The following is a 57,671-nucleotide window of genomic DNA, read 5'->3' as shown; positions in this document are numbered from 1 at the left end:
GAACACGATCGGCAATTTGCGCGAGGCCGAGGACTATCTCGACGAGCACGCGGACGAAATCAGCCCGGCCGAAGCCGAAGCGATCGCGGACAAAAATGAGCGCCGCCGCCACAGCATCGAAAAGTTCCGGAACGAAATCAAGGACGAAGCCGGAGCTGGCGAGGAGTAACCTGGCCCTTCCGGGCTTGAACGCCGGACCAAAGGGAAGCGCGGCAACGACCCGAACCGGAACAGAAGCTGAGCGTAGCGCGGCCTTGAAACGCAATAGGCTGTCTCCATGCAGGGTTTCTGCTAGGGAGACAGCCTATTGTTTTATACATACGGCGGTTCCCACGCCTTTTTGTGCCAGCCGATGCGCTGCTCCACCACGTTCAGCTTGTCATCGAGCCGGACCTCCGCGCGGAACGGCCAGTCTTTGTCCCTCCAGAACCGCAGATCCGTCCAGGTGACGAGAAATCCCCCGTCCTGCTGCGCCTGCCATTTGACGTAAACCCGTTTCGCAAACCGGAGCAGCGCCTGTACGTTGGCCGTGCCGCGGGAAACGCGGACGCACGCGTGCTCCTCCGCGTCCTGGGGCTTGGGCAGCGTATCGAAAGGCAGCATCCGCCTGCCCTGGATGACGCCCAGATGGAATTCGCCGGTGTCGGCCTGCACGACGTACTGCCAGTTAAACCACCATAAGCCCGGCAAAACGTGAACGGCCAGCGGCCGCCCGAACCGCCTTTTGACGCGCCGGACGACGATCGCGTGGTGAACCGTTCTCCATACGGCGTAAACGGCCGTCGCCACCCATGCGGCCAGACAGACCGCCCCGGGATCGGCCCATACCCCGAGCGCCCAGCCGCCGGCCGCTATGCCGTGCAGCAGCACAAGCGCAATATCGGTCAGGCATAGCGCGTCCAAATGCAGCCATTTGCGCCGGAACGGCCACAGGCACTGCACGCCGTACGCGTTGGTCAGATCGAACAGCACGTGAAGGACGACGGCGGCGAATGTCCACGCGCACACGAGCGCGGCATGTTCGCCCGCCCCCCACAGCCAGGACGACGGCCCGCCGATCAGAAAGGGCCAAACCAGCAGCGCGGGAATCGAATGGCTGAAGCCGCGGTGATGCTTGACGTAGGCGTCCGGACCCTTCAGGCGAAGCGCCGAATCGAAATCGGGGGCGTGCGACCCGATCAGCGCGGCCGTCAGAATAGCCGCGGACAGCGCCGGGTCTGCGGCAACCTCCGGCTGAAGATGCGCCATGCCGGCCAGGGTGGCCCCGAACAGCAAATGCGAAACGGTATCCATCGCTTCCCTCTCCTGCCTTTCCAGCAAGTTATGATGGCTTGGCGCCGCCTTTTTATACCTTTTCAAGGACGCCGCCACGTTCACTATACCTCTTGACTGTTCAGGCAACATTACGGGAACGTTAACGCCCCGTAACGATGAAAGCCCCCGCCCGTTTGCCGCTCCGCTCCCAAGGCGAATTCGAGGCTGCAAACGGCGGGGCTTTCCGCAAAACGTTTGCGGCCGACAGAGACGGCCGCTTTATTTTACGGCATTAATTTTTATCGACATTAAAGTACTTGGCCTCCGGATGCGCGAACACCATAGCGGATACCGACGCTTCCGGCTCCATCATAAAGCCCTCCGTCAAATGGACGCCGATATCCTCGGGCTTCATCAGGGCGAAGAGCGGCCCTTGATCCTCCAGATCGGGGCAGGCCGGATAGCCGAACGATACGCGGATGCCCTGGTACCTGGCGCCGAACCGCTGCTTCATCGTCATCTCGGCCGGATCGGGGAAGCCCCACAAATCCCGGATCATCTGATGCACGCGCTCGGCGAGCCCTTCGGCGACTTCCAGAGCGGCAGCCGACAGGACGTGGGAACGGAGGTAATCTCCGCTTTCCTTCCAGGCTTCCGCCTGCTCGCGGGCGCCCGGCCCGGCCGTCACGACCATAAAGGCTACCGAATCCATAATGCCGCTGTCGACGGACTTCAGGAAATCCGCAAGGCACAAATACGGCTCCACCCGCTGGCGCGGAAACGTAAACCGGTGCAGGATGCGCGATTGGTCCTGCGGATCGTAAATGAGGATATCGTCCCCTTCCGACTGCGCGGGAAAGAAGCGGTACATCGCCTGCGGCTTCATCCAGCCTTCTTTTTCCGCATTCAGCAGGATGCTGTCGACGGTCTCCTTCAGCTGCAGCGCCTTTTCGTCGCCCTTGGCAAGCAGCTCTTCGACGTTGCCTTTCAGACCGAGGTGATGGCCCATCAGCATCTGCATATTCACATAAGGCAAAATGTGCGACAGCGGATAATCGCGAATGACGTGCCGCTCGTAATCCGGCGGCGTAAACACCGGCGCGTCCTGGGAGATGTTCGACCTGCGCGCGCGGGTGAGCTCCGGCATCTTATTGTTTTCCTCGACCTCCGCCGCTAGCGCCGCAAGCGACGCCCGATGCTCTTCCAGAAGCCGTTCCCGCTGTTCCGGGTCGCTCAGCTTGTTGGCCAAATCAAGTCCGTCCATCGCGTCCTTAGCGTACAGCACAAGACCGTCGTATTCCGGCGCGATGCGCGTTTTCGTGAACTTCCGCGTCAGCGCCGCGCCGCCCACCAGGATCGGCACGTCGATGCCGGCGTTGCGCAAATCCTGCGCGGTCAGCACCATCTGCTGCGCGGATTTGACCAGCAGTCCGGACAGCCCGATGGCATCCGGCTTCTCTTCCTTATAAGCTTCAATGAGCTGTTCCGGCGGCACTTTGATGCCGAGATTGACGATCCGGTAGCCGTTGTTGGACAGAATGATTTCGACCAGGTTTTTGCCGATGTCGTGGACGTCGCCCTTGACGGTCGCCAGGAGGATTTTCCCTTTGACGGCGGAATCGGTTTTCTCCATATGCGGTTCGAGATACGCGACCGACGCCTTCATGACCTCCGCGCTCTGCAGCACTTCCGCCACGATCAGCTCGTTGTTGTTGAAGAGCCGGCCGACTTCTTCCATGCCCGCCATCAGCGGCCCGTTAATAATGTCCAGCGGGCTGTATTTGGCCAGCGCCAGATCGAGATCCTCAAACAGCCCGTCTTTGCTGCCCTCCACCACATAACCGGCAAGCCGTTCCTCGAGCGTAAGGTTGTCGGGTTTCGCCTTTTTCTCGACCTTCTTGTCGCGGAACGCCGCCACGAAAGCCGCCAGCGTCTCGTCGTTTGTATTGTACAGCAGATCTTCCGCCAGCCGCCGCTCCTCCTCGGGAATGGAGGCGTAGCGCTCCAGCTTTTCGGTATTGACGATCGCATAATCGAGGCCGGCTTTCGTGCACTCGTACAGGAAAACGGAGTTCAGCACTTCGCGCCCCGCATCCGGCAAGCCGAACGAAATGTTGCTCAGGCCCAGAATCGTATGGCACTTCGGCATCGCTTCCTTGATCAGGCGGATGCCTTCGATCGTCTCCTTGGCGGAGCCGATGTATTGCTCGTCTCCGGTGCCGACGGGAAAAACGAGCGGGTCGAAAATAATATCCTCTTCCTTCAGGCCGTATTTGTTCACCAGCAAATCGCGGGAACGAAGGGCGACCTGAAGCTTGTCTTCCCGCTTGATCGCCTGGCCGCGCTCGTCGATGGTTCCGACAACGACGGCCGCGCCGTACCGGTGAATGATCGGCAGCACCTTTTCGAACTTTTCTTCTCCGTCTTCCAGATTGATCGAGTTGATGATCGCCTTGCCCTGGATGTATTTCAGCGCCAGTTCGATCACGGCCGGATCGGTCGTGTCGATCATCAGCGGCGCTTTGACTTTTTTCGTGACGAACTCGAGGAACCGCCTCATGTCTTCCGCTTCGTTGCGGTCCGGGTCCTGCACGCAGATGTCGATCACCTGCGCGCCGTTCTTAACCTGCGCCCGGGCGATTTCCGACGCTTCCTCGTACTTGCCTTCCGCGATCAGGCGCTTGAATTTGCGCGAGCCGAGCACGTTCGTCCGCTCGCCCACCATGTAAGGGCGGCCCGCATCCTCCACGTATACCGTTTCGATACCGGAAACGGCTGGCGCGTGCCGGCCTTCGGGCTTGCGCGGCGGGACGCCGCGCATCGCCTCCGCGATGGCGGCGATATGGGCCGGCGTCGTGCCGCAGCAGCCGCCCGCCACGTTCAGCCAGCCCTGCTCGGCAAAAGCGCGCAGCTTCTTCGCCAGCGATTCCGGAGACTCGTGGTACTTTCCGTTTTCGTCCGGAAGGCCCGCGTTCGGGTAGCAGCTGACCGCCCGGTTCGCGATGCCGGACAGCGTGCGGATATGGTCCCGCATGAATTCCGGCCCTGTCGCGCAGTTCAGACCGACCGAAATCGGATTCAGGTGCTCGAGCGAAATGTAAAACGATTCGATATTTTGGCCGGCGAGCGTCGTCCCCATCGGCTCGATGGTGCCGCTGATCATAACGGGCACTTCGCGGCCTACCCGCTCGAACGCCTGGCGGACGCCGATGCCGGCCGCTTTGACGTTCAGCGTGTCCTGGCACGTTTCGATCAGCAGCACGTCCACGCCGCCCTCAAGCAGCGCTTCCGCCTGCTCGCGGTAGGCCTCCACGAGCTGGTCGAACGTGACGCCGCCCGTCACCGACAGCGTCTTGGTCGTGGGGCCGAGCGCACCCGCGACGTAGCGGGGCTTGTCGGGCGTGGAATAGCGCTCGCAAGCTTCTTTGGCGAGCCTTGCGGCCGCGAGGTTGATCTCGCGCGCCTTTTCGGGGATGCCGTATTCCGCCAGCACGATGCTTGTCGCGCCGAACGTATTCGTCTCGATAATATCGGAGCCCGCTTCCAAATAAGCGGCGTGGATTCCGGAAATGACATCCGGCCGCGTGAGCACCAGCATCTCGTTGCAGCCCTCGAGCTCCTCGCCGCCGAAATCGGCGGCCGTCAAGTTCGCCTGCTGGATCATCGTGCCCATCGCGCCGTCCAGAATCAGGATGCGCTTGGCCATCTCCTCTTGCAAAGACGGCTTCGTATACGTTAAAGTCATGATTAGACGCCTTTCCTCCATCGAAAAAATCGTTAAATTTTATACTACCAGAATCTGATGTTCTCGGAAAGATGTCTGCGTTTCCCCGTCGACAGACGGCGAAGTTTGGATTATAATTAAATCACGAATTCATATTGGGAAAGAAGGAATTACCGATGGCAAAAATTCGCATCCGCAACACCGGTCAGCTGATCGAAGGGGAAGAAAACGTCCGCTCCTTCCTGGAGAAGCAGCAAGTGCTGTATGAACACTGGGATACGTCCAAGCTGCCGGCGCATCTGAAGGACAAATTTGTCCTCACCGATGAAGAGAAGCAGGAAATCCTGACGACGTACGATGCCGAAATCCGCGATCTGGCAAGCCGCCGCGGCTACCGGACGTGGGACATCGTCGCCCTCTCGGACGCAACGCCGAACATCGAGGAATTGCTCAAAAAATTCGAGCAAGTGCATACGCACACCGAAGACGAGGTCCGCGCCATTACGGCCGGCGAAGGCATCTTCATTATCAAAGGCGACGATTCCGTCGGCTATTTCGACGTGATCCTGAGCGAAGGCGACGTCATCTCGGTTCCGGAAGGAAACCCCCATTTCTTCACGCTGACGGACTTGCGCAAAGTCGTGGCCGTACGCCTGTTCATCGAAACGGAAGGCTGGATCGCGCATCCGTACGAAGACCCTACCTTCGTCAAGTAAACCGCCATCCTGAAAGCATCATCGCCATTTAAGCAACGTTCAAACGGAAAGTCCCCGGCCGCCGAACCGTCAGGTTCGAGCGAAACCGGGAATTTTCCGTTTCGCTTTAGGACAAACGTTTCAGCAGCCCGGGCAATTCCCGCAGGCTTGCGATTTCGTGCGCGGGTACAATCTCGCCGCTGCGGGCCGCCCCATGGCGGTTAATCCAGACCGACGTCATGCCGATTCCGTTGGCGCCCTTAATGTCCGTCGTCAGCTTGTCGCCGACCATGACGCCTTCTTCCGGGCCGATGCCCAGACGATCCAGCGCAAACGCAAACAGCTTGGGCGAAGGCTTGCCTTCCCCGAATTGGCCGGAAATGACGATTTCGTCGAAATAAGGAACCAGTTCCGGCGCGCCGTCAAGCTTCTCCTGCTGCAAATCGGGCGAACCGTTCGTCAGCAGCAGCAGACGGTACCGGCCCTTAAGCTCGTCCAGCACTTCGAACGTCTCTTCATAAATATGGGAGCGCATGCGCCGTTCGGACGCAAACCGTTCTCCGAGCTCCGCGCCGAGCGCGGCGTTGTCGACGCCCAGCGCCGCCAGCCCGCGGGTCCACGCGTCGCGGCGGTAACGCGGCGCGATTTCCTGCAGCCTGCGGAACATCGGGTGCTCCCCTCCGGTAAAATTCCCCCACAGCCCTTCGAACGGATTGATTCCGATCATTTGCGTAAAAGCGTACGTATCATAGCTTTCATAAAGCGCCCGCGCTTCCTGGCGAACCGCCGCTTCCAGCGCGTCGGCGTCGACCCCGGCGGCGCTTGCCCCGTGGCGGGCGGTTGCCTCAAACGCTTCCTTGACGCTGCGTTCGTCCCACAGCAGCGTGTCGTCCAAATCGAACAATACGGCTTTTATCGTCATGTTGCGGCCTCTTCCCCCAATTGTTCTCTCCCGGCTTATTTGCCGGTTCTATGCTCCCATTCGATGCGGTGCGTTTTGGCGTATTCCTGCAGCCTTTCCCCCATCGCTTCAACCGGAAAACGGTTCATCCACTTGGAAAACACCCAGTTGCCGCCTTTTACGGTTTCGATCACGATATACCCGGGCTGCTGGACGATTTTGCGGATTTCGAGCGGCTTCAGCCTTTTGTAGCCGGTAAACCGCCGGGTTTCCAGCGTGTCCCTGCTGATCGACAAATACGGCCTGCGCAAGAAATAAACCAGCGCCAGCAGCAGATAACAGCCTACCGTTACCCAAAACAGCGTTTCGCTGTATTCGTACGTATTGGACCAGGGGCCCGAAATGACGACAAACAATGCCGCGACAAGCAGCAGCAGGATCGGCACGATATAGCTGCGGCCCTTGAACACCTCCACGCGTGCGCCGGAGACGGACAAGGCTTGCTTGCCTTCCTTTTTGCGGCGTTTGTTTAATTGCTTCGTGTTGCGTTCGACCATTCTCTCCCAAGAACGGGACATGCGGGATCCTCCTTCGGCTGCTTGTGTTCCGGATGCGAACCTAATGCTTGATCGATTGGCGCGGCGGCTCGTCGACCCATTCGATGCTGTCCAGCTGCTGACGGAACTGCTGCCGGATATTGCTCAAATACTGACGCCGCAGTTTCTCGCGTTCGGCCTTCTCGTCGTCCGTCAGCCCGACTGTCTTATGTTTACGAGACAACTCGTTGATTCTGGCGATCAATTTCTGCATCTGCGCTCTCCCTCTCCTTCTGCCTGTCCGAAATCCTCTTCTAATGTGACATTTTCGGTTGTCCCCTGTCAAGCCGACGTTCCGAATCGTCAAAAAAAGGCCAACCCGCATGCTGCAGGCTGACCCGTATGTATAGGTATAGGTAGCAAACTTACCCGGAAAACACGTCGGCGGGAATGACCAGTCTCTGGCCGCTGCCGATCGAGGCGGAGGCGAGACCGTTCCGTTTCATGATGCGATGAACGGCCTGACGGGTGTCCATGCCGTCCCGCTTGACTTCGGCGGCAATCGACCACAGCGTGTCCCCCGCATCCGCGATCACGGTCTTCTCCGAGCCATCGGCAGCCGGAACGGAATCGGTCACGGCGAACGAACGTAAAAAGCTGAAACCGGCAAACAGGATGAGAAAAGACAGGATCAAAAACAGCATCCGGGCCGTCCTCCTCATCGGCAAAGACGGCAAGCCGCGCCGGCTTGCGGAACCTCTGCCGGAACGCCCTCCGTCTGCATGTCCGTTAGCGGAATTGAGCACCCATATATGAACCATTGCGCTTCACCCCAAACACATGTTCTTGTATGAGCATAACACGAACATACGTTTGAATCAAGCGGATTTCGGAACATTTGTTCGCAGGGAACGAATGTTTGTGCGAACTCCGGTTCTATGTTATGATTTACTAAAGATGAAATTATCCATTTCGGGGAGGGCTGCGGCGTGTCGAAGATGTCGAATCGCCAGACAGCGATTTTGGAATTTATCAAAAACGAAGTGCGGGAGAAGGGATATCCGCCTTCCGTCCGCGAAATCGGGGAAGCCGTCGGGCTCGCTTCCAGCTCCACGGTTCACGGTCATTTGGACCGCCTGGAGAAGAAAGGGCTCATCCGGCGCGACCCGACGAAGCCGCGCGCGATCGAGGTGCTGGTGGACGACGAGGACAAGAACGAACGTTTCCCCCGCACGGTCCGCCAGGTTCCGGTCGTCGGCAAGGTAACGGCCGGCGTTCCGATTACGGCGACCGAGAACATCGAGGAATATTACCCGCTGCCGGTTCATATGGTGGGAGACCAACCGGTGTTTATGCTTTCGGTTATGGGGGACAGCATGATTGAAGCCGGCATTTTGAACGGCGATTACGTCATTGTCCGCCAACAGCCGACCGCAAGCAACGGCGACATCGTCGTGGCCATGACCGAAGACGACGAAGCGACCGTCAAGACGTTTTACAAGGAGAAAGACCATATCCGGCTTCAGCCGGAGAACAGCGCCATGGAGCCGCTGCGGCTCAAGAACGTCACGATCCTCGGCAAAGTGATCGGACTGATCCGCAAATTTCACTGACAGCGCCGCGCGAATGCTGCTGCAGCCTCGCCGCCTGCCAAGCCGCTCGCTCTTCTGGCATCCGATTGCCCTGGTCCGGATATCCGGTTAGCCAGGGCGGCGTTTTTTATCCGAGTTCAAAGCCATTCCCCGCCGCCTTTCCCCGCTTCTGCCTTCCTCTTCCCGAGTTTTGTCCGCGGACGTTGAAGATTCTCCGATCCCCTGTTCGCAGGTTATCGGCATCCTCTTTCCGCTTGAGCCCGCAGCGCTGCGCCGGTTTTTTATTTAATATCTATATTTGTCCAGGCAAGCTCGGTCTGCCGATCATAAACTGTAAAACACCGCAGGAAAGGTGGTGCGAGAATGTCCAAACGGAAAAAAGTCATTGTCGTGAAACTTCGCCCTGGCGAAAAAGCCATTGTCATTTGTAAGCATAAGAAAAAAAGACACCGCCCTATGTAACGAAACGGCTAAGGGGCTCCCCAAAAGGCTGTCATAGAAATGTTCGCGTATCTACGCGAATGCACTGTCCGTAAGATGATCCGTTCATATACTATAAGTGTGATGGACAATCACGAATAAGAAAACAGGGGGTGATTTCATGAGCTATCCTGTCGACGGATATGGCGGCGGCCTCCGTGCGGCTGCATTCGTTCTCGTGCTTTTCATTCTGCTGGTTATCATCCTCAGAGCGGGAATCGGGATTTTCTAAGCCATCACAACCCTTGATTGTCTGCCCATCAAGCTCCGTGGAGCGCGATGGGCTTTTTTTGTTTTGGCTCCACCTTCCCTGCCGGCACAGCTACCATGCGGGATTGTATCATGATCTACCGTAATAAAAAGAGCCCGCCAAAACGACGGACTCATTTTATAATGGTGGGTTCTACCCCATCAATACATCGTCAAATACTGGTCCCGCTCCCATTGGTGAACCTGAGTGCGGTACATATCCCACTCGATCGCTTTCAGCTCGTAGAAGTGGCTGAGCGCATGCTCGCCCAGCGCCTCGCAGATGACCTCGTCGCGCATAAGCTCGTTCAGCGCTTCGTTCAAATCGACCGGCAGGCTCGGAATGCCCGCTTCGATCCGCTCCTCGTCGCTCATGACATAGATGTTGCGGTCGACCGGAGCCGGAAGCGGCAGCTTCTTCTTGATGCCGTCCAAACCGGCTTTCAGCATCACGGCCAAAGCCAGATAAGGGTTGGCGGCCGGATCGGGGTTGCGGACCTCGATGCGCGTGCTGAGACCGCGGGAAGCCGGAATCCGGATCATCGGGCTACGGTTGCTAGCCGACCAAGCGACGTAGCAGGGCGCCTCGTAACCGGGTACAAGCCGCTTGTACGAGTTGATCGTCGGGTTGGTGATCACCGCCAGCCCGCGCGCGTGGTGCAAAATGCCGGCCATGTAGTGGCGCGCGACCGCGCTCAAGCCAAGCTTGTCGTTCTCGTCGTAGAACGCGTTCTCCGAGCCGCGGAACAACGATTGATGGCAGTGCATGCCGGAACCGTTGATGCCGAAAATCGGCTTCGGCATAAACGTCGCATGCAGGCCGTGCTGGCGGGCGATCGTCTTGACGACCAGCTTGAACGTCTGAATCTGGTCGGCCGCGCGGACGGCGTCCGCATACTTGAAGTCGATTTCGTGCTGACCCGGAGCGACCTCATGGTGGGAAGCCTCGATTTCAAAGCCCATTTCCTCGAGCGTAAGCACGATGTCCCGGCGGCAGTTCTCGCCCAGATCCGTCGGCGCCAGATCGAAGTAGCCGCCGTTGTCGTTGAGCTCGGTCGTCGGATTGCCCCTGTCGTCGGTCTGGAAGAGGAAAAATTCCGGCTCCGGTCCGACGTTCATCGCCGTAAAGCCCATTTCCGCCGCTTCCTGCAGCACCCGTTTGAGAATGCCGCGCGGGTCGCCGGCGAACGGCGTTCCGTCCGGCATGTAAACGTCGCAAATCAGGCGGGCCACCTTGTCCTCCGTCACCCACGGGAACACGACCCACGTGCTGAGGTCCGGGTACAAATACATGTCGGACTCTTCGATCCGGACGTAGCCCTCGATGGACGAACCGTCGAACATCATTTTGTTGTCGAGCGCCTTCTCGAGCTGGCTTACCGGAATTTCGACGTTTTTGATGATTCCCATCAAGTCGGTAAATTGCAAACGAATAAAACGCACGTTCTCTTCCTTTGCAATCCGCAAAATATCCTCTCGCGTATAGCTCATGAGAACCTCCCAATGGTCGTATTAAAAAACTTATTTGGTTTTGAAAAACCGCGACAGTTCGCCCTGAATAAGCGACACTTGCCCAGGACGCTTCGCCTGCATCAACTGCTGCTTCAGGATCCGGTGCAGCTGCGAATCCGACAATTCGCGGCGTTTGACTTCGGTATGCTCATTGATGATCGTTCTGTCGTCGCTGTCTTCTCCGACCGGATTCATGACCTGCTTGATTCCGGCGATATTGACGCCTTTCTCGATAAGCGCCTTGATTTCCAGCAGACGCTCCACATCGTTAAACGAGAACAAGCGTTGGTTGCCTGCCGTCCGGGCCGGTTGGATCAGTTCGTGCTGTTCGTAATATCGGATTTGCCGGGCCGTCAGGTCCGTCAACTTCATGACGATGCCGATCGGAAACAGCGCCATATTCCTGCGTATCTCGTCCCCAGCCATAACATCAACCTTCCATCATCAAGCATAGATTTTGTAAACACTTCCATTGTATCGTCTTCACAAATACATGTCAAGGCGTGTAAGGTTTAGTGCGGTTTTGGGACCGCACACGAGGGCAAGACCGCGCCGAAACTTACAGCAAGCCGCGCTCCCGCAAGTCCGATAACGCCTGATGAACAGCCAGTTTGACATGGGCGTAAGTCAGGCCGCCCTGCATAAACGCGATGTAAGGTTCGCGAATGGGCGCGTCGGCGGAAAGCTCCAGGCTCCCTCCCTGGATGAACGTTCCGGCGGCCATGATGACCGGATGCTCATACCCGGGCATGTCCCACGGCTCGGGAACGACGTGGGCGTCCACCGCCGCCGCTTTCTGGACGGCTTGTACAAACGTAATCAGATGTTCGGCCGAGGAGAACTTGATCGCCTGAATGAGATCCGTACGCGGGTCGTTCCAGGCGGGATGCGTCTCGAATCCGAGCTGCGCGAACACGGCCGCCGCGAAAATGCTGCCCTTCACCGCCTGACTGACGAGCAACGGAGCCAGATACAAGCCCTGGAAAATCGAACGCGTCGTGCCGAGCATCGCGCCGACTTCTCCGCCGATGCCCGGCGCCGTCAGCCGGTAGGAAGCCAGCTCCACCAAACGGCGCTTGCCGGCGATATAGCCGCCGCTCGCCGCAAGCCCTCCGCCCGGATTTTTGATCAGCGAGCCCGCGATCAGGTCCGCGCCCGCTTCCGTCGGTTCCCGTTCCTCCGTAAACTCGCCGTAGCAGTTGTCTACGAACACGACCGCATCCGGCTTGATCGCCTTCAGGCGGCGGACCATCTCGCCGATCTCGTCCACCGTAAACGACGGCCGAAAGTCGTAGCCTCGCGAACGCTGGATGGCGAACACCTTCGTCCGCTCCGTCGTCAAGGCGGAGACGGTCTCCCAATCGACGCTGCCGTCCGGATGAAGCGGGGCCACGGCCGAGCGGACGCCCCAGTCGGCAAGCGAGCCCGTCCCGTCTTCCGGCTTGCCGATCACCTTGTGCAGCGTGTCGTACGGCTTGCCCGTGACGAACACGATCTCGTCCCCCGGCCTGACGATTCCGAACAACGCCGTCGCGATCGTGTGGGTGCCGGATACGAGATGCGGACGGACGAGGGCCGCTTCGGTCCCGAACACATCCGCGTAAACCTCGTCCAGCGTCTCCCTCCCCCGATCGTTATACCCGTAACCGGTCGAACCCGCGAAATGAAAATCGCTCACCTTGCGCCGCTGAAACGCCCGAATCACTTTCCACTGGTTGCGCTGCGCGATTTCATCCGCCTCCCGGAGTTTGCTTGCGGCCATTTCTTCCGCAGACCTCTCCAGTTTTTCCCAATCTCCATTCCATTGTGCCATTCGCCATTGCTCTCCAATCTTCAGTTCAAAACCCAATCTTTTATTTTGTTCTGTATCCCAAGCCGAAAAATAACGGTTAGTCCGATCCCGCGCCGCGATCTTCGGTTTCCGCCCGTTCGCTCACGGTCTCCGGCGGTTCCGCCGCGCCTTCCAAGCGATAGGGCAGCAGCGGGCCGCCCCATTTGGCCATATCCGCCGGATTCACCCGCACGGTCAGAAGCAGCCAGTCTTCCTCCGTCTTTTGTTCCGTTACATCGCCGATCCGGTAAGCGAGCGCCGCCAAATCCCCCCGCGAGGCGGGAAGGCGAAGGCGGCACACGCCTTCAAGCAGCAACTCCTCGATGCGGTGCAGGAGCCTGTTCAAATCCCGCTCGTTCCAGGCGCTGATGCGCAGCGCCTCTTCTCCCCCGCCCAGCAACGCCAACGATTCGGGCGGGCAAGCGTCGATCTTGTTGTACACGAGCAAGGTCGGCTTCGCCGCCGCCCCCAGCTCGGCCAGCACCTGCTCCACGACGGCGCGCTGCCGGTCTCTCATCGGCGAGGAAGCGTCCACCACATGCAGCAGCAAGTCCGCTTCGCCCGCTTCTTCCAGCGTCGCGCGGAACGCGGCGACCAGATCGTGCGGCAAGTTCTGGATAAAGCCGACCGTATCGGTCAGCAGCACCTCTTTGCCGCCCGGCAGCCTGAGCTGCCTCGTCGTCGGATCGAGCGTCGCGAACAGCTTGTCCTCCGCGAGGACGTCCGCGTCCGTCAACTGCCGCAGCAGCGTCGATTTGCCCGCATTCGTATAGCCGACAAGCGCGACCTGCACGACGCCGGCTTTTTTCCGCCGCTCGCGGTGCAGGTTTCGGTGCGCGGCTACGTCTTTGAGCTGGCGTTTCAGCTCGCCGATCCGGTTCCGGATATGGCGGCGGTCCGTCTCCAACTTCGTTTCGCCCGGCCCGCGCGTACCGATGCCGCCGCCGAGCCGGGACAGGTTTTTGCCGTGGCCGGAAAGCCGCGGCAGCAGATACGTAAGCTGAGCCAGCTCCACCTGCAAAATGCCTTCGCGCGTTTTGGCCCGTCTTGCGAAAATGTCCAGGATAAGCTGCGTGCGGTCGATAATTTTGACATCCAGCGCGTCCTCCAGGTTCCGAACCTGCGCGCCCGACAGCTCCTGGTCGAAGATCGCCGTATGAATGTCGCCTTGGGCGATTCGCGCCTTCATTTCTTCGGCTTTGCCTTTGCCCACAAACCATTTGGAATCCGGCACGTCCCGATACTGGACGATCGTGCCGGCCACTTCGACGCCGGCGGTCTCGGCCAAATTCACCAGCTCCGCCAGCGAATGCTCCGGATCGGCGCCGCTTCTCCGCACGTCGTCGGTCACCAGGCTGACCAGCAGCGCGCGTTCGCGTCCGCCGGCTCCGGTTTCGTATGTACTCGGTTTCATCGAACCCGCCATTCCTCCATTTTCGCTTAATATGCCGGCCGGAAAGATCCGTCCCGGCGAATCGGACTTCGCCGGGAATCGATACGGCGCGTTACATCGCGCCTCCGCCTCCCGCCTCCGCGCGCAAATCTTCCGGCCGCAGCGACATCAGCTCCTGGCGGCCGGGCGATCCGTTCGGATACTGGGACAGCAGCCGGACCGCCTGATTGCGGATCGCCCGTTCCAGCATATTGCGCACGAATCGCGCATTGCTGAAATGATAAGGCGATTCCTCCTTCTCCTTCACCAGCAGCTGCCTCAGCTTGAACAATGTCTGCGGCATCCACGCGTAGTCGCGCTGCCTGGCCATCGTTTCCGCGATTTGGATCAGTTGGTCGATGGAATAATCGGGAAACTCGATCCGGATCGGAAACCGCGACGGCAACCCGGGATTGGTCATCAGAAACAGGTCGATTTCCGCCGTATATCCGGCCAAGATCAGAATGAACTGGTTTTTGTAGTCCTCCATCGCCTTGACCAGCGTATCGATCGCTTCCTTGCCGAAATCCTTCTCCCCTCCGCGCGCCAGGCTGTAGGCCTCGTCGACGAAGAGCACGCCGCCGAGCGCTTTCTTGACCAGATCGCGCGTTTTTTGCGCGGTGTGGCCGATGTATTCGCCGACAAGGTCGGCGCGCTCCACTTCGACGAGATGGCCTTTGGAAAGCAGCCCCATGCCCTGAAACAGCTTCGCGAGCAGCCTCGCCACCGTCGTTTTCCCCGTTCCGGGATTGCCTTTGAAAATCATGTGGTACACATGCGCCGTACTCTGCAAGCCCGCGTCCGAGCGAAGTTGGGCAATTTGCAGCAGGGCGTAAATTTCGTAGACGAGTTCCTTGACGTTGTCGAGGCCGACCATCGCGTCAAGCTCCTTCTGAAACTCGAGCCAAGGACCGCTTGTCGGCAACGGCCGCGCCGAAGCTTCCGGAACGCTCGCGCTTACCGGCACGGACGCGTCGGGCTGGCGCAGCACGACGTTGATTTGCCGGGACGGCCTTGCGGCGGCCGCTTGCCTCATCTCGGATGTTCCCGCTCTCGGATTCAACGCTATCCCTCCGCCCCCGCCAAAGTCGGCAGATTCGCCGCTATTCCAATCTATTCGGGCGAATCATCCTCCATGCAACAGCCACTTCTGGGCCAGCCACTTCGTATAGGCAAGGACTTCGCGGGTCCGGTGGTATGGCATGTTCAGCACGCGGCTCTCCGTCACGCTGACCTGAACCGGATCGTAGCCGAGATACGCGGCGATGTCGCCCGCCCGGGAGCCGTGGTATTGATGGGTAACGATGACAGCGCTTGTCCAGCCCCGGCGCTCCATGATGCGTTTGGCGAATTTCAAATTCTCGTACGTGCTCGTGGACTCGGTCTCCAGCTCCATCGCTTCTGCCGGAACGCCGCGTTCGAGCAAGTAATTGCGCATGCCTTCCGCTTCGGTCAACGTCGCGCCGTTCGCGTCGAGACCTCCCGTCAGCAGCAAATGGCGAACGGCTCCGGACCGGTACAGCGCAAGCGCGTGATCCAGCCTTTCCCGAAGGCCCGGACTCGGCACGTTGTTCCACAAGCTTGCGCCAAGCACGATCGCGACATCGGATGTCCCCCGGATGCCCGCGGCCGGCTGTCCCTCGTACCGCATAATGACGGCCAGCAGCGTCAGACACCAGGCCGCGAGCGCCGCGGCGCCCGGCAGCGCGAGCCGCCAAGCGGCCCGCAGCAGGCGTCTGCGCCTGCGTCCGGCGGAAAGCCGGGACGGATTGGCAGACGGCTCCCGCACCTCTTCAGCGCTTCCGTTCATCTTTTCCAAGCTCCCACCCCAGCCGCGGAAGCATCGTCCGGCGATGCTCCCGGCTTAACTCGAAATAAGGAAACCGCTTGTGCCGGATCATGGCGAGTACCTTGTCCGCCGTACGCTGGGCGAGAGCCGAGTCGCGCTCGGTAATGAGTCCGTCGTCGAGCGCTTCCTCCAGCTCGTCTTCGTCCAGCAGCAGCGTCTCGCCGGTCGGCAGCACCACGATGTCCAAATACAGATCGTCGAACCACGGCACCTGCTGTTCGGTCATCCCTTGCGTTTTGCAGACGTCGATATACCATTGCACGACCTGGCCCTTGTCGTCGAACATCGTCGTCACCACATAATGTTCCCCCCGCGGAAAGTGCTGCATCCACAAATACCCTTTGTCCGCAAGGCACATGCGCCGGCCGTTATATTCCTTCCATAGCGGATCGCGCAGTTCGTGAATTTTGTAAAAGGTGACAAACCCCCGAAACGACGGTTCGTCCAGCGTAAAACAAGCATAGCTCTTCTTTAAGATCCGGCGCCAGTTGGCCCGGTCCGAAAATTTACGTTTCATCTCTTATTCGTCCCCGGTAAGCAGATTTAAACAAAGCTTACCACAACTTACCTTCAGCCACCAGCGAACGGGGCGATCTTCCGCTTCCGCCGCTTTCTTCAGCGCAAGCTTTTTTCCATCCGGACATGCAAAATATTCGCGTCGTAAAATGGCTCCGCGGAGACCGTGACATAACCGAGCTTGCGGTAAAACCGTTCCGCGGCGCACTGGCTGTCCAGCACGGCTTTTCCGTAGCCGGACGCTTTCGCGTCCTCTTCCATCGCTTCAATCAGCTTTCTGCCGACGCCTAGGCCCCTGAAGGGCAGCAAAACGGCGATCCGCTGAAATTTGGCCGTTCCGGGCTCGTATTCGCGCCAGCGCCCCGCCGCAACGGCTTTCCCCTCGCTAAGGACAAGCCAGTGGCGGCAGGAGCCGTCGACGGTGTCGTATTCATCCAGCTCCAGGTCCTCGGGAACGCCCTGCTCCTCCACAAATACGGTCTTGCGTATGCGAAGGCAATCGTTCAATTGCGCTTCGTTCGTCACTTTCACGCATTTCATGGCTCACGGCTCCTTGTCCATTAAAAAGGTTCGAAAAGCATGGAAAGGGAACAAGCGTACGCTTGTTCCCGATATTCGGCGTATTCGCCGGCCAAGCGCGGCAAGCGCGTCGCCGCTGCGCCCCGGTCAGGGCGTTTGGCCGGGAAGCGGGACCGCCTGCCCTTCCGAATTCGTCGCCGGAACGGAAGGCTGCGCGGGAGACGGGGAAACGGAGCCCGGTTCCGGGGAAGGACTGTTCGAAATATCTCCCCATTCCTGGCCGTTTCCGCCGGCATTGCCGCCGCCGTTGCCGCGTCCGTTGCCGTCTCCGCGGTTCCCGCGGCCGTTCCCGCGGCCGTTGCCTCGGTCGATTCCGTTCTCGTTGCCGCTCGGATTTCCGATCGCGTTGCCGCCGCCGTTGCCGATTTCCCCGTTGTTGTTGCCGGTTCCGTCGGTTATGGTGCCGTCTCCGGTGCCGTTGCCTTCATCCGGGTTGTCGGACGGAAGCCCCGTCCCTTCGTCCGGACTGGGCTCCGGCGACGTATCCAGCTCGGTCGTCACCTTGACGGTAACGCCGGCCGACGGCTTGCCTTCCAGGTTCAGCGCCGACGAATAAGCTTTGACGTAGTACGTATACGTCATCTCCGGCAAGATCGCCATATCCTCGTACGCGGGCTCGGCCGTTTCGGCCAGCAGGCTGAAGCCGGCTTCGCTCGCTTCCTTGCGGTAAATTTTGTAGGTGATGCCATCCCCCTCGACCGCGTTCCAGCTAAGCTCGACGGACACCTGCTGCGAATTGTAGTTCGCCGTAAGCCCGGTGACGGCTCCGGGGCCTTGCGCTTCCTTCTGAATGCCGCTCGGCTCGGGGAACGATTGCTTCTCGTAGTTTTTGAGCACCTTGGACATAACCTTGGAGAACAAGGCGGCGGCCTGGCCGCTGCTGTTCTTTACGTAATGGTCCTTGTCCGTCTTGTCGTACCCCATCCACACGGCGGCGGTCAGCTCCGGCGTATAGCCGACGAACCAGACGTCGCGGTTGCCCGCGGAATCTTTGATGCCCTTCAGCCCAAGCTGCGTCGTTCCCGTCTTGCCGGCAACCGTGCGTCCGCTGATTTTCGCCCGCTTGCCGGTGCCGCCCTCGACGACGCCTTTCAAAATGTCCGTCACGTAATAAGCGGTCTCTTCTTTCATGACGCGGTTGTTTTTGGGCGGTTTAAACTCGTATACGATATCGCCGGAAGCGTCCGTAATTTCCGATATGCTGTGCGGCGTCGGCAGCAATCCTCCGTTGGCGAAGGCGGCATAGGCCCGCGCCATTTGGATCGGCGTGACGCCGTGCGTAAGGCCGCCGAGCGCGATGGCGAGGTTGCGGTCGTCCGGTCCGAGCTCGATGCCGAGCCTGCCGGCAAATTCGACCCCGGTCTGGACGCCGATCTCGTTGAGCAGCCAGACGGCCGGCTGGTTGCGGGATTCGCGGATCGCTTCCTTCATGCTGACCGGTCCGATATATTTTCTCGCGTTGGAGTCGGTCGGGCAATATTTTCCGTTGTCGTAGCAGACTTTGTCGTCCCGCAGCGTCGACCAGGGGAACCAGTCGCCCGTTTCGATCGCCGGACCGTAGGAAACGATCGGCTTGAACGAGGAGCCCGGCTGGCGCTGGCTGGTGACCCGGTTCAGGTTCTTCGTGCTGTAATCGCGTCCCCCGGCTATCGCGACGATCGAACCGTCATGCTGGTTCAGAATCACCATCGAGCCCTGCATCGGGATGTCGTCTACGCTTTTCTCGAAATTGTCGGGATCGGCAAACGCATCCTCAATCGCTTCCTGAGCCTTCGTATCGATCGTCGCCTTGATCGTGTAGCCGCCCGCAAGCAGCTCTTCCTCGCTAATGCCCAGCACTTGCTGCGCCTCGTCGACGACGTAGTCGACGAACGCGGCGTAACGGGAGCTTTTCTCCGGCACGACGCTCGGATCGTATTCCGCGGCCATCGCCTCCTGCTTCTGCGCTTCGGTGATGTAGCCTTGCTCCTCCATCAAGGAGAGCACGACGGCGCGGCGTTCTTTCGATTTTTCCGGATTTTTCAACGGGTTGTAGGTGTTGGGCGCCTTCGGCATGCCGGCCAGCGTGGCGATTTGCCACAGCTTCAAATCTTCCAAGTCGTCGACGCCGAAATAATATTTGGCGGCCGTCTTGATGCCGTACTGGCCTCTGCCGAAATAAATCCGGTTCAAATACATTTCCAGAATTTCGTCTTTCGACTTGTGGTTTTCAAGCGCGAGCGCGATCGACGCCTCCGTTCCTTTGCGGAACAGCGTCTTGTCCGAACTCAGGAAAATGTTTCTCGCAAGCTGCTGCGTAATCGTGCTGGCGCCCTCGACGGCGCTGCGGGCGATCACGTCCTTGACGAGCGCGCGCGCAATCCCGAACAGATCGACGCCGCTATGCTCGTAGAACCGCTTGTCCTCGGTCGCGATGAACGCCTGCTGCACGAGCTTCGGGATTTTGCTGATCGGCACATATTCCCGGTTGCCCTCGGAGACGTACATCTTGGCCAGTTCATTGCCGTTTGCGTCCACGATGATCGAAGCCTTGTCCATATTGTTCAGCTTGTCTATATTCTGGCTGAGGATGCGCTCGCCGTTCAGGATGACCAGCAAGTATCCGACGACGGCGCAGACGGCTGCGAACAAAATGACGAACAACAGCCAGATCAGGCCGATTCTTCGTTTTTGTTTGGAACGGGACTTTGCGGGGCGTTTCCCGGCTTTTCCGGGCGAAGCTGTCTTTCTCATGGAGTATTTCCCCCTTTATTCACAGTCGGTTTCTCTGCTGTTGCCCGCACGGCTCAAAAGAAGGAGCAACCCGCCTAGGGGTTGCTCGGTGGCCGGTCTATTCAGGTTAGACGTAGTGTGGGGGCGAAAAGTTTCATTTTCCGCCGTGAACGGAGGCCCGATCAGGCTTCCGAACCCGAGTCCTGCTGTTGCAAGGATACGTTGCGCTGCGGCGTAAACGTGCTGATGGCATGCTTGTAGACCATCTGTTGACGGCCTTCGCTGTCAATGACAATCGTAAAATTGTCAAAAGCGCGCACCACGCCGCGGATTTGAAATCCGTTGGTCAAATAGACCGTAACCGGAATACTGTCTTTGCGAAGCTGATTCAGAAACGTATCCTGGATGTTAATGGACTTGTTCATTACCGGTAACCCCCATCGCCATAAAAGATTATTGACAAGTATATTCAAGATCGCAACGAAACTTTCCTGCTATTATAGCACAAATCTCCTCGAAAAGATTGCCGTCTTTTTCGCGGGCGTCCGCATGGACCCACGTCAGGTCCTTCATGCGGCGGAACCAGGACAGCTGGCGCTTGGCGAACCGGCGCGTATCGCGCTTCAGCAGCTCAACCGCGGTGTCCAGGTCCGTCTCGCCCGCCAGATAAGCCGCGATCTCCTTGTAGCCGAGCCCCTGCATCGCCACTGCGTCGCGCCGCACGCCCGCTTCGAGCAGCCGGGACACCTCGTCTACGAGCCCCTGCTCAAGCATTTGGTCGACTCTCAAATTGATGCGGCGATACAGCTCCGCCCGATCCATCGTCAGGCCGATGAGGCAAAGCTTATACGGGGACGTCTTTTCGTCTCCTCTTCTCTGGCTCTGAAGCTGCGAGAAAGGCACGCCGGCCGTTTCATAGACTTCCAGCGCGCGTACGACCCGGCGGACGTCATTCGGATGCAGCCTGGCTGCCGTCTCCGGATCCACGCCGGACAGCCGCTCGTGGAGGGCCTCCGCGCCATGCTCTTCCGCCCAGCGCTTCAGCTTCTCCCTCAGCGCAAGGTTCCCGCCTTCCTCGCTGAAGGCGTAGCCGTAGCAGACCGATTCGACGTACAGCCCGGTCCCTCCCACGATGAACGGCAGCTTGCCGCGCGCGTAAATGTCCCGTATCGCCTCCTCGCAGCGAGCCTTGAAATCGGCCACCGAAAACGGCTCGGCAGGATCGAGGATATCCAGCAGATGGTGCGGGATGCCGCGGCGAAGCTCCGGCGCCAGCTTGGCGGTGCCGATGTCCATCCCGCGGTACACCTGCATCGAATCGCCGCTGATGATTTCGCAGTTGAACGCCCGGGCGATCCTCAGGCTCAGGTCGGTTTTGCCTACCGCGGTCGGACCGACAAGCGCCAGCAGCGGCGGGCGCGTATCCCGGCCGGCTTCGCGGTCAATCGTTGTCGTCATGTATGTCTATCACTCCATATGCCACCGCGGAGCCGGAATGCCGGACGCGGCGAAATCCGAGCCGTTCGAACTGCCCGCTGCCGCGATGCTCTTTGAGGACGACGCGCTTGCGGGCCGCCCTGCGCGCCTCGCGCACCGCTTCCTCCGTCAAGGGCTCGTCCTTGGCGTGCGCCCGGAGCGGCTCCAGCGAGCTCGAAGATAGCACGGGGATCGTAAACATCGGATCGAAATACACGATGTCGACGCTGTTGTCCGGCAAGGCCGACAAATACGAGAAATGATCGGCGCAAACCGTTTCGATCCTCCGCATGGCGGCGTTGACGTCCGGAAGCTCCGTCTCGTATTCGCTCAAGCCTTCGCGCACGATCGCATGCAGCAGCGGCGAAGCCTCCAACGCCGTCACCCGCCCCCGTTCGCCGACGGCATAGGACAGCACGAGCGAATCGGAGCCGAGCCCCGCCGTGCAGTCCAGCACCCGGTCGCCCTCCTTCGCTCCCGCCGCTTCGACGAGCGCGTCGCCGCCTCCTTCGCGCAGTCGCTTGATGCGAATCAGCGCCATGCTCGGATGGTAAAACAACGGGGGCGCCCCGTCCGCAACAAACCGCAGCCCCTCGTTGCCGACGACGAGCACGCCGTCCGCGGCATCCGCGTATTTGCGCCTCATGCCGGCCAGCGTGTCGCGCCTTCTTTCCGCATAGCGGCACGAAAATTCCGCGGCGAGCCGCCGCGCCCTGGCGACAAGCCGCCCGTCCGGCCGCTCGGTTGTCGTCACGATCACGACATCACCCGCTTGAACATTTTCTCCAGTTCGTAGGTGCTGAAGCTGACGACGATCGGTCTGCCGTGCGGACACGTGAACGGCTGGCGGCAGCCGGCCAGCCGCCTAAGCAGCGCTTCTCCCGACTCGCGCGTCAGCGACTGGTTCGCCTTGATCGACGCCTTGCACGAGGTCAGGATCGACGCTTTCTCCCGCAGCTTGCGAAGATCGACGGACCGCTCCTTCAAAATCCACTCGGCCATCTCCCGCACGATATCCCCCTCGTCCCCTTCCGGAAACCAGTGGGGCACGGCCCGTACGATTAAGGTATTCCCACCAAATTCCTCCATGTATACGCCGACCTGCTCGAAAAGGTGGAGGCGGGTCCGCAGCAGGGCGAATTCGTCGGGCGCGAACGAAAGCGTAACGGGCAGCAGCAGCTCCTGGCTCGCATCCTGGGGGCGTCCAAATTTATCGAAAAAATACTCGTAGTTGATCCGCTCGTGCGCGGCGTGCTGGTCGATCAGGTACAATCCGTTTTCGTTCTGGGCCACAATGTACGTCCCGTGCAGTTGGCCGATCCAGTGCAGCTCGGGAAATTCCGCCTTCGGCTCCGAATCGGGCGGCGCATAGGCCGCTTCCCATACCCGCCGGTCGGGCGGGCTCGCCGGCCTGCCTTCCGCCGCGAAGGAGCCGTTTCCGCCGGCCGGAACGGCTCCCGAAGGCTGCGGCCCGGCGGGCCAGCCGTACGGCCTGCCCGCGGCGGCTTCCCGCGCGGCCGGGCCGGTTCCGTAGGCGAGCCTCCCGCCGGCCTCGCGCACCAGCGGGGCGTCCGCATTCCGGCGGACGGCTTCGCCGGCATCGGCCCCCGGCCGCTCCCCGGGCGACGCCCCGATCGATGCGGCCCCGGCCGCAGCCGGCGCGGCTGCCGAAGGGCCCGCCGCGCCGCCCAAACCGCCCAAACCGCCCGTACCGCGCGTACCGCCCGTGCCTCCCGCACCGACCGCATCGTTCGCATCGCTTGCGGCCGCATCGCGGAAGCGAAGCTGCTCCTGCACCCACGGAGGCGTCTTCGTCTGCCGCACCGCCGTTCCGGACGGAATGTACGCCCGCTCGCCGAGCGCCTTCCGCACGGCCTCCTCCACGAACGCGCGCAGTTCGTGCTCCTTGCTGAAGCGAACTTCCATCTTGGACGGATGGACGTTGACATCCAGCAAAGACGGATGCATCCGCAGATGAAGCACGGCCAGCGGATACCGGTTGACCGGCAGCAGCGTATGGTACGCCTGCAGCAGCGGCTGAACGATCGCGGCGCTGCGGATATAGCGGCCGTTCACCAGCACGGTGATCGCATTGCGGTTCGACCGGGTCTCCACGGGCATCGCCGTCAGTCCGCCGAGCGCGTAGTCGGGATGCTCGGCGGACAGCGGCACCATCGCCTTGGCCGCAGCGGTGCCGTAGATGGCGGCGACGACCTGGCGCAAGTCCCCGTTGCCCGGCGTGCGAAGCAGCGTCGAGCCGTTGTGGGTGAAAGTAAAGGCAATGTCGGGACGGGCCAGCGCCTGGCGGTACATTACGTCCGACAAATGGCTCAGCTCCGTCTGAACCGTCTTCATGTATTTCAACCGCGCGGGCGTGTTGTAAAACAGCTCGCGCACCGTCATATCCGTGCCCTTGGGCGCCGCGGCGTCCTCGTGGCGCTTGATCACGCCGCCTTCGATTTCCAGCACGCGGCCGAGGCCGCTCGAATCCGTCGCGCTGAGGCAGCGGACTTTGGCGACGGCCGCGATGCTCGGCAGCGCCTCGCCGCGAAAGCCGAGCGTGGCGATCTGGAACAGGTCTTTGCCGCTTGCGATTTTGCTCGTGGCGTGACGTTCGAACGCCGTCGGCAAATCCTCGGGCAAAATGCCGGAGCCGTTGTCCACGATCCGCAGCAGCGCAAGGCCGCCCTCTTCCGCGGTCACGTCGATGGTGGTGGCGCCGGCGTCCACCGCGTTTTCGATCAGTTCCTTCAGGACGGAGGACGGTCTTTCGACCACTTCGCCCGCGGCGATCTGGTTCGCCAGATGGTCGTCCAGCAGCCGAATGACGCCCATGCCGCACTCCCCCTTTTCTAACCGATAAGATATATGATAATGGCAATCGTTCGTATCCGAGCGGGTTGCCCGCCGCTAGATCATGCTCCCGCGTAGCCCAGCTTCAGCGTCCCGCCGCCGGAAGAAAAGGTCAAGCCGGGATACCACTTCGCCAGCAGCCTGACATCGATATAGGTCGAGCCGTTCTCGTTCAGCAGGCGCGAATCGGAAACGTTCACCTTGTGAACGGTCCCGCCGGACGTCCACCATACGGTTTTGGACGCCGCATCGTAGCGAAGGCTTGCGCCCACAAGCGCCGCCGCCAGCTTCGTGCCGACGTACCAGGTCCCTTTGCGCTGGACGGCCGCAAGCGGCTGCCCCATCCGCACGTTGTTGACGGTCACCGCGCCGTTGCCGACGGCAAGCGCCAGCTTTTTGCCGCCCGCCGAGCGGTAAGCGGCGATCAGCTGCTCCGCGGTGCCCGCGACCGCCATATCGGGCGTAAGGCCCGTCCCGTTCACCTTGCGTCCGTTCGGCGTGTAATATTCCTCGATCGTCACCTTGAGCACGCCGCCGGAGGACAGGGGAATCAACTGCTGGACGACGCCCTTGCCGTACGTCCGGGTGCCGATCAGCTTCGCGATGCCGTAGTCCTGCAAAGCGCCGGCGAACAGCTCCGAGGCGCTGGCGCTGTTGCCGTTGACGAGAATGCGAACGGTATAGTTTTTGCTCTGGCCTTGAACCGTTAGCGACTGATCCTTGCCGTCCCGGTCGATCAAGTGGGCCAGCACGCCGTTTTGGATGAACAGTCCGGCAATCTCTTTCGCCTGATCGATGTAGCCGCCGCCGTTGTCCCGCAGATCGATGACAAGTCCCTTTATCCCCTTCCGTTCGAGCTTGCCGAGCTCGGCCGCGAACTTGTCGTAGGCGTCCGAGGTGAAGCCTTCCAGCTTCAGGTAGCCGATGCCGTCGCCCATCCAAATGCCCGTCGCCGTCGGCAGCTGGATCGATTTGCGGACCATCGTGAACACGTGCGAGCCGGTGCTACGCGTAATGCCGATCGAGACGCTCGTTCCCTCCTCGCCCAGCAGCTGCCCCTGCAGCTCGGCCATCCCCATGTTGAGGGCCGATTTGCCGTTGACGGAGACGATTTTGTCGCCGGCGCGCAGTCCGGCCTGCTCGGCAGGGCTGCCCGCAATGACGTCTTCGACGTAAACCGCGCCGTTCTCCTGCACCATCCGGATGCCGACGCCGACGAACTTCTGTTCCAGTCCGCTCGAAAAAAGGGACCATTCCTCCTGCGTAAAATATTCCGTATACGGATCGTTTAACGACTCGACCATCCCCTTGATGGCCGCTTCGTCGAGCGAAGATTCCGAAGGCTTGCTGATGTGGTACTGCTCCAACAATTTGCGAACTTCATCGGCTTGCGCCGAGCTTTCCGCGAATGCGGAAGCGGACGCTCCCGTCAACAAGGCCGACGCGAGCAGCAAGGCTGCGATGCGGCGCATTAGCTTAATCGGCTTCAATGTGAATCCCCGCTCTCTACCAACAGATTTTTGATATCGTTCAGCCATTCCAGCGCCTGCAGCGGCGTCATGCGCATCACGTCCAGCTTGCGGAGCTTATCGAGCACTTTCTCTCCGTTGGGCGGGAGCGGTTTGCGCGGCCTCGGCGCAGGCTCGGCGTCCGCGAACATCGTCAGTTGAACCGGTTCGCCCAAGTCTTCTTCCGCCGGCTTCGCTCCCTCCGGCCGCACGGGCGCTTCAGCGGCGGCCTCCTGCCGCGCCGCGTCCGCGGGCTCCGTTCGGGACGCGTGCTCCGTTCGGGACGCGTGCTCCGTTCGGGCGCCTTCTTCCCGCGCGGGCGCCGCCTGCCGGCCGGCAAGCCGGGCTTCGCCTACGGCCGAGCCGGCCGCCTCCAGCAGACGGTACGCCCGCGACACGATCGACTCCGGCAAGCCGGCAAGCTGCGCGCAATAAATGCCGTAGCTGGAGTCGGCCGCCCCCGCGACCAGCTTCCGCAAAAACGTGACGCCGTCCGCGCTTTCCTTGACCGCCATGCAGCCGTTGCGCAGTCCGGCAAGCGACTGCTCCAGATGCGCCAGCTCGTGAAAATGCGTCGACACGAGCGCCTTGCAGCCGATCGTGTCGTGCACGTATTCGATGACCGCCTGCGCGATGGCCATTCCTTCGTCGGTCGACGTACCCCGGCCGAGCTCGTCGATGATGACGAGGCTGCGCTCCGTCGCCTGCTCGGTCATGATTTGGATGTCCTTCATTTCCACCATGAACGTGCTCTGCCCGCCGACCAGATCGTCGGCCGCGCCGATCCGGGTGAAAATCCGGTCGATCAGCGGCAGCTCCGCCCTCTTGGCCGGCACGAAACAGCCGATTTGCGCCATGATGACGATCATGGCCACCTGGCGCATGTACGTGCTCTTGCCCGCCATATTCGGACCGGTAATGAGCAGGATCGAGCCGTCTTCCTTGGTCAGAAGCGTATCGTTGGCGATAAACGCGGCGCCTTCGGCAACCGCCTCGACGACGGGGTGGCGGCCCTCTTCGATGCGCAGGTCGTAGCCGTCGTTCCAGACCGGCCTTGAATACCGGCGCTCCGCGCTCACCTCGGCCAGCGACTGCAGCACGTCCAGTGCGGACAGCTGCTCGGCGAGCCGCTGCAGCCGGGGGATCTCTCCGGCGATCCGGTCGCGCAGCGCGACAAAGATTTCGTATTCGAGATCCACCATCCGGTCCTCGGCTTCGAGAATGAGCGCTTCTTTTTCCTTCAGTTCCGGCGTGACGAACCGCTCCGCGTTCGCCAGCGTCTGCTTCCGCTCGTACCGGCCTTCGGGCAGCGCGCCGAGGTTCGCTTTCGTCACTTCCAGGTAGTAGCCGAAGACTTTGTTGAATCCGATTTTGAGCGATTTGATGCCGGTCGCTTCCCGTTCCTTCTGCTCAAGCTCGGCAATCCATTTCTTTCCGTTGACGCTCGCCTCGCGCAATTCGTCCAGCTTGGCATTGCAGCCCGGGCGAATGAGGCCGCCTTCGCGCAGCGCGACGGGCGGGTCGTCGGCGATCGTGGAGGCGATCGCCTCGGCGATGTCCGCGCAAGGGTCCATCGCTTCGGCCAGCCGGGCTAGCGGTCCCGATTCGAACTGGCCGCAGAGCGCGCGGATGTTCGGCACCTTCTGCAGCGACGTCTTGAGCGCGTTCAGATCGCGGGCGTTCGCCGAACCGTAGGCGATCCGTCCGACCAGCCGCTCCAGGTCGTATACATCGGCGAGCTCGCGGCGCAATTCCTCGCGCAGCATCCAGTTGCCGTACAGCGCCTCCACCGCATCCAGCCGTTCCTCGAGCTTGCGCTTGTCGAGCAGCGGCTGGTCGATCCAGCGCCGAAGCAGCCGCGCCCCCATCGAGGTTCGCGTCTTGTCCAGCAGCCAGAGCAGCGATCCGTTGCGCGAGCGGTCCCGGACCGTCTCGGTCAGTTCCAGGTTGCGGCGCGTAAACGCATCGAGCGCCATATACTGCTGCTGCTCGTACGTCTTGATTTGCCGCAGATGGACAAGCGAACGCTTCTGCGTCTCGCCGAGATAGGCGATCAGCTTGGCGACCGCCAGCATTCGCACCCGTTCATGGCGGTCCCACTGCTCGTGCGGGAACTGGTTGCGGAGCACCTCCAGCTCCGTTCCGTCCTGCGGCAGAGCCGTGCACAACAGCGAGCGGCCCGAGGCCGCGGACGCTTCCCGCATGCGCGCAAGCGCCGCTTCGTCTCCGACCGCTTCGCGCGGACGGTAGACGTTCAGCTCGTTTTTGACGGTTTCCCCGCTTGCGGGGAAAGAGGTCACGTACAGCTCGCCCGTCGTCAGGTCGCAGGCGGCCAGACCGAACTTTCCGTCCTCCTCCGCGGCTCCGACAATGAAGTTGTTGACGCCTTCGCCGAGCGACTTCGTCTCCATGACGGTGCCGGGCGTGACGATCCGGACGATCTCTCGCCGCACCATGCCTTTGGTCGTAGCGGGGTCCTCCATCTGTTCGCAAATCGCCACTTTATAGCCTTTTTCCACCAGCTTGACTATGTAGGTCTCGGCGGAATGATGGGGAACGCCGCACATCGGAATCCGTTCTTCCTGGCCGCCGTCGCGTCCCGTCAGCGTAATGCCGAGTTCGCGCGCCGCAATCAGCGCGTCGTCGAAGAACATTTCATAGAAATCGCCCAGACGGAAAAACAGCAGCGCATCCTGCGCCTCCGCCTTGATGGACAAATACTGCTGCATCATTGGGGTATATCCGGCCATTGCAACCTCCAGCGGATAACGGCATATTCGAATCGATTCTATCATTATAGCAAAAAAGAATGCGGACCGCTTCTTGCGGATCCGGCTTCCAGACGCGGCGATAACGGCGGCCGGGCTCCCCTTGGGCCCTTAAGATGGTACGCGCGTTTTTCCGAAAAGTAGCGATCGCTTTCCGCCTCGCTCCAAGCGCCTCTCCCTTCGGGCGCAAAGCGCGTTTGATAAATTTTATTTTTCAACATTAAAGAAAATAATAAATTCCAATTATGTCATTTTGGCCGTATACTCGTATCAAAATCATTCCCAATCGAAAGAGGGCGAAAAAAATGGCAAACGTAACCGGATTGGAAGGCGTTGTGGCGGCCGACACGGATATCAGCCTGGTGGACGGAGAAAACGGCCGCCTGGTGTACCGGGGATATGGGGCCAAAGAGCTTGCGGTTGCGAAACGTTTTGAGGAGGCCGCTTTTCTGCTATGGAACGGCAGGCTGCCCGAACGCGACGAACTCGAACAAGCGGAAAAACGAATGGCTACGCATAGAGAGCTCCCCGAACCGATTGCCCGCATCCTGGATGCGCTTCCCCCCGCGGCGCCGGTCATGAGCGCGCTTCAAACCGCGATCGCGGCCCTCGGCGCGCTGGAAGGCGACCAATGGCCTCCGACGGCCGCCCGGGCCGAACGGCTCACCGCCATCGTGCCGACGATCATCGCCTATTGGGCGCGCAAGGCGAAGGGGCTTCCGGCCGTGCAGCCCGAACCCCGGCTCGGCCATGCCGCCAATTATTTGTACATGCTGACCGGCAGACGCCCCGAAGAAGCGCACGTTCAGGCGCTGAACGCCTACCTTATCCTCTGCATGGAGCACGGCCTGAACGCTTCGACCTTTGCCGGCCGCGTCATCCTGTCGACGCAGTCGGACATGACCTCGGCCGTATGCGGCGCGGTCGGGGCGATGAAAGGCCCGCTGCACGGCGGAGCGCCGTCCGAAGTCGTCGCGATGCTGGAGGCGATCGGCACCAAGGAGCGGGCCGAGCCCTGGATGCGAAGCGTGCTGGAGCGCGGCGGACGCCTGATGGGATTCGGCCACCGGATTTACAAAACGAAAGATCCGCGCGCCGAAGCCCTTCGGGAAGTGACGCTGCGGTTGACCGGCCGGGACCCGGCGTTCGATCTCGCCGTTTTTGTCGAGCAAACGGCCATTCGCCTGCTGGAAGAATACAAGCCCGGCAGGCGGCTGTATACGAACGTGGAGTTTTATGCCGCGGCGATTTTGCGCGCCGTCCGGATTCCCGCCGAACTGTTTACCCCCACTTTTACGGCGGGGCGAATGGCGGGGTGGACGGCCCATTTGCTGGAGCAGGCGAGCGTCAACCGCATCTTCCGGCCGCAGTCGGTCTATACCGGACCGATGCCGCTAGCTGAAGGCGGCGAACCGGAGCGCAACGCAACGCGTTGATCCGCCCGCCGTCGTCCGCCGCTTCGGGGCTGGCATCCCTTCCGTTCGCGCATCCGGGCTCCCGTTCGCGCCGTGTCCGTCCGTCTCAGGTGAAGATCTTCCATTTGACCCGCAGGTCGGCGCTTTCGTCCCAGCGCTTGCCTTCGGCGATTGCCCTAAACAGCGGGTCGATATCTTCCCGGTAGCGGGCGTAGCCGCTTGTCGCCGCGATCGCCCGGCGGATGCGCTCGAAGCCGGCGAGCAAAAGCGCCCGGTCGCCGCCGTAGAACGCGTCGCGCATCGCGTCGTCGTCGAGCGGCCGGTAAGGCGCCAATTCGCGTGAGCATTCGGCGGCGACTTTGGCGAGCGCCAGCGTCCCGCGCGCGAGCAGCGGCGAGACAAGCCAGCTCGGCGGCACGCGGTATTCGAAGCCGCCGTACGGCTTCGGGCGGAAATCGCCGAGCGCGCCGTAGCGCGGCCGCCGCCTTGCGGCAGCCGGCGGCTCCAACAGCCTAAGCGGCAGCGCGACGGCGTTGTCGAGCGCGCGAAGCCGCTCGGCGGTCAGCGCCACGCCGCTGAAGTGCAGGTGCCCGCCCAGCGGAATGCCGCTGACGGGCAGCGCGCCGGCGCGAAACGTAAGCGCCGCGCCGGACGTGCGCCGCGAAGCTTCGGCGAGCAACCGCCGCAGCCTCGCGGCGAGGGCCCGCGGCTCCGCGGACGGCGCGGGCCGCAGTTCCGCGAGCGGCCAGCGCAGCACGCCGCCGATCACCACGCTGTCGCAGCCGACGTCGCCGCGCGGCGGAAAAAACCGCGCCGCAGGGACCAGTTTCCCCTGCGGAGTCAACAGCACAAACTCGGGATCGGCGCCAAGCGTGGCGCGCGCGCCCGCCCCCGTTTCCCGGCGCCAGTCCGCCGCAAACGCGGCCGCGGCCGCGGCAACCCTATCGGCGGCCGACGCCGAGCCGAGCTTCACGTCCGGCGTGATGCGGGTGATCATGCCTTCTCTTCCTCTCGCATCCACTTCCCAGCCCACCGTCCCCATGTCCAGCCCCAGCGCATAAAGCGCGCGGGCGGAGGAACGGGCCAACCTGCGCCGCAGCTCCCTGCCGGCGTCCGACTCGTCCGGCCACGGGTCCATATCGACGGCCTCCAGCCCGAAGACCGTTACGGCAAAACGCCGGCTGGCGCGGGCAAGGCCGTCCTCCCTCTCTCTCCCTCTCTTCGGTCCGCGCCTTTCTCCGTCACGTGCAGGAATGTCTCCGGATTCGGCGGAACCCCATGCCGTGCGAAATCCTTCGCGGCGCAGCCTTCTGCCGATTTCCCGCCGTCCGAGCGCCGACACCGCCTCCGCATGCTCGTTCCAGATCCACGCGCCCTTTGCCGCATTCGCTTGTCCAAACAGACCTGCGGGCCGCTTCCCGATTGTCAGGACGGCATCGTTCGCTCCGATCCGCTCCTCCGGCGTCCACGCGCAAAGTCCGGCGCCGCATAGCCGTTCCACCAGCTTCCGGCTTGCATTCAGCCATACTTTTCCCGCCGCTCCGTCCCCGTTCACGGTTCTCCCCCTTCGGATGCAATACGGGAAGGGCCGTCCCGCCGGCGAACAAACGCCGAAACCGGATGACCCTTCCCTGTTTGCCCCCTCATGCGCTCCGTTCGCCCTTTTCCGGAACCGGCGTTCCGGATTCCGCGCGCTGACCGCATGGCCTGAAATGGGCTGCCGATTTGTTCCCGACCGGGCACCCGCCCTCGACAATCCGCTCGCATAAGCATAGATTTAAGTACCGCCCTGATCCGGGCCGCTTACAAATCGTCTTCCAGCAAATCCGAATCCAGATCGTCGAAGTCGCCTTCCGCGTGCCCAAAGTCGGCATCCTTCTCGTCATCCTCAAAGCCGCTCGGATCGACGATGACCACGACTTTCGTCTCGGCGATCATCTCGACGGAAAACTCGCGTTCAACCCGAATCAGCACGGACGTGCCGTTCGAACTGATCGTCGCTTCCACGCAGTTCGGTTCCTGCGTCGCTTCCGCGGACACTTCCTCCGTCGAGGAGCGGTGCTTCGGGTCCACGTACGACAGCGGCACATGCTCCACGTAGGAGACGGTTTCTTTGGCTACGTCGGTTTGCGAGTTTTTGCTGTAAGAATACCAGATGTTAATATCGTAAGACCCGACGACCTCGATGCCATCCCCCGATTTGACCGCTTCGTATTGATGATTGATGATCCATGCCCCCAGAATGCTGGAAGGATGATGCGGCGGCGTCACGGTATGGGTAACTGCCTGAAATTTCCGGCCTTTGCCGCAAACTGCTTTCGTGATGATTTCCCTGCGCTGCAGCCGTTTATCCGCAATAGCCATTCGATAGACCTCCTCCATACGTTTCAAGTCAATTAAGTCTATGCAGGACATTCGTCTAGAGTGACAAAAAAGTATCCGCGCACACAGGCTTCGTTTTCATTTTATGGCCCCCCTCAGGCAAAAAGAACGGGACGCGTCCCGCCCCCAAAGAGCGTGAAGCGTCCCGATTCGTTTAACCAAGCCGGTAAATATCCTTGTATTTCGTTTCAAGATAATCGCACAAATAAGAAGATTGAAGCGGCTCGCCGCTGATGCGCTCGATAATCTCGGACGGCTTAAGCAGCTTGCCGTGCCGGTACACCTGTTCCGTCAGCCATTCCTTGAGCGGCAGCAGATCCCCGGCGGCGATCCGTTCGTCCAAATCCGGCAGCTTGCGCTTTGCGGTGTTCATGATCTGGGCCGCGTACATATTTCCGAGCGAATAGGAAGGAAAATAGCCGAACGAACCGCCCGACCAGTGCACATCCTGCAGCACGCCATTCGCGTCGCTGTCCGGGACGATGCCCAGCGCTTCCTTATACTTGGCATTCCAGACCTCGGGCAAGTCGCGGACCGGCAAACTTTCGTTAAACAGCATTTTTTCGATCTCGTACCGGATCATGATATGCAGATTGTAGGTCAATTCGTCCGCTTCGATCCGAATGAGCGACGGCTCCACCACATTGATGCCGCGATAGAACGCCTCGGCGCTCACCCCGTCCAGCTGTCCGGGAAAATGGCGCTGAAGCTCGGGGAAGTACCGCTGCCAGAACCCCCGGCTGCGGCCGACGATGTTCTCCCACAGCCGGGACTGGGACTCGTGAATGCCCATCGAAGTCCCGCCGGCCAGCGGCGTTCCCGCAAGGGAAGGATCGATATTTTGCTCGTAGAGCGCGTGGCCGCCTTCGTGGATGGTCCCGAACAAGGCGCTGGTCGGATCGTTCAGCAAATACCGGGTCGTAATGCGCACATCTCCCGGATTCAAGCCGGTCGCGAACGGGTGAACGCTCTCGTCGAGCCGGCCGGCTTCGAAATCGTAGCCCATTTCCTTCAAAATGTACAGGCTGAACCGCTTTTGCGCCTCCACCGGGAAGGTTCCCTGCAGGAACGAGGTGTCGGGACGTTCGCCCTGCGTCGCGATCGCCTCCGCGAGCGGCACAAGCCTTGCCCGAAGCTCGCCGAACAACCGGTCCAGCTCGGCCGTCGTCATATCGGGCTCATACATATCCAGCAGCGTATCGTACGGCGTTTGCCCGGCTCCCCAAAGCTCGATGAACCGGCGGTTGTAGTCTACGATTTTCTCCAGATAAGGGGCGAATCCCGGAAAATCGTTGTTCGCTTTCGCTTCTTCCCAAGCCGATTCCGCACGGGAGGTAAGCACGACGTATTCCCGGTACAGTTCCGGCGGAAGCTTGCGGTTGCGTTCGTACTCCTTGAGCGTCTCCTTCACGAGCCGTTTGTCCGCTTGGCTTAAGTTGTTGTATGTATGTTCCTCCGACAACCGGCTCAGCAGCTCGCCCATCTCGTCCGAAGTCGCGATGCGGAATATTTCGGCGGACAGCGTTCCGACGGCTTCGGACCGCAGCTCAATTCCTTTGCGCGGAGCGCCCGTCCTCATATCCCAATAAACGACGCCCAGAATTTCCTCGTACTGCTTCACCTTGCGGGTTAACTCGTGAAACCGCTTCAGTTCGTCCGATTGAACGCTTGCCGCTTCCATATTCGATCCATCCTTTCCGGGTCATATTTGTTTCCCCTTGATCATACCTCCCCGGAATTCTATAATCAACATAATTGACTTGATGGACTTGACCGGCTATCGCCGCGTACAAGAAACCGGGAGGTGCGCCATGATCAAAATCCGCTGGAGCGACAGCGCCCTGGAGGCGCTGCGGGCGAAATTCGGACCCGAACCGACGGTATGGAAGCTGATGTACGATACGGAAGGGTGCGGCTGTGCCGTAAACGGCGTGCCTGCGCTGTGGGCAATTGAAGCGCCGAGGCCGGACGACGTGAAAGCGGACAGCGGGCAGGTCGAACTCTGGTACGAGAAGCGTCACGAGGTGTTTTTCGACGAAGAGTTAAGGGTGGATTACGATCCCGCTAACCGCCGTTTCCGGCTTGCGAGCGACAGCCAGATTTATACGGACAGGCTGAGCGTAACCGACCGCAGAAACGCCCGGATTCCAAATTAGAGCAAAGGGACTACTTCCGCTGGCTTAAAGGTTTCGACAACGTTCGGGGGAACGTGGAAAACAGCGCGGATAGCAGCGTGGAAAGCAGCGTGGAAAGCAGCATGGATAGCAGCGTGGATCGCATACGCCAGCATCCGCTGCTGCCGCCGGGACACCGGTGCCCGGCTTGATCAGAGCCCCGGCGACGAGCGAGCTTGAGCCGGCAACGGACGGCTATCCATATGGGGAGCGGCGGCAGAAGCCGGACGCGGAAAAGGATGGGGCAACCGGCCTACGGGCATGGCGGCCCCTTTTTTCGCTTTTATCCGGTATCCCGTTCACTCAGGTTGAGTCCGATAGCCATGTGGGAGCACTGCAGAAGACCCATTTTACGTCCCTTTTATCCGATATCCCGTTCGCTCAGGTTGAGTCCGATAGCCAGGAGGGGAGCACTGCAGAGGACCCATTTTATGTCCTTTTTATCCGATATCCCGTCCACTCAGATTAAGCCCGGCAGCCCAGGTGGACGCACTGCAGAGGACCCATTCCACGTCCCTTTTATCCGGTATCCCCTTCGCTCAGTTTGGGCCCGGCAGCCGGGTCGGGGGTCAACGGGCGGGCGGTCCGTCCCGGGATGGGTGACGCTGGTTGCAAGCAACCCTCCCAGCCTCTTCAATACCTCAACGAACATCGTGCCAACGTTGCTGACGATTTTCGACCTCTCATGCTATGGATGTGCACGATTCGAACGGCGGCCGCCGATTTTCTGATTTCGTACGTTACCGAACGGATGTCCCGGGTTCCACATCTTTTTCCTTCCTGACGGAAAGGGATACCCAATAAAAGAAGGGAAATCGGAGCAAAAACACCGCGAGAAGCCGGCGCGCAACGCCGTAGAAAGCCAAAAGACCGATATCTGCCAAAAAGCCGCGGAAAACGGATAGCCGTGTTTCCGGCCGCGGCGGATTTACTTCCGCTCCCCCCCGGACGCGGCGCGAAAAGCGGCGGCCGCCTTGCGGGCGGCGACGACGTCGGTGCGGTCCCGCGTCAGATGGCGGTGAACGATCTCGCCAGGCGCCTGTTGCCCCGGCGACGCCCAAATCCAGCCTTTTTCCGCGCAGCGGGCTTGCGCAAGGCGCAGCAGCTCCGGATCGGCGATCGGCAGCTCGAAATCCTCGTACCGGACCCCTTCCGGTCCGCCCCACGCCTGCGCCCTTTCCTTCAGCATTCGGGCGAGGCGCTCGCCGTCAAGGCCCAGCCTGTCCATCAGCCGCGGCTGAATCTCTTCCGCCGCCTTGATCAACAGCTTGTAGGCCCCGGCTCCGTTGCCTCTTCTCGCATGGTACTGCACGACCGCGATCCGGATGAGCACAAGCCAGCAACCCCAAAGCTCCGAACCGGACGTTTTTTTCCAATATTCCTCCATAATTTCATGGCACTCGAAAAAATCGCGGGAACCGAAATATTCCGCCAAATAATCGATATAGGCTTCGGGATACGTGTGGGCCATTGTGTATTGTAACTCCTCAAGAGCAATGTTCTTTCCTTATTAAACAGCATATCGCAAACGGATGAAATCGGCATCTTAAAAAAATGAAACCACTGTCTTCCTGTGCCGTAAATAGACTGTACACCACACATCATTGTCGCAGGGGGAATCACCGTACTATGTGGAAAAAGTTGCTGCTCGTTCTCAGTTTGTTCGCCTTTACGGTCGCTGTAACCGTTCCGGCTGACTCTGCCGACGCCGCGAGAAAATCGTTCGGCAGGAAGTCTTTCACGCAAACCCCGTCCAAAGCGCAAGACAACGTGCAAAGCAGTTCGAGCACCAGTTCCAAATCGTCCAGTACGTCGGCGACCTCGACTTCGAGCCCGTCGACCAGCCGCGGCTTTTTCAGCGGCGGAAGCTTTATGAAAGGCTTGATGGTGGGCGGCCTGGCCGGGTTGCTGTTCGGAGGACTGTTTGGCGGAATGGGCTTCTTCGGCGATATTCTCGGCCTGATGGTCAACGTGCTGGCGATCATCGCCCTGGTTGCGATTATCCGCGCCGTCTTCGCGGCGATCCGCAAGCGTCGCGAGGAGCAACGCCGTCCGCAGGATGTCCGCAGGTGGTAATCCGCTATGCGCATTACGATGGACGAGATTGTCAACGCCGTTTGCCTGCATATGGCCGAAAGGTATGAGGTTCCCGTCACGGCCATCGAAGTCGAGCTGTCCTGGGAAGAGCACGAAGGCTTCACGGCGGAGGTATGGATTCAAGGCCGCAGCCGCTACCTGGTCGAAGCGAACTTGAAGGAAGCGATTATGCGCTATATGCTGACCGAGTACAATCAGCGCGTATACCCTTCTCAAATTACGCTTTATGCCGATGACGAGGTGTGGGCGGAGATTACCGATTAACTGCAAATCACCGGTTAAATGCCGATAGCCGTCTCAAAAGAAAGGACTGCCCCGCTGGGCAGTCCTTTCTTTGTCTTATGTCTTGCTTAACCCATGCGCCGACAGGAAATCCGGTTACCAAGCGTAAGCTTGGGGCGCTTCGCCGCCGGGGCCGGGGAAAATTTCATCCAGCCGCTTCAGCGTTTCTTCATCCAATTCGATTTCGACGGCCCGTAAAGCCGAGTTCAGCTGCTCGAGCGTCCGCGGCCCGATGATCGGGGCGGTCATGGCCGGATGGTGAAGGGTCCAGGCAAGCGCGATGTTCGCCTCGCTTTCCCCGATTTCCCGCGCCAGCTTCTCGAACGCTTCCAGCTGCGCCCGATACTTGGCCGTGCGCTCCGGATCGTTCGCTCTGCGGGAACCCGGCACGGGCCTTAGCGCATTGCCGCTGAGCAAACCGCCGTCCAGCGGGCTCCAGGCGATTACGCCGATGCCAAGCTCCTGAGCCGCCGGCAGCACTTCCAGCTCCGGCAGCCTGCAGAGCAGACTGTATTTATGCTGCTCGGACACAAGACCGAGCATATTGCGTTTGGCCGCTTCATACTGCGCCTTCACCAGATCGCGGCCGGCAAAGTTGCTCGAGCCCGCGTATCCGATCTTGCCTTGATAAAGCGCCACGCTGTAAGCTTCCCATATTTCGTCCCACGAGACATTGCGGTCGACGTGATGCATTTGATACAACTCTACATGATCCGTCTGCAGCCGGCGCAGCGATCCTTCCAGATGGCGCCGGAGCTTGTAGGCCGACAGCCCGCGTTCGTCGTTGGGACCGTCGAGCGGATCCCACATCGTGCCGTAGAACTTGGTTGCCAGCACGACTCTCTCCCGCCGTCCGCCGCCCTGCGCGAACCAGCGTCCGATAATTTCTTCCGTTCTTCCGGGATTCTCGCGACCGCCGTACCCGTTGGCCGTATCGAAGAAGTTGATGCCCGCATCCAGCGCGGCGTCCATAATCCGGAACGCTTCCTTCTCGTCCGTATGGACGCCGAAATTCATCGTTCCCAGACACAGCTTGCTCACCTTCAAGCCCGATCGTCCAAGATAAGTGTACTTCATTGCTTTCGCTCCTCTCCCAATCGGAATCCTCTTTCATTGTAAGCGAATCGGATGCAGAATCAAGAGGGCAAGTTGTCGAACGGCGACTTCTTTAAGGCGGCATCCGACGGATTTCAACCGGTTGAGGGTCCCGCCGCATCCCCCGCACGAATGGGCACTTCGTCAAGCTGCGCGGCCAATTGCTCGGCCGTATGGACGGGAGCCTGGCAGGCAAAGCTGCGGCACGCGTAGGCCGTTGCCCTGCCGTCCAGCGCGGTTTTGTCCGCCAGCGCCGGAAACGCCTTCCGCAACGCCTCTCCCTCTTCTCCCGCGCGCGAAGCCCCCGCCGATATGGTCGCGGATGCCCCCCATCGCCATGGCGTCCAGCGTGCGAAGGGCCATGTCCAGCGCCTTGCGCTCCCCGAACCGCCGGCTGTACGCCATCAGGAACAAAAGATTGTGCGGCGACGGGAATTTCGGCGCACCCCCAAACCCGCCATACTCCGAATCGAACGAATTCGCATACGTTTCGTAGGTGACGTGCGCGAACCGGTCGTCCCATTTCGCATCTATGCCCGCCTTCTGGCGCCTGTTCAGCGCCTCCTCCAGCTCCCGTCCGGACCGGATCAGCTCGTCCGGATTCTCCTTCCACATCTCGCGGATCCGGTCCAATATCTCCATCAGCCCGTACCGACCCATCGTCCTCCGGTTCGGAAAATAGGTCCCGGCAAAAAAAGGCTGCTGGTCCGGCGTCAGCACCACGGTCAGCGGCCAGCCCCCGCTCCCCGTAAACGCCTGGCACACCGCCATATAAAGATGGTCGATATCCGGACGTTCCTCCCGGTCGACTTTGATCGATACGAACGATTCGTTCAGCAGCCGGGCCACTTCCTCGTCCTCGAACGACTCGCGTTCCATCACGCGACACCAATGGCACATTATTATATTGTTCAAAGAATATAATAAAACCCTCCAGACTTGAAGGGCGTAATAATATGTATGGTGCGGTTGAGAGGACTCGAACCTCCACGGGGTGTTAGCCCACACGGACCTGAACCGTGCGCGTCTGCCAATTCCGCCACAACCGCATGGTAAATATTAACTTGACTGCTTTCATTTAGTCGAGGTAATCTCGACACACGAGCCGCGCTAAATATTTCCGCGCTAATCACCGACAAAAGCGCGGGGATCAAAAACGGCTCGAAAAATCCGTGTTAAGTGCGGCTTGCAAGAGACTAGCGCGGTGGCATTTTCCCAAGAAGCCTTATGTGGTGCGGCTTCTTCGGCATTCGGCGCGTTGAATTCGAGCCTCGCTAAAACCTGAATCCAGCGCGTCTGCCAATTCCGCCACACCGGCATATTACCGGGCGTAAAACGCTACGGTAATTATTACAGGCGCAAATAATAGGTGTATTCGGGCGAATATTGTCATTCTCTTTCCCGTCACGATATCCGGCAGCACGGCCAGTTTCGCCCATCAACCGATCTGGTCTTTTAGCCCAACTTTCGACAAAAATTTAGCCAAAAAATATTTTTTCCCATATTCCGGGAAATTCAGTCCCGAAAGCCCTTGATTTTACTGGGGGTAGGTTTTTGATTTTAGTGATTTTTAAAATGTAGTGTCCTAAATCCCCAGCCCTTTCCATTGACAACCCTGAAAATTCTGGGATACTGGAAACGGCAAAAAAACCACTGAAATTCCAAGAAAAATGAAGGTTGTAGTGACCGAAGTTAAAATATGAATCCAGTCATATCAAAGGTTTGCGGGCATTCGAGTCGAAAGTTGGGTTAGGAATACAATCGCAGCCCATTTTGATGTGCTAAAATCGATGAAACCAAGTCTTCCAAGCTAGGTTTCTTTCAACATGCAATAATTACCTTGCTTATCAATTAATTTCTCTTCAATCATCTTGGCTAGATTTTTTTCGATTCGAGTCCTCATCTCCTCCGTTACTCGCATAAAACCGAATAATCTGCAAACTGAAGGGGCGATTTCATCTTCTTTCATGCCAAATGCATCGGAAATCACCTTTTCGATGGCAACCCGGATCTCCTCCGTTGAAACGAATTCCAGTTTTTTGGATGAAGCAGGAAGGTTGCTGCGGTCCCGAATATCGGGACGATTCATTGCTTCTAACCAGAGAAAATCTTCTTTGATTACAACTTTTCCCGTTCGGACAAGCGATCTGCATGCCTTTTGGATAGCTTCCTGAATGCGATTGCCTGCCCGTTTAATACCCGCCGCCTCACAAATTCTTTTTAGAACTTCATGAATATGCACAGGGCTCTCGACTTTCACCACTTCCAAGACCCAGGAAGCAATCTGGTGGGTTGGAATCTTATGAAATTCGTAACCGACCGTATCGATTCGTAAAGTGGCACATTGATAAGGGGTTACAGCCTGTTGTTCTTTACGCGTGCTTTCGTTCCGTTCCAAAGAGAAAACATTCGCTTCTTCTTTCCGAACTTCCTTTGAAATATTTGATATTATATGGAGTCGAGCCTTCTCTATGGCTTCAGCTAGCCGTTTTCGTTCCCGGTTCGGATGACGGAACCAGTCTGTACTCCATATCCGGTGAATGTTCCACCCCAGTCCTTCCAGCACTTGTTGCCGTAACCGATCACGATCCCGCGCTGACCTGGCGCTGTGATAGGTAGCTCCATCGCATTCCACACCCAACACGTATCGACCAGGCGATTCCGGATCCACCACAGCCAAGTCAATGTAAAATCCTCCGGATCCTACCTGTTTTCTGACTTTATATCCCATCGAAAGGATCGCTTCCGCCACCGCTTCCTCAAATGGCGAATCCGCCGCCCTGTCCGTGGCCTTGGGAATATCCAGGATTCCGGTCCGGGCGTATTTGAGGAATGTTTTCAAGGCTTTCATTCCTTGGGCTTGCGTGCGGCTTAAATCGATATCATCGTCCGTGATGTTGGTAAACACTTCGCAACGCAAACGAGCACGGGTGATCAGCACGTTCAGTCTCCTCTCCCCTCCGTTGCGATTCAGCGCTCCGAAATCCATGGATACGTACCCGTCTTCCGTTTTGCCGTAACCGATGCTGATGAACATCACGTCGCGTTCGTCGCCCTGGACATTTTCCAAATTTTTCACAAAGAACGGTTCATGGGGATGCGCTTGGAAAAACGATTCGCACGACGGGTTTTCCCGGCGCAAAAGTTCCAGCTGATCTTGAATCGCCTGCATTTGCGCTACACTAAATGCGACGACACCCAATGTCAAATGGGGATTCCGCTTGGCATGCGCCATGACCGCCTGTGCGACGGCTTTGGCTTCTTCCATATTGGTTCGGCTGCGCCCCCGGTCATACCGGGTGTGTGGCAGATAATGAAACACAAGGCCCAAACGGTCTTTTTGCAAGTCAGGACTTGGAAAAACGACGAGCCGGTTATCGTAAAACTCCAAGTTGGAAACCGCGATTAACGATTCGTGCCGACTTCGATAATGCCAACGGAGCATCCGCCGCGGCGCATTTTGAGCCAGAAAGAGCCCCAGGATACTTTCCATATCGCCAACGGTGTCATCCTCTTCGTTTTCTTCCCCTTTGGTGAGAGCGTCGAAGAAATGGGTCGGTGGCATTTGTTTGCTGTCACCAACGACCACCACCTGTTTGCCCCGAAGAATGGCTCCGAACGCATCCACAGGCTTGACCTGACTCGCTTCATCAAATATAACCAGGTCAAACTTCAAACTTCCCGGCGGAAGATATGTCGCGATCGAGAGTGGCCCCATCATAAAAACCGGTTTGAGGGCTTGTATCGCATAACCCGCATTTTCCATGAGCCGGCGGATGGGCAAATGTCCCCTTTTCTTTTCAAATTCGCGTTTCAGGACCCCTAGCTGTCCTCCTGCATCATATTGCGGAATCCTTCTCCAATGGATTTCGGCCAGTTTCATCTTGTTATGTTCCAAATGAGTACGATCCAATTCCTGAAACGTTTTCACGACATGGCAATGCCGATCCCCGTCAAACTGCGCCAATACGGATCGTTCCTGAAAGGCTCGCTTGATCAACGCCTCATACCATGTAAAGCGAAAAAGATTGGTTAATTGCTGCGAGGCGAGTTCCCAAGTGTGGCTCAGCGACACAACGGCCCCCATCTCTTCCTTGCTGCATGTGTCGCACAGCAAGTTGTAGGAAGCCAGCGTTTGTATCGAATCGGCATGGTCCATCCAACGCTGAAACCATTCATCCAACTCTTGAAACAGTTGATCCGAGAGTGGCTCAGAATTCCCGAATGCAATAGAGGTGTCGAACTCCAACAGGTTGGCCAACTCTGCAACCCATTCCCGGAACTGCTCCAAATGTTGTCTGACTGTCGCCATGCTGTTTTCCAATTCCGTACGATCCACGGGTGCGGTTAACAAAGGAATGATCCAGCCCGGTAATCGGCCGGTTTGGATCTCTTTATGCAATGGACACAACCATTGAACCCACTCGTTGATGCGAGCCCAATCCGATTGTTCTTTCTTCCAGTGCACGCCAAAACAGGATCCCCCCAAGGCATCCATGCTTTGAATACATTGTTGCTGACGCCGTGCTTCAATGATGTCCTCCACAACTTGAAGGGCATCCAGTTTTTTTTGATAAGAGATATCCTTATATAAACGAATCAGCTGATTCCTTGCTTTCCGATAAGATCCCGAAAACCATCGCCACCATTTTTTCTGATACATTATGAGCGTTTGCCGGACATCAAGCAGATTCTGATCCCACGCTTCAGGAATCAGAATGTCCCTATATCGGTGCCGTAATTCCGAAAATTTCAAACCCGACGAAACGAGACGTTGGATTTCTTCAGCTTGTTGCGTCCATTCGTCCGCACCGATCTCGACCCCTTGCAAATCCGGCGCTTCCAGAATTTTTCTTGCGACAACACCGACCATTTGGACTTCTTTTACGTCCTGAGGAGTTTCCACATGCAGCATTTGCGCCAACGCACGGGAAGATTCCTTTAATGTTTCGAACGCCTGTCTCGCTTTGTTCACCGTCTCCCGTAACTTGCCCTCTTCCGTTGGCAAAAAAACGGTTCGCTTGCTTCCCCAAAACGGATGTTCTTTCGGAATTCCCATCGTGCCCAGCAGTTTCTGGAGCTCCTCCAAGAGCAGAAGACGGCGTTGGAACATAGAGCGATCCCATTTCTCCATCCCGTTGATTCCCAGGCTGGGGAAAATAAAGTCGTCACCAATCTTGTGCCTGAACCGCACCAGTTCGCCTAACAGTTGATAAGGGGTGAGTCCGCTTTCCCCCACCGGTGTATGAATCGCCGCGCAATAATCATTAAGCCGTCGACGAAAGTCCTCCAGCACTTTGACCTGGTCGTCAAACTCTTTCACTTTCGGTTTGCCCAATTCCAACGTTCTGGCCAATTCGCTGAGGAGCGTTTTTTTGTTGGTCTTATGGCTGTGTAATTCGAGACAGGCATCCCCCAATCCGACATGATCCAGCCGCCGTTTGACCACTTCCAGGGCAGCCATTTTCTCCGAAACGAATAACACCGTTTTCCCGCGGCCTACCGCTTCGGCAATAATATTGGTAATCGTCTGCGATTTCCCCGTTCCCGGAGGGCCTTGGATGACCAAATTCCGGCCGCTGTTCACATCGAGGATGGCCTGCAACTGCGAGCTGTCCGCATCCACCACATGATACACATCATGAAATGAAACATGCGGATCCATAAAATCGTCATCTTGAATGACGGAAGCCGGTTCCAAAAATCCGTCATTTAACAAACTGAGCAGGATGGCATGATCGGTAGGTTTGCTTTCTTCCGGCCAGTTCGTTACGTCCAAATCCCGGTACATCAAAAACTTGCCGAATGAAAAAAACCCCAAAACGATGGCCTGTTTGTCCACCGTCCACCGAGGCTCGCTTTGAATGGCTTCTTCCACCTGAAGGAAATACTGGACGACATCGATCTCCTCTTCTTCCGGAAGAGGCGGAATGGAAATCCCGAATTCCGCTTTCGCTTTCGCAATCAGGGACAAGTTGGATCCGATGTCTTCTTCGGTATAAGACACCTTAAACCGTTCCCGCGCATTCGTCCGTTCCAGTTTCACCGGGATCAAAATAAGGGGAGCCTTTCGAACCTCTTGACTGCTTTCGGATTCGTACCAGTGCACCATTCCAAGAGCCATATACAAAATGTTAACGCCCTGTTCTTCGATAAAAGTCCGGGCTGTGTAATATGTATTTAACAACCTTGCCTGCAATTGTTTTTCGGTCAAATTCGTTTTCAACTTGGATTCAGGAACGCGCTGTTGGGATAGCGAAAAATCCTCCTCCGAAGACGGCATTTCGTTTTCAGTTTCTTCAGCTTCCGCTTCAGATGGCAGCAATTCGTTTTCATCTTCCGCCACGGGCATGAAGGTGACCGATTTTTGATTGCGAACTAGAATCCCAAAAACATCCAGCGGTGACCCGCCTACCACTTCCAAACCACGGGATTTCAAAAGACGGTAATTCAGCAAAGAATTCTTCAGTCCAAGGTCCAATAATTCTTGTCGAGCTATCTCCAATTTATGATGCACGGACGGATTACCGCTCACTTCCCAAACCCCCGAACCTCTACGTCAATCACGGATATATTTCGACAAATGCTGGCAATTTCCTGTTTGCAGTATCGAGCATTCTAGGGAAAACAAGGTTAAAAATAAAAAAAGCCCATCGGGCTGGGTTATCCAATATACGTAATGGTGCCGGTGGAGGGACTCGAACCCACACCCTTTCGGACGCGATTTTGAGTTTGAGGAGGTGCAAGGAGGTGAACAAACGTTCGCAAGAATCCGAGAAACCTTGTGACATAAGGGATTTCAGGGATTGTAAATTTTTCCAATCGAAAAATACGTCCCGCGATTTTGCGAAGGGTTTTGTGCGCTCGTACTTCCCCGGGTTGTACGAAGCCAACCCCCCGCAGCTTCGCACAACTTTGACCGCGCCAAACTCCCAATCCAACGGGAGGTTGACGAAAAGTGTCGAAGAACAAAGCCGATGCCAGTGTAAAACTTTCCTTGCCCGCCGACGTTTCCTCACGGGCCCAATTCAGCGAAGCCGTCCGCCTGTTTCTGATGGACTGCCGGTTCCGAAATCTTTCTCCGATGACCATCGAAGGTTATCATACGTATTTACGGTCCCTGCAACGCGATCTTGACCAATGGGGGCTTTCCCTAAATACCCTCACCCCAAAAGATCTCACTGTACGGATGGTCAACGAAATGCTGGAACAGGGATTCAAACCGAATACGATCAACGGAAAAATACGGACTTGCCAGCAATTTTTCAAATTTCTCCATCTTGAAGGCATCTTGGACGCAAACCTCGCGGAAGGTCTGAAACCCATTAAAAGTGAGCGCAAAATGGTCCACACTTTCACCGAAGAGCAAGTCCAGGCCATCTTGCGCCAACCGGATCGCACAACGTTTACCGGACTGCGCGATTATACCATGATGCTGGTTTTGCTGGATACGGGCATGCGGGTCAATGAATTAACGCAAATGAAAATTTCCCATATCGACTTTGAGGAGAAAACCATTCACATTCCTATGGGCAAAGGACGAAAGTTCCGCGTCGTCCCCATTCAGCAAACATGTGTGAACGCCTTAAAGGAGTATTTGGAGGAACGGGGGGAACACGAGTTTGATGGCCTCTGGGTCACCGTCTTCCATCAACCTTTCCAACGGTATGGTACCATCCAAATGATCAGCGGCCACTGCCAAAAGGCCGGGATCAAAGGGGTGCAAGGTTCCGCCCATACGTTCCGCCACACTTTTGCGAAATTCTTTTTAATAAACGGCGGCGACATCTTTACCCTGCAATATCTGTTGGGGCATACGACGTTGGAAATGACCCGTTATTACGTGGAACTGTTCAGCAAAGACCTTCACAAACAGCACGAAAAATGCAGCCCGGTCGAACATCTTGCCGAGGATTTGGAAGGGGAGGTGCAATAACATGGACAGGCCCGTAACGCGTCGGAAAAACATTGTCAAAGCGGCCGCTGTAAATACCGCCATCCCGAAACGCCCCGCCGATTTTGCGGATCTGGTAAAGTCCTTTCTTACGGAATGTCGGGCAAAAAACTTATCTGGACGTACAATTCAGTTTTACGAAGAGAACCTGGTCCGGATGAAAAAAATGTTTGATGAACAGGGGATCTCCCTCCCGCCATATCGTAAGCGCCTGGAAAGTGGCGGACATCGAACGGATGAAGTTGCCGCCGTGCCATGTGTTGTTTCAGTGTTACGTTTCGGCGGGCAAACTGTCGTGCATGCTGACGATGCGTTCGGTGGATGTGTTTCTGGGGTTGCCTTTTAACATAGCCGAGTACGCGCTGCTGACGCATATGATGGCGCAGCAATGCGATCTGGAACCGGGCGAACTCATCTGGTCCGGCGGGGATGTGCATCTGTACAGTAACCATCTGGAGCAGGCGAAACTGCAGTTGAGCCGCGAACCGTTTCCGTTGCCGAGGCTCGTCATCAAGCGGAAGCCGCCCAGCATATTCGATTATGTGTACGAAGATTTCGGGTTTGTCGATTACCGCCATCATCCGGCGATCAAGGTGCCGGTCGCCATTTAATTTCAAGGGGGAAACCATGGCGAAGGCGATTGTTTTGTTTTTGGCGGCAGGACTGGCGGAAATTGGCGGCGGATGTCTGGTCTGGCTGTGGTTGAGGGAATTCAGATCCCTCCGGGTCGGCGTGCTGGGAGGGATGATCCCGGTTCTGTACGGGATTGTTCCTCACCGCGCAAAGCTTCCCCAACTTTGGTCGCGTGTACACCGCCTAAGACGGAGCGTTTTATTTATTGGCGATGATCCGGGAATAACTTGTGGATAAGTGGGCAACGCATTGCAAATGGATTTTCTCATCTTCCTTGACTGTAAACGGAAAGTAACCTATAATTTTTCTCGTGTATTGAAAAATTCATACCGTTTCATGTGGAGGAGCCTGTCATTGACGGGCTTCTCTTATTTTTTCTTTATTTCGGACAGAAGGGGGGGTTGCGAACTTGCGACGAATCGAAGAGTGAATGGTTTATTCAGAATAGGTATCAAGAACACGAAGGTCGTTACTATGCAAAGTCTCACGGGGCTGAGACAAGATTTCAGCCGGAAATACAAAAGGAGCGATAGAATGAATCATGCCATGGAATCCTTATTGGAGTTGGCCATTATTCTCGTTGCCGCCAAACTTGCAGGAGATCTTGCCGCCCGGTTCGGGCAACCTTCGGTTTTGGGAAAACTTTTGGCAGGCGTATTGATTGGTCCAGCCGTGGCGGGCTGGGTAAAGCACTCCGATATTGTGGAGGTTTTTGCCCAGATTGGCGTTCTTCTATTAATGTTTTTGGCTGGACTGGAAACTGACCTGAAAGCATTGGACGAAAACCGTAATGCCTCCGTTGCTGTGGCGGTGGGAGGAATTCTGTTTCCGCTTGCGGGGGGTTATATCGTCGGGATATGGCTTGGGATGGAACAAGGACATGCAATATTTCTCGGATTACTGCTTTCTGCAACGTCCGTGAGCATATCGGTTCAAACGTTTCGGGAACTGGGGAAATTGAACAGCCGGGAAAGCATGCCGTATTGGGGGCAGCGATTGTTGACGATATTCTGGTCGTGTTCGGTCTTACGATTATGGTTGGGTTGTTGACAGCCAACGAAATCAGTCTGGCATGGGTGATTGGCAAGAAGATTTTATTTATAATCCTGGTGGTTATGATGGTCTGGAAGGGCATTCCCTTTGTCTTGCGGAAGTCCGCCCATATGCGGGTGACCGAACCTGTCCTCAGTATGAGCGTATTTTTGTGTCTGATGTTGTCCTTCGCCGCGGAATATTTTGGAGTTGCCGGTATTATCGGCGTTTTTGCTGCCGGACTTGCGATTTCGAGAACCGAATTCAAACAGCAGATCGAGAAAAAATGGAATCTGTTGCTTATACGTTATTTGTCCCGGTCTTTCTTGCCAGTATCGGTCTGACCGTTTCGTTCGACGGATTGTCTGAACAACTGCTGCCCCTTTTCATATTGTCCGTTTTGGCTATTGCATCCAAACTGATCGGCTCGGGAATGGTTTCGCGCGGTGAAGTCGCTCTGATTATTGCGGCGCTGGGCCTGAATTCCAGGTTGCTTCCGTCAGAGTTGTACACGACGATCATTTTGGTCATTGTCATCACAACCGTCGTAGTGCCTCCCCTGCTCAAGTGGTTCCTGAAGGATACAGGCGGTAAAACAAAAATGAACTAGGATGTATGAACCCAAATTTCGAAAGCCCGTTGTTATGGCAAATTGACAGGTGATGAGGGCAGAGAACTCTGTAAATAACAGGGAAATCATCCAGTCAAACAACTCCTCATCTGCATAGAAAGACAATTCCCCCCCTCCCCATCACCAGGCTTTTCGTTTTCCATGTAAAATTGTGGCATTCTCTATCCAGATATCGCCGCCAGCCGCGCCTCCATTCGCTTCCACACATGGCGGTACGGAAAGTCACAAGCCAGTTTAAGGATAAGCCTGCGGCTGTGCCGGACGATCGTCGCCGCACATTGGAAAAACTCCAGCCGAAACCTGGCGATCGTATAACCCTGATGAACCGGCTCGCAACAGTCCCGCTTGAACCGCTCATAGAGGTTGTAAGCCAATAGTTTGATCAGCAGATCCAGCTCGTTGGCCGCAAAATCTCCCGTCGCAATCCGATCGATGGAAAACCCGTCCTTGGCTTCCTTGATGTGATTTTCCATGCAGCAGCGCTGGTTGTAAAAACGCCAAAGATCGATCGGTTCCCATTCCAGGTTGGTCACGATCGCCTCATACTGCCAGTCCTCGTCGTAAATCAGCCGCCCCTGGCCGTCATCGGCCACCTGCGCCTTGCGGATCATCACCACCTGCCGGTACTTCTTCCACGAGGTGGCCTTGTACAGAAGCGTGATCCCCTCGATGACCCACTCCTCATCCTCGACATATCGCTTCCAGTAACGGCAACGCGCCGCTTCCTTCGCCAGACGTTCGGTCCACTTCAGCTTGCCCGCGTAACCGATCCCTTTTCGTGTGAGCATTCCGGCCAAAGGCAAGAAGAGCAAAATCCGAGCCGAACATGAAAAGCAGTTATGGTTTCAGAACCTGCAACGGTAAGAGCGGCTCAAACCGGATCGCCTTCCCGTCCGTTGTGTCTGAACCAAAAGCGCGATATTGGAAGCGCAACGAGAACCCCGCTTTGCGCGGGCGCTGGACCTTGTTTCTACAATGGGAAACGGATTCACTCTGCCATTGGGTACATGACGCCCAATCAATGCGAACGTATGTACCGTCTTTCTCCGAACTGATCTTGGATCTGGATTCCACGGTAGAAACGGTATACGGCGATTCTCCAATCGAAATTCGGAGCGATGATTTTCGATAAATTGGAACCTTAGTTCCTTTCTTTGCTGAAGATGTGCAGCGCCTTTTTTAAGATGGCCAACTCCTCCGCGAGGTCTTGCTTCTCTCGTTCACCAGCCTTGAGACGTTCTTCCAGTTGGCGGACTTTTTCTGAATTGACAATCGGCTCGTTTTCAAACGAACGATATTTCGTCATCCAATTTCGCAACGTTCCTTCTGGGATGTTCAATTCATCCGCGATCTCAGGTAAAGTCTTTGTCTGTTCTTGAACATACTTCACGGCTTGCCTTTTGAATTCTTCATTGTAGTGCTGGCGTTGCTCTCCCATAATGGACACCTCTTTCATCGTTATGCCTATTATCAAGGTTCACTTAACGCGGTGTCCACTTTTTATTCTAGGCGCAGTTTCCTGGGCGCACACCCGATCGCCGGACCGACCTGTACGCCCTTTTATCTCTTGTTCAAAGCTTTCAGTGTAGTCGCTGAATAAACATCCATGTCAGTTGCTGCGAATATCCGTGCCGCCAAGAGACATTCCGAAAAGGACACTTGACTCGCGAGTATGGGGCACCATCAACTTATTCACATGCCATCCTGTTAAAGAACAGAAGGGGAAAATTCAACTAGTCGATGAAACGTGACCGTATTTGAATTCATTTTCGATACGCTCAATGCGTCGGGGATAAGAGATCGGAATACCGAGCTCTTTCAGTTCATGCAAAAGCAATTTTCGGATTTCTTTGCAAGCCGTCCAATAATGCTGGTCATTCACTAGGCTGACAACCGTATATTTCGCACCTAGCGCCTGGTTTTCCACATCAGTAATGCCGTACAGTTGCGGCGGTTCAATCACATTTCCGGCTGCGTCGCGCAAAAAAAGGTGGGGCATCTCCTTCAACAGTCGCTCGGACATGCGATTCACTGCAGTTTCGACATCTGCCGGATCCGTTTCATAGGGAACCGTCACGTTGATGATCGCCCGCATTTTTTCGCGGTTGTAGTTTTCGCTGATGCGGATTTCCGAGTTTTGAATGACGACGACATGTTGGGCCCAGGTTCGGATTTTGGTGGCGCGCAGGCCGACACTGACCACCGTGCCGGTTATTTGTCCATTGTTAATGGATACATAATCGCCGACGGAAAATTGATCTTCAAAAATGATGAAAAAGCCGGTAATCAAATCCTTGACTAGCGATTGCGCCCCGAATCCAACTGCCAAACCGACGACGCCGGCTCCGGCGATGATCGGTCCCACCTCTAGTCCAAGATTGCTTAGGCACATCAGAAACGCAATAATAAAGAGCACATATCTCGACAAGGAGAGAAGCAGCGACTCCAATGTATTTTTTTGCTTGATGTCCAATCGCGTGAGCACAAAAATACGCGATATAAGAATTTTTCGAATGCGAAGAGCAAGCCATGTGAGTGCGACGATTAAAGAGACTGCACCCAGCTTTTTTAAAAGAAGGACAGTTTGCGGCGCCCAGAAATCCCAGGTAAAGTATTCGTGGATACCCAATTCTCTCCCCCATTCCAAGTTGTATCACCTCCCGGATAAAAGTCCTGCTCCCCAACCCCTGCACTGTTCCCAGCATCGCGGCGGAGCGTCTCATTGCAATTTATACATACATGGAAAATAGATAGATCGCATTTACAGCTCTTCTCCGCGTCAGTAGTGTGATATATTGTCAGAATATAATCATACTGAGACGCTCACTTTGAAGAACGAACCGACCCCAAACGGATAATTGTGGGAAAGAGGCATTCTCCTGTTGCAGCATCTCCAGAATGAGCGCGGCTTTTTTTTGAAAACACAGCAGGTTCAAACCAATCGGCTGATGGCATGAGCTCGGTACTACAGAAAAAATAGTACCGGGATCTCCTGCCTGTTTCAAACATGCTAGTTTTCGATGAGGCCCTTTTCCACCAAAAAGTCGTGTGCAACATCCTGTGCTTTCAATCCTTCAGAATCCACTTTCGCGTTCAAATTCTGCATATCGGATTCGCTGATTATTCCTCCGAGCTCATTTAACGCGCTTTCGATTTCCGGATATTTTTCCAGGACGTCGTTACGCACGAGCGACCCCGCGTCATAAGGAGGGAAGAATGACTTGTCGTCTTGCAAAATGTGCAGATCGTAAACTTTGATCTGTCCGTCGGTAGAATAAGCATCGATAACATCCACTTTTTTATCAGCCAGAGAGCGATACATGATACCATGATCCATTCCGACAACATCCTTGAACGTCATGTTGTATGTCTTTTGCAGGCCGAGATAGCCGTCGGGACGGTCCTCGAATTCAAATTCGCACCCCAGGATCAAGTCCTTGGACACCTTGGCCAAATCGCTAAAGGTTTTCAAGTTGTATTTTTCCGCCGTTTCCTGCGTCACCGCCAACGTATACGTGTTGTTGAAGCCGAATGGTTCGGTGAACGTCAGGTTGTCCTTCTTCAGAAGCTCCCGGGTCTTGTCCAACGTTTCCTGGGACGTCCCCGTTTTTTCCTGATAATAATTGGCGACGATGGTTCCTGTATAATCCGGATACAGTTGGATATCGTTGTTCTGCAACGCTTTCCACGCTACATTGGATCCGCCGAGATTGACTTTCCTCTCTACCTTTAGACTGGTCTTCGCTTCAATGATATCGGCCATCATATGCGCCAAAATGATATTTTCGGTAAAGTTTTTGGAACCTACCGTAATTTTTTCTTGGTTTTTCCCATTTGAATTACAAGCGCTTAAACCAATCAAGGAAACGACCGCCAGAAGTGCCAACAGCCATTTTTTCATTTTTATCCATAAACCTCCCAATGAATGAAAAATAGATCCTTATATTTTCAAGCCTCGCGGTATTGTCCAGCGTTCCAGCAACCCCAGAACAAAGTCGAACAGCAGAGCGAGCAGAGCGGCGGGAAATGCGCCGATCAGCACAAGGGAATCGATATTCCGGGATATCCCGAGAAAAATAAAATCCCCCAGACCTCCTGCGCCGATAAACGCGGCCAGTGTTGCCGTTCCCACGTTGATGACGGTGGCGGTCCTGATTCCGGCCATGATCACCGACAAAGCAAGGGGGAGTTCGACTTTGAACAATATTTGCTGGTCTGTCATTCCCATCCCTCTGGCCGCCTCAATAACGGATTTGTCCACATCCTGGATTCCGGTAAATGTGTTTCGGATAATGGGAAGCAGAGAATAAAGAAACAGCGCCGCAACAGCGGTTTGCGTGCCGATTCCAAGCAACGGGATCATAAATCCGAGCAGGGCGAGACTCGGAATTGTCTGTAAAATGCCGGCCGTTCCCAGGACCCAATTCCTCAGGCGCGGAAAGCGTGTGATAAGGATTCCCAGCGGTACGCCCAAGGCGATGGCGATGATCATGGAGAAAAAGACAAGTTCAATATGTTGAACTACGGATACAATCAAGTCTTGCCAACGCATGCCGAGTTGCCTGATCAGTTGCTCCCATAACGAACCGTTCATAAAACCGACTCACCTCTGCTTTCCGTCCAGTATTTTGAAAACACCGTGAGCAAACTTCCTTTCGTTACAACCCCGGCGATTTTGTGATCCGTCCCAACAACGGGAACGATGCCGAACTTCGCCTGTTCAATGGCGATCAACGCGTCTTTCGCCGTAGCCGACAGATCCAAAACCGACTCGACGGGAACCGTGATCTCCGCGATCGTTTCGATATCCTCCATCCGGGCCTGAAGATCGTAAGCGGAGACAATGCCGATTAGTTGGCCGTTTTCGTCTTCGACAAGCAGCGTATCCGTCCTTCGATGCCGCATCAGCGTCAACGCCCGGGCCGGAGAGCGGAACGAAAGCACCGTCGCGGGGTTATTCCGCATAATGTCGGCAACCGGTATAAACTCGGGATTTTGGTAAATTCTTTTTTTTCCGATAAATTGCTCCACGAAACCGTGAGCCGGGTCTTTCAGAAGTTTGTCGGGCGTATCAAACTGCAGGAGAGTGCCGTCTTTCATGACGGCGATCCGGTCCCCCATTTTCAACGCTTCGTCCATGTCGTGGGTCACAAATACGATCGTCTTGTTGACTTTTCTCTGCAGCGAGAGCAGTTCGTCCTGCAATTGCTCTCTTGTGATGGGATCCAGCGCGCCGAAAGGTTCATCCATCAGCACGATGTCTGGGTCTGCCGCCAGTGCGCGCGCCACCCCCACTCTCTGCTGCTGTCCCCCGGAAAGTTCTTTGGGATATCGTTTGGCAAACAGGGCCGGGTCGAGACCGATCATGTGCAGCAGTTCTTCCACCCGCTGTCTTTTTTTCGGGCGGTTCCATCCTTTCAGGGTTGGCAACAGCGCGATATTTTCCTCGATGGTGAAATGGGGGAAAAGCCCGACCTGCTGAATGACATAGCCGATGTTTCTGCGGAGCGCGACAGGATCTTCTTTGGAAATGTCAATGCCGTTGATGGTAATGATCCCTTCCGTATGGGGGATCAGACGGTTGATCATCTTCATGGTCGTTGTCTTGCCGCAACCGCTCGGGCCGATCAGAACGATGAATTCTCCCCGTTTGATTTCAAAGCTCAGGGATTTGACCGCCTGAAAACCGTCCGGGTATGTCTTGCCGACATTTTCGAATCTGAGCATGATGACCTCCTTATCGCTTAAAATGCGGGGGATTAAAGGAGCGATTCGGCCGACAACAGATGGCAGAGGAAACAGGTTGTGGAGAGGAGCTAAAGAAGCGGGGAAAAAAGGCCGGGGAAAGAAAAAGAACCCTCGACGGGTCCCTGTGGTGATTGGTTTTCGAAAAGCACGCTTAGAGCAGGAGAGTGAAATGACCCATCTATTGCCGACGAGGTTAGCTGACGGGCTCGGAAAAGATGGTTTCCTACGGCATTTCGGACGCAAATTTCCGAAACGCCGATTCGCCCCAATATTCGGTTCCCCCGTTTCCCGGTTTCAATTCCGGGAATTAAGCACATTTTCAATGTACCATAACACGCGATCCATGTCAAATCTCCGCAATCGGTGGTCAGTGTCAAGCTAGCGTGGGCACTTTTTTCGGATGCTGGATGGCGAACTTGAAAAGAACCCTTCCCTTGTAAGCGCTTTTCTTTTTGCATCCGTTTTGAATGCCGGTTGATTTTTCTGGTATTAGAATCCTTTAAAAAAAGATATCCGCGTTCAACCCAATATAACCAATCATCTATGACCGACTGCGTTGACTCGTCTGTCTCGATCGGCAGCAATTGGGCCAGCGGTACAGCAAACTTGCGTCTCTGCTATTCCACTTGAACCCACATGCTGTCCCGACATTCGTTCTCAGGGGCCATGTTCAAAACGACAACCTCTTCTCCCGCTTGCAGTGGCGACTTGGCTTCAACGTGCATGCAACGAGCTGTGAAAGGAAATTGAAGTTTTTCATCCAAGTAATAGTACCAGCTCATTGCTTGTTCTTCCTCGCCATATGCATCCACGATAATTTCCATAGCAATTCTCTCTTCCCGTTCATCATCTTTAGCCCTGATACCCACACAGCATCCCTCCCTTGTCGCCCAACAACATATGGCCCGCTAAATCATATCTTTTAAATTCGACCTTGTTCAGGCCATCCCTTGTCTTGTCGAACGAGCACGGGCATAATCCATATCAGCTTCCGCTCTTCCTGATTAGAAATCATCGGCGACATCTTCCTCAAAGCCGATCCCCATGCGGCCTGACCATCGCTTCTCCCGACATTCCGGACAACGCTTCGGATCGTCCCATCCGCGTTTAGCAAAATATTTTTGCTCCGAAGCTTCAAAAACAAACCGATTTCCGCAGTCCCAGCATTTGAGCCGTACCGGTTCGTATGTTTCAAGACTCGGCGCTGTCAGATTCAATTCTTTACGCCAGGCAAGCAACACACTTTCTTCATGACGATTCCACAGGACCTTCAATTCGGGAGCGAGAAACAAACTCCTGTCGAAGCGGAACCCGCGAATATTTCTTAGATAAGGGGTCCTGCCACAGTCCATCGCATCGCAAGGATAGCGAGCGGGGCACTCGCGTTTATGACAAATTCGGCCAAGGTACTTTCTGTCCTTGTTAAATATGAATACTTCCCAAGCATGCGTGGTGGATGAGATTTGCCGACAAAACCGCGCAAGTTGCGGAAGCTCGTCCAGATTAGACAAAACGACCGCCAGATCAAACTCGCCGGGATAGGGATCGCCGGCTGCCATCGAACCGCACAGGACCACTTCCTGGACCGAAGCCAGATTTTTCGCCTTTTCTAAACGAAATGCTGTGCCGCTTGAGTAAAACGAATGCTGTCACTCATACCTTGTTCATTCCCTTTACGAAAATTCCAAATAGTAAGGCTTGATTTCAACAAACCTTATCGATTTCATAATCAACAGAATCGTCAGCTTCGCCCGTCAAACAAGTAAAGCATGAATTCCATCCTGCAATAGCGGTCCCAATCGCCCAAATCGGTTGACCGCATTGGCTGCAGCAAGCTCCATTTTCTTTCGCGGAAACGGATGCTTTCAAGTTCTCGATGAGATTCTTTTTGTTCTCTTTTGGATTGTTTTTCATGTACAACGCTACGAACTTTTCGATAGATACAGGAACCATAGATTGAATGAACACCTCATTGACGATGTATTTTTGACGATAACTTGCTTCATCATCTCTTCTTTGTTCCTTTTGCCGATGCGCCCGACTCGAAAATCTTCGACCTTTGCATGGCCGCGGAAACCTCGTTTCTGAAAGCGCTATGCCGCGAATAATTGCTTCTATACTTTTCAATCAGATTGGCGCCAGCTTGCTTCTCTCCCCTGTTCGCCAAAGTCTCGGCCATAGCGACCAACAGCCCCGCCGCTTTATGATAGCTCCCCCGATACTGATTTCCCACGATAGCGTCCACTCTTTTTCCGACCTCATCCATGCACCATTTCAAAAAAAACTGCTCCTGCTCTCCGGTCAGCGCAATCGATGTTTTCGTATGTTCTATAATGCTCCGATACTTCCCGACATACTCCGTGCCGCCATTATAGCACGTTTGTACGATCGCATCCTCCCATTGCTTGAGCAGCACCTTCGCGTCATCTCCACCTTTAGACAATAGCATCATCATGAAAGCGACAAATACAGGCTTAGGATTGTCACTGCTGCTCCATCCGAGCGGGCCTTTCTTATGACAATTTTCAAATACCTCCTCGTATTTTCCCGCTAACAGCAACGCATTGAAAAAGACTCCGTCACGCACAAAAGCCATATGCCGCTCGCGATTGTAGCTATTGTTCGAAAGTGTCCCGCTACTGCTTCGAAGCTCCGTCATCCTCTGCTCGGCTACCTCGCGTATCTCTTCAAAGCATCCGCATTCAATTGCCGTCGTATACAGATCAACCAGACGTTCCATAGAAGGCGACGAATAAAAGCTCTCTTTGTGCCCCTCCAGCTTTAACTGCGGGTCATCCCGGCTCTCCCCGATGTTCGCAATGACATCCGCGATCTCCGCTCTCACGGTGTAGTCGCGTGGAATCCTGCTCAGCCCTTCTCTGGCCACCCGGATGATGGCATCCGAGTCGCCTTGCGTCTCCAAGGCTCTAATCCAATCCATATAGGCCAAGGGATACTTTTCCGCATGTTCCCTTGCAAACTCGGAAATCGCCGGCACGCCGCCTTTCAAGATGATCGCTTCCCTGAGCCACTCGCTGACCTGCCAGTGATCTTGATTTTTCAAAAATTCAATCCAATCTGCCAAAAAAACGTCAAAATCCGGCAGCGAAACGTCTAATGCACCAGTAATGCTTTTTAGTTTCATACCTGAACCCAAATACCTGTATTTGTTCATGGCATCGAAAATCGAAGCCGGCCGTTGTTCTGGAGCTGAATTCATATATACACAGCGGAGAAAAAGGGCAACCTGCTCGTCCAGATCGACCTCCAGCATGTTTGCGTAGTCCGCGCCGGGAAGATGTCCCGGTTCCTCGCCCGTCTCCAGTATGCCGAATAGTTTCAGATAAGCTTCTTCAGCGGACTCGTAATCCTCTTGCAACAGCAGGGTTCTCGTTTGCAGGAAAAAAACGTCCATTTCCCGCGCCCAGCTTTCGTCGCCCCAGTCCCGCTCTTCATGGATATCTTCATCCCACCCCCATCCGTCGCAATAATCGCCATCTTCCACTCTTTGGGCAAAAGCATCTATCTCCTCAATCAGTCCGGTCGCATCCGGAAGAGTTTCTTGCTTCCCCCGCTCACGAGGGATCAATTTGTTCAGAAACTCTTGTCTTGTGGACGAAGGCTCCTCACTGGCCCAGTACAAGATCAGACTCCGGAAATCATCTTCCGTAAACCGGCTTATACGCGTCCGTACCTCTTCGATAAACTCCTTGTAGCTCAGTGCAGCCATGCTCAGGCTCCTTTCTTATATGCTCGTCCGT

Annotated in this window: 45 protein-coding genes, 1 tRNA gene, 5 pseudogenes and 1 riboswitch (1 of these 52 running past the window's edge); of the genes and pseudogenes, 12 read left to right on the top strand and 39 right to left on the bottom strand. The window is 56.9% G+C overall.

The features are described from left to right. Window positions 1-169 carry the 3' portion of a small acid-soluble spore protein Tlp gene (gene tlp / locus F560_RS0112950; protein WP_019006160.1) on the top strand. It extends 56 nt beyond the left edge of the window, so only the last 169 of its 225 coding nucleotides appear in the window; the start codon falls outside the window, past its left edge; it ends in the stop codon at window positions 167-169. Between the two features lie 143 nt (window positions 170-312). Here the strand turns inward: tlp and F560_RS0112945 are convergent, their stop codons facing one another. Together F560_RS0112945 and metH are read right to left on the bottom strand one after the other, a co-directional pair. After that, window positions 313-1,371 (bottom strand): metal-dependent hydrolase, encoded by a 1,059-nt coding sequence (locus tag F560_RS0112945; RefSeq protein ID WP_019006159.1) that lies wholly within the window; start codon window positions 1,369-1,371, stop codon window positions 313-315. 175 nt (window positions 1,372-1,546) lie between these two features. Continuing rightward, window positions 1,547-4,999, bottom strand: coding sequence for a methionine synthase (gene metH, locus F560_RS0112935; RefSeq protein WP_019006157.1), 3,453 nt, complete (start codon window positions 4,997-4,999; stop codon window positions 1,547-1,549). 155 nt (window positions 5,000-5,154) lie between these two features. Here metH and F560_RS0112930 point away from each other — a divergent pair, with 155 nt between their 5' ends. Then, window positions 5,155-5,694, top strand: coding sequence for a 1,2-dihydroxy-3-keto-5-methylthiopentene dioxygenase (locus F560_RS0112930; protein ID WP_019006156.1), 540 nt, complete (start codon window positions 5,155-5,157; stop codon window positions 5,692-5,694). 106 nt (window positions 5,695-5,800) lie between these two features. On the opposite strand, the gene F560_RS0112925 is transcribed toward F560_RS0112930, so the two are convergent. The 4 genes from F560_RS0112925 to F560_RS23255 form a co-directional block, all read right to left on the bottom strand. Continuing rightward, a complete protein-coding gene (locus tag F560_RS0112925) occupies window positions 5,801-6,595 on the bottom strand; it encodes an HAD family hydrolase (protein ID WP_019006155.1) in 795 nt (264 codons plus the stop codon). Between the two features lie 35 nt (window positions 6,596-6,630). Then, the gene (locus F560_RS0112920; RefSeq protein WP_019006154.1) at window positions 6,631-7,152 is read right to left on the bottom strand and encodes a hypothetical protein; all 522 of its coding nucleotides are present in this window, start codon (window positions 7,150-7,152) and stop codon (window positions 6,631-6,633) included. A gap of 40 nt (window positions 7,153-7,192) precedes the next feature. Further along, window positions 7,193-7,384, bottom strand: coding sequence for a DUF896 domain-containing protein (locus F560_RS0112915; RefSeq protein ID WP_019006153.1), 192 nt, complete (start codon window positions 7,382-7,384; stop codon window positions 7,193-7,195). Window positions 7,385-7,535: 151 nt separating this feature from the next. Then, window positions 7,536-7,814: a LysM peptidoglycan-binding domain-containing protein gene (locus tag F560_RS23255; protein WP_019006152.1), complete on the bottom strand. Its 279-nt coding sequence runs from the start codon at window positions 7,812-7,814 to the stop codon at window positions 7,536-7,538. Window positions 7,815-8,099: 285 nt separating this feature from the next. Here F560_RS23255 and lexA point away from each other — a divergent pair, with 285 nt between their 5' ends. Next, window positions 8,100-8,723 carry a transcriptional repressor LexA gene (gene lexA / locus F560_RS0112905; protein WP_019006151.1) on the top strand — a complete coding sequence of 208 codons (624 nt, stop codon included), beginning with the start codon at window positions 8,100-8,102 and terminating at the stop codon, window positions 8,721-8,723. Window positions 8,724-9,303: 580 nt separating this feature from the next. Further along, on the top strand, window positions 9,304-9,414 hold the full coding sequence (locus tag F560_RS25060) for a hypothetical protein (protein ID WP_019006150.1): 111 nt from the start codon (window positions 9,304-9,306) through the stop codon (window positions 9,412-9,414). A gap of 179 nt (window positions 9,415-9,593) precedes the next feature. Here the strand turns inward: F560_RS25060 and glnA are convergent, their stop codons facing one another. From glnA to mutS, 15 genes are all read right to left on the bottom strand, one after another. Beyond that, window positions 9,594-10,922 (bottom strand): type I glutamate--ammonia ligase, encoded by a 1,329-nt coding sequence (glnA, locus tag F560_RS0112895; RefSeq protein ID WP_019006149.1) that lies wholly within the window; start codon window positions 10,920-10,922, stop codon window positions 9,594-9,596. 30 nt (window positions 10,923-10,952) lie between these two features. Beyond that, window positions 10,953-11,369: a MerR family transcriptional regulator gene (locus F560_RS0112890; RefSeq protein ID WP_033396110.1), complete on the bottom strand. Its 417-nt coding sequence runs from the start codon at window positions 11,367-11,369 to the stop codon at window positions 10,953-10,955. A gap of 133 nt (window positions 11,370-11,502) precedes the next feature. Then, window positions 11,503-12,756: a methionine gamma-lyase family protein gene (locus F560_RS0112885; RefSeq protein WP_026298259.1), complete on the bottom strand. Its 1,254-nt coding sequence runs from the start codon at window positions 12,754-12,756 to the stop codon at window positions 11,503-11,505. A 76-nt stretch (window positions 12,757-12,832) separates the two neighbouring features. After that, a complete protein-coding gene (gene hflX, locus F560_RS0112880; protein WP_019006146.1) occupies window positions 12,833-14,188 on the bottom strand; it encodes a GTPase HflX in 1,356 nt (451 codons plus the stop codon). Window positions 14,189-14,279: 91 nt separating this feature from the next. Further along, a complete protein-coding gene (locus F560_RS0112875) occupies window positions 14,280-15,269 on the bottom strand; it encodes an AAA family ATPase (RefSeq protein ID WP_019006145.1) in 990 nt (329 codons plus the stop codon). A 63-nt stretch (window positions 15,270-15,332) separates the two neighbouring features. Beyond that, the gene (locus tag F560_RS23250; RefSeq protein ID WP_019006144.1) at window positions 15,333-16,016 is read right to left on the bottom strand and encodes a YdcF family protein; all 684 of its coding nucleotides are present in this window, start codon (window positions 16,014-16,016) and stop codon (window positions 15,333-15,335) included. Then, a complete protein-coding gene (locus F560_RS0112865) occupies window positions 16,000-16,572 on the bottom strand; it encodes a ribonuclease FAU-1 family protein (RefSeq protein ID WP_019006143.1) in 573 nt (190 codons plus the stop codon). The genes F560_RS23250 and F560_RS0112865 overlap by 17 nt, the downstream gene beginning before the upstream one ends. A 98-nt stretch (window positions 16,573-16,670) precedes the next feature. Further along, on the bottom strand, window positions 16,671-17,111 hold the full coding sequence (locus F560_RS0112860) for a GNAT family N-acetyltransferase (RefSeq protein ID WP_019006142.1): 441 nt from the start codon (window positions 17,109-17,111) through the stop codon (window positions 16,671-16,673). 126 nt (window positions 17,112-17,237) lie between these two features. Beyond that, window positions 17,238-19,883, bottom strand: a complete 2,646-nt coding sequence (locus tag F560_RS0112855) for a transglycosylase domain-containing protein (RefSeq protein ID WP_019006141.1) — start codon at window positions 19,881-19,883, stop codon at window positions 17,238-17,240. 161 nt (window positions 19,884-20,044) lie between these two features. Then, window positions 20,045-20,287: an RNA chaperone Hfq gene (gene hfq / locus F560_RS0112850; protein ID WP_019006140.1), complete on the bottom strand. Its 243-nt coding sequence runs from the start codon at window positions 20,285-20,287 to the stop codon at window positions 20,045-20,047. A 28-nt stretch (window positions 20,288-20,315) separates the two neighbouring features. Further along, window positions 20,316-21,320 (bottom strand): tRNA (adenosine(37)-N6)-dimethylallyltransferase MiaA, encoded by a 1,005-nt coding sequence (miaA, locus tag F560_RS0112845; protein WP_019006139.1) that lies wholly within the window; start codon window positions 21,318-21,320, stop codon window positions 20,316-20,318. After that, window positions 21,304-22,098 carry a class I SAM-dependent methyltransferase gene (locus F560_RS0112840; RefSeq protein WP_019006138.1) on the bottom strand — a complete coding sequence of 265 codons (795 nt, stop codon included), beginning with the start codon at window positions 22,096-22,098 and terminating at the stop codon, window positions 21,304-21,306. Before F560_RS0112840 ends, miaA begins: the two co-directional genes overlap by 17 nt. Then, window positions 22,095-24,173, bottom strand: a complete 2,079-nt coding sequence (gene mutL, locus F560_RS0112835) for a DNA mismatch repair endonuclease MutL (protein WP_019006137.1) — start codon at window positions 24,171-24,173, stop codon at window positions 22,095-22,097. The genes F560_RS0112840 and mutL overlap by 4 nt, the downstream gene beginning before the upstream one ends. Window positions 24,174-24,253: 80 nt before the next feature. Continuing rightward, entirely contained in the window at window positions 24,254-25,681 is a 1,428-nt protein-coding gene (locus F560_RS23245; RefSeq protein WP_019006136.1) for a S41 family peptidase, read from the bottom strand. Next, complete coding sequence (gene mutS, locus F560_RS0112825; RefSeq protein WP_019006135.1) at window positions 25,678-28,449, bottom strand: DNA mismatch repair protein MutS; 2,772 nt, start codon at window positions 28,447-28,449, stop codon at window positions 25,678-25,680. Before mutS ends, F560_RS23245 begins: the two co-directional genes overlap by 4 nt. 323 nt (window positions 28,450-28,772) lie before the next feature. On the opposite strand from mutS, the gene F560_RS0112820 reads away from it, so the two are divergent. After that, on the top strand, window positions 28,773-29,903 hold the full coding sequence (locus tag F560_RS0112820; RefSeq protein ID WP_019006134.1) for a citrate synthase/methylcitrate synthase: 1,131 nt from the start codon (window positions 28,773-28,775) through the stop codon (window positions 29,901-29,903). A gap of 85 nt (window positions 29,904-29,988) precedes the next feature. Here F560_RS0112820 and F560_RS23235 read toward each other — a convergent pair whose 3' ends face one another. The 3 genes from F560_RS23235 to F560_RS0112805 all read right to left on the bottom strand — a co-directional run bounded on the left by F560_RS23235 (window position 29,989) and on the right by F560_RS0112805 (window position 33,945). Further along, window positions 29,989-31,437, bottom strand: a complete 1,449-nt coding sequence (locus tag F560_RS23235; RefSeq protein WP_019006133.1) for a putative amidoligase domain-containing protein — start codon at window positions 31,435-31,437, stop codon at window positions 29,989-29,991. Between the two features lie 248 nt (window positions 31,438-31,685). Next, the gene (locus tag F560_RS0112810) at window positions 31,686-32,246 is read right to left on the bottom strand and encodes an outer spore coat protein CotE (RefSeq protein ID WP_019006132.1); all 561 of its coding nucleotides are present in this window, start codon (window positions 32,244-32,246) and stop codon (window positions 31,686-31,688) included. 172 nt (window positions 32,247-32,418) lie between these two features. Continuing rightward, complete coding sequence (locus tag F560_RS0112805) at window positions 32,419-33,945, bottom strand: carboxypeptidase M32 (protein ID WP_019006131.1); 1,527 nt, start codon at window positions 33,943-33,945, stop codon at window positions 32,419-32,421. Between the two features lie 130 nt (window positions 33,946-34,075). On the opposite strand from F560_RS0112805, the gene F560_RS0112800 reads away from it, so the two are divergent. After that, the gene (locus tag F560_RS0112800) at window positions 34,076-34,420 is read left to right on the top strand and encodes an iron-sulfur cluster biosynthesis family protein (protein WP_019006130.1); all 345 of its coding nucleotides are present in this window, start codon (window positions 34,076-34,078) and stop codon (window positions 34,418-34,420) included. Between the two features lie 946 nt (window positions 34,421-35,366). Here the strand turns inward: F560_RS0112800 and F560_RS0112785 are convergent. Next, complete coding sequence (locus tag F560_RS0112785) at window positions 35,367-35,909, bottom strand: DUF309 domain-containing protein (protein ID WP_019006127.1); 543 nt, start codon at window positions 35,907-35,909, stop codon at window positions 35,367-35,369. 158 nt (window positions 35,910-36,067) lie between these two features. On the opposite strand from F560_RS0112785, the gene F560_RS0112780 reads away from it, so the two are divergent. Together F560_RS0112780 and F560_RS0112775 are read left to right on the top strand one after the other, a co-directional pair. Then, on the top strand, window positions 36,068-36,514 hold the full coding sequence (locus tag F560_RS0112780; RefSeq protein WP_019006126.1) for a hypothetical protein: 447 nt from the start codon (window positions 36,068-36,070) through the stop codon (window positions 36,512-36,514). Between the two features lie 6 nt (window positions 36,515-36,520). Continuing rightward, window positions 36,521-36,799 (top strand): DUF2653 family protein, encoded by a 279-nt coding sequence (locus tag F560_RS0112775; protein ID WP_019006125.1) that lies wholly within the window; start codon window positions 36,521-36,523, stop codon window positions 36,797-36,799. Window positions 36,800-36,913: 114 nt separating this feature from the next. Here the strand turns inward: F560_RS0112775 and F560_RS0112770 are convergent, their stop codons facing one another. The 4 genes from F560_RS0112770 to F560_RS23230 all read right to left on the bottom strand — a co-directional run bounded on the left by F560_RS0112770 (window position 36,914) and on the right by F560_RS23230 (window position 44,447). Further along, a complete protein-coding gene (locus F560_RS0112770) occupies window positions 36,914-37,894 on the bottom strand; it encodes an aldo/keto reductase (RefSeq protein WP_019006124.1) in 981 nt (326 codons plus the stop codon). A gap of 162 nt (window positions 37,895-38,056) precedes the next feature. Continuing rightward, window positions 38,057-38,791, bottom strand: a complete 735-nt coding sequence (locus F560_RS0112765) for a DUF255 domain-containing protein (RefSeq protein WP_026298254.1) — start codon at window positions 38,789-38,791, stop codon at window positions 38,057-38,059. Window positions 38,792-38,873: 82 nt separating this feature from the next. Continuing rightward, a tRNA-Leu gene (locus tag F560_RS0112760) sits at window positions 38,874-38,961 on the bottom strand. A gap of 761 nt (window positions 38,962-39,722) precedes the next feature. Next, window positions 39,723-44,447: a DUF3320 domain-containing protein gene (locus F560_RS23230; protein WP_019006123.1), complete on the bottom strand. Its 4,725-nt coding sequence runs from the start codon at window positions 44,445-44,447 to the stop codon at window positions 39,723-39,725. A 423-nt stretch (window positions 44,448-44,870) separates the two neighbouring features. On the opposite strand from F560_RS23230, the gene F560_RS0112750 reads away from it, so the two are divergent. The 4 genes and pseudogenes from F560_RS0112750 to F560_RS24210 all read left to right on the top strand — a co-directional run bounded on the left by F560_RS0112750 (window position 44,871) and on the right by F560_RS24210 (window position 48,141). Then, window positions 44,871-45,848 carry a tyrosine-type recombinase/integrase gene (locus F560_RS0112750; RefSeq protein ID WP_019006122.1) on the top strand — a complete coding sequence of 326 codons (978 nt, stop codon included), beginning with the start codon at window positions 44,871-44,873 and terminating at the stop codon, window positions 45,846-45,848. Between the two features lie 209 nt (window positions 45,849-46,057). Continuing rightward, a pseudogene (gene thyA, locus F560_RS23225) lies at window positions 46,058-46,477 on the top strand (thymidylate synthase); the annotation flags it as partial. A gap of 16 nt (window positions 46,478-46,493) precedes the next feature. Further along, window positions 46,494-46,683 (top strand): annotated as a pseudogene (locus F560_RS25055) (YnfA family protein); the annotation flags it as partial. Between the two features lie 350 nt (window positions 46,684-47,033). Further along, window positions 47,034-48,141: pseudogene (locus F560_RS24210) on the top strand (cation:proton antiporter). A gap of 182 nt (window positions 48,142-48,323) precedes the next feature. Here the strand turns inward: F560_RS24210 and F560_RS23210 are convergent. The 10 genes and pseudogenes from F560_RS23210 to F560_RS0112690 form a co-directional block, all read right to left on the bottom strand. Beyond that, window positions 48,324-48,941, bottom strand: a pseudogene (locus F560_RS23210) (transposase); the annotation flags it as partial. A gap of 362 nt (window positions 48,942-49,303) precedes the next feature. Continuing rightward, window positions 49,304-49,600 carry a transposase gene (locus tag F560_RS0112725; RefSeq protein ID WP_019006118.1) on the bottom strand — a complete coding sequence of 99 codons (297 nt, stop codon included), beginning with the start codon at window positions 49,598-49,600 and terminating at the stop codon, window positions 49,304-49,306. 291 nt (window positions 49,601-49,891) lie between these two features. Beyond that, entirely contained in the window at window positions 49,892-50,809 is a 918-nt protein-coding gene (locus F560_RS0112720) for a mechanosensitive ion channel family protein (RefSeq protein ID WP_019006117.1), read from the bottom strand. A gap of 363 nt (window positions 50,810-51,172) precedes the next feature. After that, complete coding sequence (locus F560_RS0112715) at window positions 51,173-52,063, bottom strand: glycine betaine ABC transporter substrate-binding protein (protein WP_019006116.1); 891 nt, start codon at window positions 52,061-52,063, stop codon at window positions 51,173-51,175. 39 nt (window positions 52,064-52,102) lie between these two features. Beyond that, on the bottom strand, window positions 52,103-52,756 hold the full coding sequence (locus tag F560_RS0112710) for an ABC transporter permease (protein WP_019006115.1): 654 nt from the start codon (window positions 52,754-52,756) through the stop codon (window positions 52,103-52,105). Then, the gene (locus F560_RS0112705) at window positions 52,753-53,889 is read right to left on the bottom strand and encodes a betaine/proline/choline family ABC transporter ATP-binding protein (protein ID WP_019006114.1); all 1,137 of its coding nucleotides are present in this window, start codon (window positions 53,887-53,889) and stop codon (window positions 52,753-52,755) included. The genes F560_RS0112710 and F560_RS0112705 overlap by 4 nt, the downstream gene beginning before the upstream one ends. A 188-nt stretch (window positions 53,890-54,077) precedes the next feature. Then, window positions 54,078-54,234, bottom strand: a riboswitch (cyclic di-AMP (ydaO/yuaA leader). A gap of 209 nt (window positions 54,235-54,443) precedes the next feature. After that, a pseudogene (locus F560_RS26075) lies at window positions 54,444-54,734 on the bottom strand (calcium-binding protein); the annotation flags it as partial. 180 nt (window positions 54,735-54,914) lie between these two features. Then, window positions 54,915-55,469, bottom strand: a complete 555-nt coding sequence (locus tag F560_RS26070) for a zinc-ribbon domain-containing protein (protein ID WP_019006112.1) — start codon at window positions 55,467-55,469, stop codon at window positions 54,915-54,917. Window positions 55,470-55,614: 145 nt separating this feature from the next. Next, window positions 55,615-55,863: a hypothetical protein gene (locus tag F560_RS25045; protein ID WP_083932070.1), complete on the bottom strand. Its 249-nt coding sequence runs from the start codon at window positions 55,861-55,863 to the stop codon at window positions 55,615-55,617. A 52-nt stretch (window positions 55,864-55,915) separates the two neighbouring features. Continuing rightward, entirely contained in the window at window positions 55,916-57,640 is a 1,725-nt protein-coding gene (locus tag F560_RS0112690) for a hypothetical protein (RefSeq protein WP_019006111.1), read from the bottom strand. Between the last annotated feature and the right edge of the window lie 31 nt (window positions 57,641-57,671).

The sequence above is a fragment of the Cohnella laeviribosi DSM 21336 genome (assembly GCF_000378425.1).
Lineage (GTDB): Bacteria > Bacillota > Bacilli > Paenibacillales > Paenibacillaceae > Cohnella > Cohnella laeviribosi.
The sequence above is the reverse complement of the archived record's forward strand: the minus strand, read 5'-3'. Positions and strand labels throughout refer to the sequence as shown.

Excerpts from the sequence above, each read along its gene's own strand:
- mutS (WP_019006135.1), bottom strand. The coding sequence starts at position 28,449 with ATGGCCGGATATACCCCAATGATGCAGCAGTATTTGTCCATCAAGGCG.
- F560_RS0112800 (WP_019006130.1), top strand. The coding sequence starts at position 34,076 with ATGATCAAAATCCGCTGGAGCGACAGCGCCCTGGAGGCGCTGCGGGCG.
- F560_RS0112885 (WP_026298259.1), bottom strand. The coding sequence starts at position 12,756 with ATGGCACAATGGAATGGAGATTGGGAAAAACTGGAGAGGTCTGCGGAA.
- F560_RS0112690 (WP_019006111.1), bottom strand. The coding sequence starts at position 57,640 with ATGGCTGCACTGAGCTACAAGGAGTTTATCGAAGAGGTACGGACGCGT.
- F560_RS23255 (WP_019006152.1), bottom strand. The coding sequence starts at position 7,814 with ATGCTGTTTTTGATCCTGTCTTTTCTCATCCTGTTTGCCGGTTTCAGC.
- F560_RS0112780 (WP_019006126.1), top strand. The coding sequence starts at position 36,068 with ATGTGGAAAAAGTTGCTGCTCGTTCTCAGTTTGTTCGCCTTTACGGTC.
- hflX (WP_019006146.1), bottom strand. The coding sequence starts at position 14,188 with ATGAAACCGAGTACATACGAAACCGGAGCCGGCGGACGCGAACGCGCG.
- F560_RS25060 (WP_019006150.1), top strand. The coding sequence starts at position 9,304 with ATGAGCTATCCTGTCGACGGATATGGCGGCGGCCTCCGTGCGGCTGCA.
- F560_RS0112715 (WP_019006116.1), bottom strand. The coding sequence starts at position 52,063 with ATGAAAAAATGGCTGTTGGCACTTCTGGCGGTCGTTTCCTTGATTGGT.
- F560_RS0112930 (WP_019006156.1), top strand. The coding sequence starts at position 5,155 with ATGGCAAAAATTCGCATCCGCAACACCGGTCAGCTGATCGAAGGGGAA.
- F560_RS0112770 (WP_019006124.1), bottom strand. The coding sequence starts at position 37,894 with ATGAAGTACACTTATCTTGGACGATCGGGCTTGAAGGTGAGCAAGCTG.
- miaA (WP_019006139.1), bottom strand. The coding sequence starts at position 21,320 with ATGACGACAACGATTGACCGCGAAGCCGGCCGGGATACGCGCCCGCCG.
- F560_RS0112705 (WP_019006114.1), bottom strand. The coding sequence starts at position 53,889 with ATGCTCAGATTCGAAAATGTCGGCAAGACATACCCGGACGGTTTTCAG.
- F560_RS0112710 (WP_019006115.1), bottom strand. The coding sequence starts at position 52,756 with ATGAACGGTTCGTTATGGGAGCAACTGATCAGGCAACTCGGCATGCGT.
- F560_RS25045 (WP_083932070.1), bottom strand. The coding sequence starts at position 55,863 with ATGGTTCCTGTATCTATCGAAAAGTTCGTAGCGTTGTACATGAAAAAC.
- F560_RS0112865 (WP_019006143.1), bottom strand. The coding sequence starts at position 16,572 with ATGAAACGTAAATTTTCGGACCGGGCCAACTGGCGCCGGATCTTAAAG.
- F560_RS0112820 (WP_019006134.1), top strand. The coding sequence starts at position 28,773 with ATGGCAAACGTAACCGGATTGGAAGGCGTTGTGGCGGCCGACACGGAT.
- glnA (WP_019006149.1), bottom strand. The coding sequence starts at position 10,922 with ATGAGCTATACGCGAGAGGATATTTTGCGGATTGCAAAGGAAGAGAAC.
- metH (WP_019006157.1), bottom strand. The coding sequence starts at position 4,999 with ATGACTTTAACGTATACGAAGCCGTCTTTGCAAGAGGAGATGGCCAAG.
- F560_RS0112810 (WP_019006132.1), bottom strand. The coding sequence starts at position 32,246 with ATGGCTATTGCGGATAAACGGCTGCAGCGCAGGGAAATCATCACGAAA.
- F560_RS0112920 (WP_019006154.1), bottom strand. The coding sequence starts at position 7,152 with ATGTCCCGTTCTTGGGAGAGAATGGTCGAACGCAACACGAAGCAATTA.
- F560_RS0112785 (WP_019006127.1), bottom strand. The coding sequence starts at position 35,909 with ATGGCCCACACGTATCCCGAAGCCTATATCGATTATTTGGCGGAATAT.
- F560_RS0112725 (WP_019006118.1), bottom strand. The coding sequence starts at position 49,600 with ATGGGAGAGCAACGCCAGCACTACAATGAAGAATTCAAAAGGCAAGCC.
- F560_RS0112915 (WP_019006153.1), bottom strand. The coding sequence starts at position 7,384 with ATGCAGAAATTGATCGCCAGAATCAACGAGTTGTCTCGTAAACATAAG.
- mutL (WP_019006137.1), bottom strand. The coding sequence starts at position 24,173 with ATGGGCGTCATTCGGCTGCTGGACGACCATCTGGCGAACCAGATCGCC.
- F560_RS0112805 (WP_019006131.1), bottom strand. The coding sequence starts at position 33,945 with ATGGAAGCGGCAAGCGTTCAATCGGACGAACTGAAGCGGTTTCACGAG.
- F560_RS0112890 (WP_033396110.1), bottom strand. The coding sequence starts at position 11,369 with ATGGCTGGGGACGAGATACGCAGGAATATGGCGCTGTTTCCGATCGGC.
- hfq (WP_019006140.1), bottom strand. The coding sequence starts at position 20,287 with ATGAACAAGTCCATTAACATCCAGGATACGTTTCTGAATCAGCTTCGC.
- F560_RS0112775 (WP_019006125.1), top strand. The coding sequence starts at position 36,521 with ATGCGCATTACGATGGACGAGATTGTCAACGCCGTTTGCCTGCATATG.
- F560_RS0112925 (WP_019006155.1), bottom strand. The coding sequence starts at position 6,595 with ATGACGATAAAAGCCGTATTGTTCGATTTGGACGACACGCTGCTGTGG.
- F560_RS0112855 (WP_019006141.1), bottom strand. The coding sequence starts at position 19,883 with ATGAGAAAGACAGCTTCGCCCGGAAAAGCCGGGAAACGCCCCGCAAAG.
- F560_RS0112860 (WP_019006142.1), bottom strand. The coding sequence starts at position 17,111 with ATGAAATGCGTGAAAGTGACGAACGAAGCGCAATTGAACGATTGCCTT.
- F560_RS23250 (WP_019006144.1), bottom strand. The coding sequence starts at position 16,016 with ATGAACGGAAGCGCTGAAGAGGTGCGGGAGCCGTCTGCCAATCCGTCC.
- F560_RS26070 (WP_019006112.1), bottom strand. The coding sequence starts at position 55,469 with ATGGCAGCCGGCGATCCCTATCCCGGCGAGTTTGATCTGGCGGTCGTT.
- F560_RS0112765 (WP_026298254.1), bottom strand. The coding sequence starts at position 38,791 with ATGGAACGCGAGTCGTTCGAGGACGAGGAAGTGGCCCGGCTGCTGAAC.